The organism is Micromonospora sp. NPDC007220 (assembly GCF_040634035.1).
GTDB lineage: Bacteria > Actinomycetota > Actinomycetes > Mycobacteriales > Micromonosporaceae > Micromonospora > Micromonospora reichwaldensis.
Genome location: NZ_JBEYEU010000032.1, coordinates 1 through 54,525, shown reverse-complemented (window position 1 = coordinate 54,525; position 54,525 = coordinate 1). Strand labels below are relative to the sequence as shown.

57 protein-coding genes (1 of these 57 only partly in view) are annotated in these 54,525 nt (G+C 74.8%); 24 read left to right on the top strand and 33 right to left on the bottom strand.

What is annotated here, in order from left to right; translation table 11 throughout:
• Window positions 1–54 carry the start of a hypothetical protein gene (locus ABZ573_RS29765; protein WP_358122325.1) on the bottom strand. The gene continues 243 nt to the left of window position 1, outside the view, so the window shows 54 of its 297 coding nt (coding positions 1–54); it begins with the start codon at window positions 52–54; its stop codon lies beyond the left edge, outside the window.
• Between ABZ573_RS29765 and ABZ573_RS29760 the strand changes: the two genes are divergently transcribed.
• Window positions 53–346, top strand: a complete 294-nt coding sequence (locus tag ABZ573_RS29760; RefSeq protein ID WP_358122323.1) for a hypothetical protein — start codon at window positions 53–55, stop codon at window positions 344–346. The two genes, ABZ573_RS29765 and ABZ573_RS29760, sit on opposite strands and share 2 nt — an antisense overlap.
• A 40-nt stretch (window positions 347–386) precedes the next feature.
• Here the strand turns inward: ABZ573_RS29760 and pdxT are convergent, their stop codons facing one another.
• The 6 genes from pdxT to pgsA all read right to left on the bottom strand — a co-directional run bounded on the left by pdxT (window position 387) and on the right by pgsA (window position 5,756).
• Entirely contained in the window at window positions 387–995 is a 609-nt protein-coding gene (pdxT, locus tag ABZ573_RS29755) for a pyridoxal 5'-phosphate synthase glutaminase subunit PdxT (protein WP_358122321.1), read from the bottom strand.
• A gap of 98 nt (window positions 996–1,093) precedes the next feature.
• Window positions 1,094–2,011, bottom strand: a complete 918-nt coding sequence (gene pdxS / locus ABZ573_RS29750) for a pyridoxal 5'-phosphate synthase lyase subunit PdxS (RefSeq protein ID WP_151456191.1) — start codon at window positions 2,009–2,011, stop codon at window positions 1,094–1,096.
• A gap of 453 nt (window positions 2,012–2,464) precedes the next feature.
• Window positions 2,465–2,959 carry a hypothetical protein gene (locus tag ABZ573_RS29745; protein ID WP_192581594.1) on the bottom strand — a complete coding sequence of 165 codons (495 nt, stop codon included), beginning with the start codon at window positions 2,957–2,959 and terminating at the stop codon, window positions 2,465–2,467.
• 12 nt (window positions 2,960–2,971) lie between these two features.
• A complete protein-coding gene (locus tag ABZ573_RS29740; RefSeq protein ID WP_327027680.1) occupies window positions 2,972–4,132 on the bottom strand; it encodes a glycosyltransferase family 4 protein in 1,161 nt (386 codons plus the stop codon).
• A gap of 15 nt (window positions 4,133–4,147) precedes the next feature.
• Window positions 4,148–5,080 (bottom strand): phosphatidylinositol mannoside acyltransferase, encoded by a 933-nt coding sequence (locus tag ABZ573_RS29735; protein ID WP_327027679.1) that lies wholly within the window; start codon window positions 5,078–5,080, stop codon window positions 4,148–4,150.
• A gap of 43 nt (window positions 5,081–5,123) precedes the next feature.
• Complete coding sequence (gene pgsA, locus ABZ573_RS29730; protein WP_327027678.1) at window positions 5,124–5,756, bottom strand: phosphatidylinositol phosphate synthase; 633 nt, start codon at window positions 5,754–5,756, stop codon at window positions 5,124–5,126.
• A gap of 252 nt (window positions 5,757–6,008) precedes the next feature.
• Between pgsA and ABZ573_RS29725 the strand changes: the two genes are divergently transcribed.
• Window positions 6,009–8,171, top strand: coding sequence for an elongation factor G-like protein EF-G2 (locus ABZ573_RS29725; protein WP_358122318.1), 2,163 nt, complete (start codon window positions 6,009–6,011; stop codon window positions 8,169–8,171).
• 24 nt (window positions 8,172–8,195) lie between these two features.
• Here ABZ573_RS29725 and ABZ573_RS29720 read toward each other — a convergent pair whose 3' ends face one another.
• Window positions 8,196–9,254 (bottom strand): aldo/keto reductase, encoded by a 1,059-nt coding sequence (locus ABZ573_RS29720; RefSeq protein WP_327027676.1) that lies wholly within the window; start codon window positions 9,252–9,254, stop codon window positions 8,196–8,198.
• Between the two features lie 194 nt (window positions 9,255–9,448).
• Window positions 9,449–9,961 (bottom strand): HIT domain-containing protein, encoded by a 513-nt coding sequence (locus ABZ573_RS29715; RefSeq protein ID WP_199729380.1) that lies wholly within the window; start codon window positions 9,959–9,961, stop codon window positions 9,449–9,451.
• A gap of 223 nt (window positions 9,962–10,184) precedes the next feature.
• Between ABZ573_RS29715 and ABZ573_RS29710 the strand changes: the two genes are divergently transcribed.
• Window positions 10,185–10,922 (top strand): D-Ala-D-Ala carboxypeptidase family metallohydrolase, encoded by a 738-nt coding sequence (locus ABZ573_RS29710; RefSeq protein ID WP_225852513.1) that lies wholly within the window; start codon window positions 10,185–10,187, stop codon window positions 10,920–10,922.
• 61 nt (window positions 10,923–10,983) lie between these two features.
• Here ABZ573_RS29710 and thrS read toward each other — a convergent pair whose 3' ends face one another.
• Window positions 10,984–12,984, bottom strand: a complete 2,001-nt coding sequence (thrS, locus tag ABZ573_RS29705) for a threonine--tRNA ligase (protein ID WP_358122315.1) — start codon at window positions 12,982–12,984, stop codon at window positions 10,984–10,986.
• 265 nt (window positions 12,985–13,249) lie between these two features.
• Between thrS and ABZ573_RS29700 the strand changes: the two genes are divergently transcribed.
• On the top strand, window positions 13,250–14,140 hold the full coding sequence (locus ABZ573_RS29700; RefSeq protein ID WP_358122313.1) for a DUF1775 domain-containing protein: 891 nt from the start codon (window positions 13,250–13,252) through the stop codon (window positions 14,138–14,140).
• Window positions 14,141–14,243: 103 nt separating this feature from the next.
• Here the strand turns inward: ABZ573_RS29700 and ABZ573_RS29695 are convergent, their stop codons facing one another.
• Window positions 14,244–15,164, bottom strand: coding sequence for an ADP-ribosylglycohydrolase family protein (locus ABZ573_RS29695; protein ID WP_132240809.1), 921 nt, complete (start codon window positions 15,162–15,164; stop codon window positions 14,244–14,246).
• 74 nt (window positions 15,165–15,238) lie between these two features.
• Between ABZ573_RS29695 and ABZ573_RS29690 the strand changes: the two genes are divergently transcribed.
• The gene (locus tag ABZ573_RS29690; RefSeq protein WP_089001050.1) at window positions 15,239–15,928 is read left to right on the top strand and encodes a response regulator transcription factor; all 690 of its coding nucleotides are present in this window, start codon (window positions 15,239–15,241) and stop codon (window positions 15,926–15,928) included.
• A 29-nt stretch (window positions 15,929–15,957) separates the two neighbouring features.
• Window positions 15,958–17,346, top strand: coding sequence for a HAMP domain-containing sensor histidine kinase (locus tag ABZ573_RS29685; RefSeq protein WP_192581553.1), 1,389 nt, complete (start codon window positions 15,958–15,960; stop codon window positions 17,344–17,346).
• A 239-nt stretch (window positions 17,347–17,585) separates the two neighbouring features.
• Here ABZ573_RS29685 and ABZ573_RS29680 read toward each other — a convergent pair whose 3' ends face one another.
• Window positions 17,586–18,611: an adenosine deaminase gene (locus tag ABZ573_RS29680; RefSeq protein ID WP_327027673.1), complete on the bottom strand. Its 1,026-nt coding sequence runs from the start codon at window positions 18,609–18,611 to the stop codon at window positions 17,586–17,588.
• Window positions 18,608–19,414 (bottom strand): trans-aconitate 2-methyltransferase, encoded by an 807-nt coding sequence (locus ABZ573_RS29675; protein ID WP_358122309.1) that lies wholly within the window; start codon window positions 19,412–19,414, stop codon window positions 18,608–18,610. Before ABZ573_RS29675 ends, ABZ573_RS29680 begins: the two co-directional genes overlap by 4 nt.
• A gap of 84 nt (window positions 19,415–19,498) precedes the next feature.
• Here ABZ573_RS29675 and ABZ573_RS29670 point away from each other — a divergent pair, with 84 nt between their 5' ends.
• Complete coding sequence (locus ABZ573_RS29670) at window positions 19,499–20,482, top strand: aldo/keto reductase (RefSeq protein WP_358122307.1); 984 nt, start codon at window positions 19,499–19,501, stop codon at window positions 20,480–20,482.
• Window positions 20,483–20,522: 40 nt separating this feature from the next.
• A complete protein-coding gene (locus ABZ573_RS29665) occupies window positions 20,523–20,717 on the top strand; it encodes a hypothetical protein (protein ID WP_151456903.1) in 195 nt (64 codons plus the stop codon).
• 211 nt (window positions 20,718–20,928) lie between these two features.
• On the opposite strand, the gene ABZ573_RS29660 is transcribed toward ABZ573_RS29665, so the two are convergent.
• From ABZ573_RS29660 to ABZ573_RS29630, 7 genes are all read right to left on the bottom strand, one after another.
• The gene (locus tag ABZ573_RS29660; protein ID WP_007075740.1) at window positions 20,929–21,132 is read right to left on the bottom strand and encodes a cold-shock protein; all 204 of its coding nucleotides are present in this window, start codon (window positions 21,130–21,132) and stop codon (window positions 20,929–20,931) included.
• Window positions 21,133–21,424: 292 nt separating this feature from the next.
• Complete coding sequence (locus ABZ573_RS29655) at window positions 21,425–21,697, bottom strand: DUF4235 domain-containing protein (protein ID WP_121395419.1); 273 nt, start codon at window positions 21,695–21,697, stop codon at window positions 21,425–21,427.
• Window positions 21,694–22,044: a DUF3618 domain-containing protein gene (locus tag ABZ573_RS29650; protein ID WP_151456904.1), complete on the bottom strand. Its 351-nt coding sequence runs from the start codon at window positions 22,042–22,044 to the stop codon at window positions 21,694–21,696. Before ABZ573_RS29650 ends, ABZ573_RS29655 begins: the two co-directional genes overlap by 4 nt.
• Window positions 22,041–22,475, bottom strand: a complete 435-nt coding sequence (locus ABZ573_RS29645; RefSeq protein ID WP_151456905.1) for a phage holin family protein — start codon at window positions 22,473–22,475, stop codon at window positions 22,041–22,043. Before ABZ573_RS29645 ends, ABZ573_RS29650 begins: the two co-directional genes overlap by 4 nt.
• A 522-nt stretch (window positions 22,476–22,997) precedes the next feature.
• A complete protein-coding gene (locus tag ABZ573_RS29640; protein ID WP_358122304.1) occupies window positions 22,998–24,194 on the bottom strand; it encodes a mechanosensitive ion channel domain-containing protein in 1,197 nt (398 codons plus the stop codon).
• 82 nt (window positions 24,195–24,276) lie between these two features.
• Window positions 24,277–25,098 (bottom strand): DUF1206 domain-containing protein, encoded by an 822-nt coding sequence (locus ABZ573_RS29635; protein ID WP_327027655.1) that lies wholly within the window; start codon window positions 25,096–25,098, stop codon window positions 24,277–24,279.
• A 60-nt stretch (window positions 25,099–25,158) separates the two neighbouring features.
• Window positions 25,159–25,524, bottom strand: a complete 366-nt coding sequence (locus tag ABZ573_RS29630) for a hypothetical protein (protein WP_311414303.1) — start codon at window positions 25,522–25,524, stop codon at window positions 25,159–25,161.
• 91 nt (window positions 25,525–25,615) lie between these two features.
• Between ABZ573_RS29630 and ABZ573_RS29625 the strand changes: the two genes are divergently transcribed.
• A complete protein-coding gene (locus tag ABZ573_RS29625; RefSeq protein ID WP_358122301.1) occupies window positions 25,616–26,842 on the top strand; it encodes a cysteine desulfurase-like protein in 1,227 nt (408 codons plus the stop codon).
• Window positions 26,839–27,126 (top strand): GNAT family N-acetyltransferase, encoded by a 288-nt coding sequence (locus ABZ573_RS29620; RefSeq protein ID WP_151456107.1) that lies wholly within the window; start codon window positions 26,839–26,841, stop codon window positions 27,124–27,126. The genes ABZ573_RS29625 and ABZ573_RS29620 overlap by 4 nt, the downstream gene beginning before the upstream one ends.
• 32 nt (window positions 27,127–27,158) lie before the next feature.
• On the opposite strand, the gene ABZ573_RS29615 is transcribed toward ABZ573_RS29620, so the two are convergent.
• A complete protein-coding gene (locus ABZ573_RS29615) occupies window positions 27,159–28,655 on the bottom strand; it encodes a glycoside hydrolase family 3 N-terminal domain-containing protein (RefSeq protein ID WP_151456108.1) in 1,497 nt (498 codons plus the stop codon).
• A 178-nt stretch (window positions 28,656–28,833) separates the two neighbouring features.
• On the opposite strand from ABZ573_RS29615, the gene ABZ573_RS29610 reads away from it, so the two are divergent.
• From ABZ573_RS29610 to ABZ573_RS29595, 4 genes are all read left to right on the top strand, one after another.
• Window positions 28,834–28,956 carry a hypothetical protein gene (locus ABZ573_RS29610; RefSeq protein WP_255474757.1) on the top strand — a complete coding sequence of 41 codons (123 nt, stop codon included), beginning with the start codon at window positions 28,834–28,836 and terminating at the stop codon, window positions 28,954–28,956.
• Between the two features lie 91 nt (window positions 28,957–29,047).
• Window positions 29,048–29,998: a TIGR03557 family F420-dependent LLM class oxidoreductase gene (locus ABZ573_RS29605; RefSeq protein ID WP_151456109.1), complete on the top strand. Its 951-nt coding sequence runs from the start codon at window positions 29,048–29,050 to the stop codon at window positions 29,996–29,998.
• Window positions 29,999–30,150: 152 nt separating this feature from the next.
• Complete coding sequence (locus ABZ573_RS29600) at window positions 30,151–31,782, top strand: RecQ family ATP-dependent DNA helicase (RefSeq protein WP_151456110.1); 1,632 nt, start codon at window positions 30,151–30,153, stop codon at window positions 31,780–31,782.
• 68 nt (window positions 31,783–31,850) lie between these two features.
• The gene (locus ABZ573_RS29595; protein ID WP_132236000.1) at window positions 31,851–32,354 is read left to right on the top strand and encodes a hypothetical protein; all 504 of its coding nucleotides are present in this window, start codon (window positions 31,851–31,853) and stop codon (window positions 32,352–32,354) included.
• Between the two features lie 70 nt (window positions 32,355–32,424).
• Here ABZ573_RS29595 and ABZ573_RS29590 read toward each other — a convergent pair whose 3' ends face one another.
• Together ABZ573_RS29590 and ABZ573_RS29585 are read right to left on the bottom strand one after the other, a co-directional pair.
• Window positions 32,425–33,198 carry an ABC transporter permease gene (locus ABZ573_RS29590; RefSeq protein ID WP_225852357.1) on the bottom strand — a complete coding sequence of 258 codons (774 nt, stop codon included), beginning with the start codon at window positions 33,196–33,198 and terminating at the stop codon, window positions 32,425–32,427.
• Entirely contained in the window at window positions 33,191–34,156 is a 966-nt protein-coding gene (locus tag ABZ573_RS29585) for an ATP-binding cassette domain-containing protein (protein WP_358122296.1), read from the bottom strand. The genes ABZ573_RS29590 and ABZ573_RS29585 overlap by 8 nt, the downstream gene beginning before the upstream one ends.
• A 68-nt stretch (window positions 34,157–34,224) precedes the next feature.
• Between ABZ573_RS29585 and ABZ573_RS29580 the strand changes: the two genes are divergently transcribed.
• Together ABZ573_RS29580 and ABZ573_RS29575 are read left to right on the top strand one after the other, a co-directional pair.
• Window positions 34,225–35,016 (top strand): TetR/AcrR family transcriptional regulator, encoded by a 792-nt coding sequence (locus tag ABZ573_RS29580; RefSeq protein ID WP_225852358.1) that lies wholly within the window; start codon window positions 34,225–34,227, stop codon window positions 35,014–35,016.
• Between the two features lie 153 nt (window positions 35,017–35,169).
• On the top strand, window positions 35,170–36,150 hold the full coding sequence (locus ABZ573_RS29575) for a helix-turn-helix domain-containing protein (protein WP_358122294.1): 981 nt from the start codon (window positions 35,170–35,172) through the stop codon (window positions 36,148–36,150).
• Between the two features lie 217 nt (window positions 36,151–36,367).
• On the opposite strand, the gene ABZ573_RS29570 is transcribed toward ABZ573_RS29575, so the two are convergent.
• The 8 genes from ABZ573_RS29570 to ABZ573_RS29535 are packed head-to-tail and all read right to left on the bottom strand — an operon-like array spanning window position 36,368 to window position 45,034.
• On the bottom strand, window positions 36,368–37,351 hold the full coding sequence (locus ABZ573_RS29570; RefSeq protein WP_358122292.1) for a DNA topoisomerase IB: 984 nt from the start codon (window positions 37,349–37,351) through the stop codon (window positions 36,368–36,370).
• Complete coding sequence (locus tag ABZ573_RS29565; protein ID WP_358122290.1) at window positions 37,335–38,288, bottom strand: glycosyltransferase family 9 protein; 954 nt, start codon at window positions 38,286–38,288, stop codon at window positions 37,335–37,337. Before ABZ573_RS29565 ends, ABZ573_RS29570 begins: the two co-directional genes overlap by 17 nt.
• The gene (locus ABZ573_RS29560) at window positions 38,285–38,986 is read right to left on the bottom strand and encodes an SDR family oxidoreductase (protein ID WP_151457246.1); all 702 of its coding nucleotides are present in this window, start codon (window positions 38,984–38,986) and stop codon (window positions 38,285–38,287) included. The genes ABZ573_RS29565 and ABZ573_RS29560 overlap by 4 nt, the downstream gene beginning before the upstream one ends.
• A complete protein-coding gene (locus ABZ573_RS29555; protein WP_151457247.1) occupies window positions 38,983–40,542 on the bottom strand; it encodes a PfkB family carbohydrate kinase in 1,560 nt (519 codons plus the stop codon). The genes ABZ573_RS29560 and ABZ573_RS29555 overlap by 4 nt, the downstream gene beginning before the upstream one ends.
• 13 nt (window positions 40,543–40,555) lie before the next feature.
• Entirely contained in the window at window positions 40,556–41,203 is a 648-nt protein-coding gene (locus ABZ573_RS29550; protein WP_151457251.1) for an SIS domain-containing protein, read from the bottom strand.
• The gene (locus ABZ573_RS29545; RefSeq protein ID WP_358122287.1) at window positions 41,200–42,414 is read right to left on the bottom strand and encodes a glycosyltransferase; all 1,215 of its coding nucleotides are present in this window, start codon (window positions 42,412–42,414) and stop codon (window positions 41,200–41,202) included. Before ABZ573_RS29545 ends, ABZ573_RS29550 begins: the two co-directional genes overlap by 4 nt.
• Window positions 42,399–43,376 carry a glycosyltransferase gene (locus ABZ573_RS29540; protein ID WP_151457249.1) on the bottom strand — a complete coding sequence of 326 codons (978 nt, stop codon included), beginning with the start codon at window positions 43,374–43,376 and terminating at the stop codon, window positions 42,399–42,401. Before ABZ573_RS29540 ends, ABZ573_RS29545 begins: the two co-directional genes overlap by 16 nt.
• On the bottom strand, window positions 43,373–45,034 hold the full coding sequence (locus ABZ573_RS29535) for an HAD-IIIA family hydrolase (protein ID WP_358122284.1): 1,662 nt from the start codon (window positions 45,032–45,034) through the stop codon (window positions 43,373–43,375). The genes ABZ573_RS29540 and ABZ573_RS29535 overlap by 4 nt, the downstream gene beginning before the upstream one ends.
• Before the next feature lie 276 nt (window positions 45,035–45,310).
• Here ABZ573_RS29535 and ABZ573_RS29530 point away from each other — a divergent pair, with 276 nt between their 5' ends.
• The 3 genes from ABZ573_RS29530 to ABZ573_RS29520 all read left to right on the top strand — a co-directional run bounded on the left by ABZ573_RS29530 (window position 45,311) and on the right by ABZ573_RS29520 (window position 47,634).
• Window positions 45,311–45,748, top strand: coding sequence for an SRPBCC family protein (locus ABZ573_RS29530; protein ID WP_358122282.1), 438 nt, complete (start codon window positions 45,311–45,313; stop codon window positions 45,746–45,748).
• Window positions 45,745–46,746, top strand: coding sequence for an SDR family oxidoreductase (locus tag ABZ573_RS29525; protein WP_151457680.1), 1,002 nt, complete (start codon window positions 45,745–45,747; stop codon window positions 46,744–46,746). Before ABZ573_RS29530 ends, ABZ573_RS29525 begins: the two co-directional genes overlap by 4 nt.
• 120 nt (window positions 46,747–46,866) lie before the next feature.
• Window positions 46,867–47,634: a polyprenol monophosphomannose synthase gene (locus ABZ573_RS29520; protein ID WP_327027637.1), complete on the top strand. Its 768-nt coding sequence runs from the start codon at window positions 46,867–46,869 to the stop codon at window positions 47,632–47,634.
• 691 nt (window positions 47,635–48,325) lie between these two features.
• On the opposite strand, the gene ABZ573_RS29515 is transcribed toward ABZ573_RS29520, so the two are convergent.
• Window positions 48,326–49,930: an NAD(P)/FAD-dependent oxidoreductase gene (locus ABZ573_RS29515; protein ID WP_358122279.1), complete on the bottom strand. Its 1,605-nt coding sequence runs from the start codon at window positions 49,928–49,930 to the stop codon at window positions 48,326–48,328.
• A gap of 70 nt (window positions 49,931–50,000) precedes the next feature.
• Here ABZ573_RS29515 and ABZ573_RS29510 point away from each other — a divergent pair, with 70 nt between their 5' ends.
• Window positions 50,001–51,434, top strand: a complete 1,434-nt coding sequence (locus tag ABZ573_RS29510; RefSeq protein ID WP_151455774.1) for an aldehyde dehydrogenase family protein — start codon at window positions 50,001–50,003, stop codon at window positions 51,432–51,434.
• 61 nt (window positions 51,435–51,495) lie between these two features.
• On the opposite strand, the gene ABZ573_RS29505 is transcribed toward ABZ573_RS29510, so the two are convergent.
• Complete coding sequence (locus ABZ573_RS29505; protein ID WP_091095813.1) at window positions 51,496–51,897, bottom strand: ChaB family protein; 402 nt, start codon at window positions 51,895–51,897, stop codon at window positions 51,496–51,498.
• A gap of 158 nt (window positions 51,898–52,055) precedes the next feature.
• Between ABZ573_RS29505 and ABZ573_RS29500 the strand changes: the two genes are divergently transcribed.
• From ABZ573_RS29500 to ABZ573_RS29485, 4 genes are all read left to right on the top strand, one after another.
• Window positions 52,056–53,036 (top strand): YihY/virulence factor BrkB family protein, encoded by a 981-nt coding sequence (locus ABZ573_RS29500; RefSeq protein WP_151455773.1) that lies wholly within the window; start codon window positions 52,056–52,058, stop codon window positions 53,034–53,036.
• A gap of 72 nt (window positions 53,037–53,108) precedes the next feature.
• On the top strand, window positions 53,109–53,525 hold the full coding sequence (locus ABZ573_RS29495) for a DUF2795 domain-containing protein (protein ID WP_151455772.1): 417 nt from the start codon (window positions 53,109–53,111) through the stop codon (window positions 53,523–53,525).
• Window positions 53,526–53,577: 52 nt separating this feature from the next.
• A complete protein-coding gene (locus ABZ573_RS29490) occupies window positions 53,578–54,039 on the top strand; it encodes an SRPBCC family protein (RefSeq protein WP_327027630.1) in 462 nt (153 codons plus the stop codon).
• Between the two features lie 93 nt (window positions 54,040–54,132).
• Window positions 54,133–54,393 (top strand): hypothetical protein, encoded by a 261-nt coding sequence (locus ABZ573_RS29485; RefSeq protein WP_151455770.1) that lies wholly within the window; start codon window positions 54,133–54,135, stop codon window positions 54,391–54,393.
• Window positions 54,394–54,525: the final 132 nt, after the last annotated feature.

Here is a 54,525-nt window from a genome sequence, read left to right as displayed (position 1 = left end):
GTGCTCCGACAGGTGCCCGGCCCGGACCCGGTAGCTGATGATGATGGTCTCCATGCTCACCCCACCCGCTCCGCGCCGGCGTCGGCCGCCACCGGGTCACCGGGGCTCGCGCGCCTGGGCGACGATCTCCGTCAGCATCGCCGACAGGGCTTCCGCCCGCTCGGTCGTGCGGGGGCTGCGGCACCCGGAGGTGGGGCTGCTGCGCCTGACCTACGAGACGCTGGAGTTCGCCGACAGTGACCACCAGCGTCTCGTCGTCCACGTTCCCGCCGACGCGGCCACCGCGGCCGGCTTGGACCGGCTGCGGGGCCGCCTGCCCGGGCACCTGCGCTCGGTGGCCGGCTGAGGCGACGGGCCCTCCCAGCCGGAGGATCCGTCGCCGCCACTCAGCGGGACGCCCGGACCATCGCCACGAAGTACGCGTGCACCCGCGCGTCGCCGGTCAGCTCGGGGTGGAACGAGGTGGCCAGCAGGTTGCCCTGCCGCACCGCCACGACCCGCCCGGCGGCCGGGCCCTCGGTCACCGTGCCGAGCACCTCGACGCCGTCGCCGACCCGCTCGACCCACGGCGCCCGGATGAACACCGCGTGGAACGGGCCGCCCTCGATCCCGGTGACCCCCACCGGCGCCTCGAAGGAGTCGACCTGCCGGCCGAACGCGTTGCGCCGCACGGTCATCTCGATGCCGGCGAAGCCGCGCTGGTCGGGCCGGCCGTCGAGGACCTCGGTGGCCAGCATGATCATGCCGGCGCAGGAGCCGTAGACCGGCATGCCGTCGGCGATGCGCTTGTCGATCGGCTCGCGCAGCTCGAAGATGTCGGCGAGCTTGCTGATCGTGGTGGACTCACCGCCGGGGATGACCAGCCCGTCCACCGCGTCCAGCTCCTGCGGGCGGCGTACCGGGCGGGCGTCCGCCCCGGCCTCGGCCAGCGCGGCGACGTGCTCGCGGACGTCGCCCTGGAGGGCGAGCACGCCGATGACGGGTGCGTCGCTCATCTGCCGTTCCTCTCGTGGTGAACGTGGCGGCTCGGTTGCTTGTCAGGAAGGGCACCTTCCTGCGCACCAGGCGACAGGAGGGTGCCCTTCCTGGCAGATCACCAGCCGCGCTCGGCCAGGCGGTGCGGCTGCGGGATCTCGTCGACGTTGATGCCGACCATCGCCTCGCCCAGACCCCGGGAGACCTTGGCCAGCACGTCCGGGTCGTCGTGGAAGGTGGTGGCCTTGACGATCGCGGCGGCGCGCTGCGCGGGGTTGCCGGACTTGAAGATGCCGGAGCCGACGAAGACGCCCTCGGCGCCGAGCTGCATCATCATCGCGGCGTCGGCCGGGGTGGCGATCCCACCGGCGGTGAAGAGCACCACCGGCAGCTTGCCGCTCTCGGCGACCTCCTTGACCAGCTCGTACGGCGCCTGGAGCTCCTTGGCGGCCACGAACAGCTCGTCGGTCGGCAGCGAGCTCAGCCGGCGGATCTCCTGCCGGATCTTGCGCATGTGGGTCGTGGCGTTGGAGACGTCACCGGTGCCGGCCTCGCCCTTGGAGCGGATCATGGCCGCGCCCTCGGTGATCCGGCGCAGGGCCTCGCCGAGGTTGGTCGCCCCGCAGACGAAGGGGACGGTGAAGGCCCACTTGTCGATGTGGTTCGCGAAGTCGGCCGGGGTCAGCACCTCGGACTCGTCGACGTAGTCGACGCCGAGCGACTGGAGGATCTGGGCCTCCACGAAGTGACCGATCCGGGCCTTGGCCATGACCGGGATGGAGACGGCGTTGATGATGCCGTCGATCATGTCGGGGTCGCTCATCCGGGACACCCCGCCCTGGGCGCGGATGTCGGCGGGCACCCGCTCGAGCGCCATCACCGCGACGGCGCCGGCGTCCTCGGCGATCTTGGCCTGCTCGGCGTTGACCACGTCCATGATCACGCCGCCCTTGAGCATCTCGGCCATGCCGCGCTTGACGCGGGCGGTGCCGGTGACGGGGCTGGCGCTAGCGTTCTGGGCAGTGGTTTCGGGCACGGGTCATCGCTCCTCGAACATGCTCGGGGGGTGGCTGCGGAAATGCTACGACGGTCCCAACGCCGATCCGACAGCCAATCAGGCCCACGGTGGCCTGCACTGTGGCAGCCATCACCGCCCCCGCGTGGTTCCTCCCCACCTGCCCCGCTGCTCCCGGATGCGAAGTCCGTCCCTTCCCCCGCCCGCCCCGCCCGCGAAGCCCCCTGCCGCGAAGCCCGTCCCAGGTGCGCGCCCCGTCCCCGCCGCCGCCTCGTCCCCGGCCCGCTTCCCGGTGATCAGGACGCCATGGACCTCTCAGCGGCCGGATGACGTCCATGGCGTCCTGATCACGACGTCCGGGGCTGCGACGCCCAGCTCCCGGGCCGCCTGGAGGCCGGTCAGCCGCGCGCGGCGCGGGGACGCCCGCACGACGCGGAGACGCGCTGAAGCCAGGTGGCGGCGGCTGCGCGAGGGTCAGGTGGCGGGGACGTCAGCCGGGACGGTCAGGGTGGGGTCGTCGATGTCGAAGTAGGTCGGCCAGGGGCGGCGGCGCCCCATCCGCAACAGGCGCACCAGCGGGCGACCCCGCGCCGCGCGGGCGTCGCGGACCAGGTCGGTGTGCACCTGACGGGCCAGGGCGAGCCGCCGGCTGGCGCCGATCACCGCCTCGCAGCCCGGATCCGCCGGGTCCAGCTCCACCGCCCGCAACTGGCGGGTGAGGTCGTTCTCGGCGGCCTCCCGCTCGTCGGGCTCGGCGTCCAGCGCGATCCGCGCCGCCGCGTACAGCTCGACGCCGTAGCGGCGCTCGGCCAGGACCGCGGCGGCGGCCGCCCGGCGCAGCAGGTGGGCCTCCAGGGCGCGGGCCGCCAGCTCCGCCCGCGCGTGCAGCCGGCCGACCCGCCCGGCGGTCCAGACGAGGTACGCCGCCACCAGCCCGACGACCAGGGCCGCGAGCACCACCCACCACATGCCCGACATCGTCTAGTCCAGCCCCACCCATTCGGTGTCCATGACCCGCCCGTCGGTGGCCTCGATCGCCGCCGCGTACACCTCCAGCACCCGCCGGGCGACCACGGGCCAGTCGAAGGTGGCCACCACCTGGTCGCCGCAGGCGGTCAGCGCGGCCCGGGCGCCGGGATCGTCGAGCAGGTCGGTGAGGGCGGTACGCAGCGCGGCCGGGTCCCCGGTCGGGAAGAGCCGGCCGGCCCGGCCGCCGTCGAGCACCCGGCGGAACGCGTCGAGGTCGCTGGCGACGACGGTCGTGCCCGCCGCGAGCGCCTCGGTGAGGATCATGCCGAACGACTCGCCGCCGGTGTTCGGCGCCACGTAGAGGTGCACGCTGCGCAGCATCCGCGCCTTGTCCTCCTCGGAGACCAGCCCGAGGAAGGTCACCCGGTCCCGCAGGTCGGCCGGGAACCGGCCGAACAGGTCGTCGGCATCGCCGGGACCGGCCACCAGCAGCCGCAGGCCGGACCGCTGCCGGGCCAGCTCGACGAAGGCGTCGCGCAGGATCGGGAAGCCCTTGCGGGCCTCGGTGAACCGGCCGAGGAACCCGATCGCCCCGTCGCGGCCCGGCGGGCACTCCCCCGGCCAGCCCGGGAGGGGCTGCGCGTGGCTGAACTTGGCGACGGCCACCCCGTTGGGGATCTCCACCGCCCCGCCGTCCATGTGCTCGACCTGCACCTTGCGCGCCAGGGCGCTCACCGCGATCCGGGCGGTGATCCGCTCCAGCACGATCTGGAGCACGCCCTGCGCGGCGGCCAGGGCCCGCGACCGGGTCATCGCGGTGTGGAAGGTCGCCACCACGGGGCCGCGGGCGGAGAGCACGGCCAGCAGCGACAGGCTCAGGGTCAGCGGCTCGTGCACGTGCAGCACGTCGAACTCGCCCCGGATGATCCACCGCCGCACCCGCGCGGTGGAGACCGGGCCGAAGGCGATGCGGGCCACCGAGCCGTTGTACGGCAGCGGCAGGGCCCGTCCCGCCGGCACCACGTACGCCGGCAGCGGGGAGTCCTCGTCGGCCGGGGCGAGCACGCTCACCTCGTGCCCGAGCCCGATCAGCGCCTCGGCGAGGTCCATGACGTGGTTCTGCACCCCACCGGGCACGTCGAAGGAGTACGGGCACACGATGCCGATGCGCACGTGCAAACGCCTCCCTTACGCCTGTCCGGCGGCCGGGGAGGGCAGGTTCGCGTCGCCGCCCCTGCCATGCTGGTCCAGCCACATCCGCTGCAACATGTGCCAGTCTTCCGGATGCCGGGCGATGCCCGCCGCCAGACCGTCGGCGATCCGCTGGGTCAGCGACCGGACCCGCTGGTCGAGCGGGCCCTCCTCCGGGCCGGGCAGCGGCAGCGGTCCCTCGATCGAGGCGCACGCCGCGTCCGCCTCGTACCACATCGAGGCGACGTAGAGCGGCGCTCCGGTGCGCAGCGCGAGCAGGGCCGGGCCGGGGGGCATCCGGGTGCGGTGGCCGAAGAACTCGACCTCCACGCCCCGCGCGGAGAGGTCCCGGTCGGCCAGCAGGGGCACCACCGTGCCGGCCCGGACCCGGTCGACCAGCACGTCGAAGGCGTTCCGCTCGCCGCCGTGGGTGGGCAGGATCTCCATGCCCAGGCTGCGCCGGAAGGCGAGGAAGCGCTGGTAGACGCCCTCGGGCTTGAGCCGCTCGGCGACGGTGGTGATCGGCCAGCCGGTCGCCGCGACCCAGGCGCCGGCGGCGTCCCAGTTGCCGGCGTGCGGCAGCGCCACCACCGCGCCCCGGCCGGACGCCACGTCGGCGGCGAGCTTCTCCTCGCCGTCGAGCCGGAAACCGGCCAGGATCTCCGCCCGGCTGAGCGCGGGCAGCCGGAACGCCTCCAGCCAGTAGCGGGCGTACGAGCGCAGGCCACGACGGACCAGCTCGTCGAGCTCGGCCTCCGGCAGGTCGGGGCCGACCACCCGGCGAAGGTTCGCGCGCAGTCGGGCCGTACCCCCGCCGCCGCGACGGTGGGCGCGGTCGGCACCCGCCCGGAACGCCGCCGCCGCGACGGACCGGGGCAGCGCGCGGATCACGCGCCACCCGGCGATGTAGCCGAGCTCGGTGAGGTTCACCGGCGCCGGCCCTCCGGCCCCGGCCGACCGGTGGGTGTCGCGCTCACCCCTGCCCGCCCGGGGTGTGCACCCGCTGGGCCTGGCGGTAGACGTGCGCCATCCGCTGGCCGACGGTGAAGATCGAGACGGCGGCCAGCAGCCAGAGCGCGATCTCCAGCGCGGGCTTGACGCCGACGCCGGTGAGCAGCCCGCCGACGCCGACGATGAGCAGCCGCTCGGTGCGCTCGGCGATGCCCACGTTGCAGGTCATGCCGAGCCCCTCGGCGCGGGCCTTGACGTAGGAGACCAGCCCGCCGGCGGCCAGGCAGAGCAGCGCGGCGGCGACACCCGAGTACTGGTGCTGGGTGGCCAGCCAGTACGCCACCGCACCGAAGACGGCGCTGTCGGCGACCCGGTCCATGCTCGAGTCGAGGAACGCCCCGAACTTCGTCGAGCCCCCGCTCATCCGGGCCATCGTCCCGTCGAGCAGGTCGGTGAGCGCGAAGAAGGTGACTATCAGGGCCCCGGCGACCAGATGACCGCGGGCACCGAAGCCGAGTGCGCCGACGAGCACCCCGAGGGTGCCCGCCACGGTGACCGCGTTGGGAGTTACGCCCGCTCGGAGCAGGCGGCGTGCGACCGGCTCGACGACACGGGTCATCCCCGCGCGGGCCGACACTTGGAAGATCTTCGCCATGGCGGTCCCACGATAACGGTCCGCGTAGCAGCAGCGGTACGGCCGGTCAGGCGACCCGCGGGGACGGAGCCTTGTGTCGGCCCCGGATCGGGTGTGAGATCGAGGCAGGGAAGTGAGCCAGCTCACCCACCCGCCCGTTGATTACCCGCAAACCGGCACCACACCGGAGGATGTCGCCGCGGAACCCGACCGGGCCGCTTCCCCGTCGCGCGCGGCGGTCGCCACCAACCACGGCTGAGGGAGGTGCGCCCCATGGCGCAGAAGAGTCAGGAGAAGGGGGCCGCCGGCGGCGTGCCGGTGGTGACCGAGCCCGGCAGGATCCGCAACGTGGTGCTCGTCGGGCACTCCGGAGCCGGCAAGACGACCCTGGTCGAGGCGCTGCTCGCGGCGAGCGGCACGATCGGCCGGGCCGGCAACGTCGCCGACGGCACCACCGTCTGCGACCACGACCCGGCAGCCGTACGCCAGCAGCGCTCGGTGAGCCTGGCCTGCGCGCCGCTGCTGCACGACGGCGTCAAGGTCAACCTGCTCGACACCCCCGGCTACGCCGACTTCGTGGGCGAGCTGCGGGCAGGCCTGCGGGCCGCCGACGCGGCGCTGTTCGTGGTCTCCGCCGTCGACGGGATGGACGCCGCCACCGCCGCCCTCTGGGAGGAGTGCGCGGCGGTCGACATGCCCCGGGCGGTCGCCGTGGCCCGGCTGGACCACCCGCGCGCCGACTTCGACGAGGCCGTGGCGCTGTGCCAGCGGGTCTTCGGCGACAACGTGCTCCCGCTCTACCTGCCGATGCTCGGCGACGACGGGATCTCCACCGTCGGCCTGCTCGGTTTGATCACCCGCCGGGTCTTCGACTACACCGCCGGGCTGCCGGCCGAGGTACGCGAGCCGGACCCGGAGCACCTGCCCGCCATCGTCGAGTCCCGCAACGAGCTGATCGAGGGGATCATCGCCGAGAGCGAGGACGAGACCCTGATGGACCGCTACCTCGACGGGGAGGAGATCGGCACCGACGTGCTCGTCGACGACCTGGAGAAGGCGGTCGCCCGCGGCCACTTCTACCCGGTGGTGCCGGTCTGCGCCGAGACCGGCGTCGGCCTGGACGCGCTGCTGGAGGTGCTCACCGCCGGCTTCCCCTCGCCGCTGGAGCACGAGCTGCCGGCGGTCGCCGGGGTGGACGGCTCCCCCCGGCCGCCGCTGACCTGCGACCCGGACGGCCCGCTGGTCGCCGAGGTGGTCAAGACGACCGTGGACCGGCACGTCGGCCGGGTCTCCCTGGTCCGGGTCTTCTCCGGCACCCTGCGTCCCGAGCAGACCGTGCACGTCTCCGGGCACGGCATGGCCGAGCGCGGCCACCCCGACCACGACGCCGACGAGCGGGTCGGCCACATCTACACGCCGCTGGGCGCGAGCCTGCGCGAGGTGGGCGCCTGCGTGGCCGGCGACATCTGCGCGATCACCAAGTCGGGCAGCGCGGAGACCGGCGACACCGTCTCCGCCAAGGACGACCCGCTGCTGATCGCCCCCTGGGAGATGCCCGAGCCGCTGCTGCCGGTGGCCGTCGTGGCCCGCAGCCGCGCCGACGAGGACGCCCTCGCGCGGAACCTGGCCCGCCTGGTCGCCGGCGACCCCACCATGCGGCTGGAGCGCAACCCGGAGACCCACCAGCTGGTGCTCTGGTGCATGGGCGAGGCGCACGCCGACGTGGTGCTGGAGCGCCTGCGCGCCGGCGGGGTGGAGCTGGACACCGAGCCCGTCCGGGTCGCGCTGCGCGAGACGCTGACCGTCGGGGCGTCGGGGCACGGCCGGCACGTCAAGCAGTCCGGCGGCCACGGCCAGTACGCCGTCTGCGACATCGAGGTCGAGCCGCTGCCGCCCGGCGCCGGATTCGAGTTCGTCGACCGGGTGGTCGGCGGGGCGGTGCCGCACAACTACGTCCCCTCCGTCGAGAAGGGCGTCCGCGCCCAGATGGAGCGCGGCCTGGTCGCCGGCCACCCGGTGGTGGACCTGCGGGTGACCCTCGTCGACGGCAAGGCGCACAGCGTCGACTCCTCCGACGCGGCCTTCCAGACCGCCGGGGCGCTCGCCCTGCGCGACGCCGCCGGGAAGGGGCAGCCGGCGCTGTTGGAGCCGATCGACGAGGTGGCGGTCCGGGTGCCCGACTCTTCGGTGGGCGCGGTGATGGGCGACCTGTCCGGCCGGCGCGGCCGGGTGCTCGGCACCGAGGCCGACCCCGAGGCCGAGGGGCGCACCGTGGTCCGCGCCGAGGTACCCGCCACGGAGCTGCTCCGCTACGCGGTCGAGCTGCGCTCCATGACGTCGGGCACCGGCACGTTCCGCCGCCACTTCGTCCGCTACGACCCGATGCCCACCCACCTGGCCGACCAACTCCGCAAGGAACACCCCACCCACCCCTGAGCACCGGCCCCGGGCGGGACCGGGTCAGGGGCGGGCGGTGGGGAGACCCGGGGTCGGCCGGTGGGGACGGTCCGCGTCGCGCAAGGCGGCCGAGCGCAGCGCGGCCAGTTGGCGCTCCACCTCGGCGAACTGGTCGGCCGGCAGCGGACCCCGGCGCAGGGCTCCGGCGTTCTCCTCCACCTGGCCCACCGTGCGGCAGCCGGGGATCGGGACGGTGCGGTCGCTGCGCGCCCAGAGCCACCCGAGCGCGCCCTGGGCGAGGGTACGCCCGTCAGCGGTCAACGCCGCCCGCACGGCGGTGACGCGGCGCAGCCACTCCGGCGCCGGCCGGCCGCCCCGGAACCACTCCAGCCAACCGGGGGCGACCCCGCGTACGTCGTCGCGGGGCAGCGTGGAGCCGGCCGTGTACTTGCCGGAGAGCAGGCCCATGCCCAGCGGTCCCCGGTTGACGCTGGCGAGGTCGTACTTGTCGCAGACGGCGAGCAGTTCGGGGGCGTCCCGGAGCACCGACAGCGTGTGCTGCACGGCGGTGGCGTGCCGGGCGTCGCGCCCGAACGCCGCGGCCCGGTCGGGGCGGTCGGTGCTCCAGCCGTACGCCCGGATCAGCCCTTCGGCGACCAGGTCCTCCAGGGTGCCGACGAGCGCCTCGGCCCGCGGCACCGGCAGGTCCGCCAGGTGCAGCTGGTAGAGGTCGATCCGGTCGGTGCCCAACCGGCGCAGCGAGTGTGCGACGGCCCGCCGCAGGTACGCCGGGGAGGGGTCCTCGCCGGTGGCCTGGCGGGTGGCCTCGTCGAAGGTCCAGCCCCACTTGGTGGCGATCACGGCCTCGTCGCGCCGGCCGGCGAGGGCCCGGCCGAGCACCCGCTCGCCGTGCCCGGCCCCGTAGGTGTCGGCGGTGTCGAAGAGCGTCACGCCGAGGTCGAGCGCGTGCCGGATCGCGCGGACCGACTCGTCGTCGTCGACGGCGCCCCAGCCCAGCGGCTGGCTGCCCTCGGCCCAGGGGCCGCCGATCGCCCAGCACCCCATGCCGAGGGCGCTGACCTCGATGCCGCTGCGGCCCAACGTCCGCGTCGTCACTGCCATCGCCAGATCGTGCCACCTCGCGCCCGGCCGGGGGCGGGAAGTTTGCCGACGACACGACCGCCCGCAGCCGCCGACCGGCCCGGACTCTTCTCGGGGGAATGTAGACCGGTGCGGCAGCGAGGCTGGCGGGCGGGGAGGGGCCCGCAGGCGGAGCCGCGCACCGTCACGGACCGCCGGGAAGAGCGAGGGCCGGTCTAGGTCGGCCAGGCCCGGGTGAACAGGTCGCGGGTGTCGGTGAGCAGTTGCGGCAGGACCTTCGTCTGCCCGATCACGGGCATGAAGTTGGCGTCACCACCCCAGCGGGGCACCACGTGCTGGTGCAGGTGCGCGGCGATGCCCGCGCCGGCCACGCCGCCCTGGTTCATGCCCAGGTTGAACCCGTGCGCGTTGCTCACCTTGCGCACCACCCGCATGGCGGTCTGGGTGAACGCCGCCAGTTCGGTGGTCTCTGCCAGGTCCAGCTCGGTGTAGTCGGCCACGTGCCGGTAGGGGCAGACCAGCAGGTGCCCGGGGTTGTAGGGATAGAGGTTGAGCACCGCGAACACGTGCTCGCCCCGGGCCACCACCAGGCTCTCCTCGGGCGCCAGCCCCGGGGCCCGGCAGAACGGGCAGCCAGCGGGCCGCTCGTAGCCGCCCTCGGGCCGGTCCTCCCCGGAGATGTAGGTCATCCGGTGCGGAGTCCAGAGCCGCTCCAGGCCGTCGGCCATGCCGCTGTCCATGTGCCGTTCCACCCCAGTCACGCCACCGATCCTACGTTCCCGGCGACCGTCGCTCCGGACGCCGTACGCCGGTCCGCGCCCGACCCCGACGCCCCCTGGGGCCCGGATCGCGTTCAGGGGGACGGATAGGGGGTGAAGGTTCTTGACGAACTGATGAACATGAATGAAGAATCCATCCACACACATCATCCCTTGTCGATGGGAGCCCATCGTGAGAACCGCATTCCGCCGCTTTGGCCGGGCGCTCGCCGCCTGCGCGCTCGCCGCCTCCACCGCCCTCGTGGGCGTGGTGGCGACCAGCAGCCCCGCGCAGGCGGACGGCTGCTACACCTGGGGACGCACCCTGGCGCAGGGGGCGTCCGGCGAGGACGTCCGGCAGCTGCAGATCCGGCTCTCCGGCTACCCCGGCTACAACGCGGTGCTCGGCCTCGACGGGGCGTTCGGCCCGGCCACCCGGTCCGCCGTGATCCGCTTCCAGCAGGCGTACGGCCTGAGCGCCGACGGCGTCGCCGGCCCGCAGACCTTCAACACGCTCTACGCGTTGCAGGACGACGACTGCACCCCGGTCAACTTCACCTACGCGGAGCTGAACCGGTGCAACAGCACCTGGTCCGGTGGCGCGGTCGCCGCGAGCACCGCCCGGTTCAACGCGCTGGTGTCGATGTGGAAGCTCCAGGCCATGCGGAAGGCCCTCGGCAGCGTGTCGATCAACATCAGCAGCGGCTTCCGCAGCTACTCGTGCAACAGCGCGGTCGGCGGCGCCTCCAACAGCCGGCACCTCTACGGCGACGGCGTCGACCTGGTCGGGTCGCCCTCGTTCTGCCGGCTCGCCCAGCAGGCCCGCTACCACGGCTTCGGCAACATCCTCGGCCCCGGCTACCCGGGTCACAACGACCACACCCACGTCGGGGCGGTCGGCGGCTGGTCCGCGCCGAGCTGCGGGATCTGACACCTGACGACCCCATGACGAAGGCCCCCCGCAGCGCGGGGGGCCTTCGGTGCGTCGCGAGTCAGGCGGCGGACGGGCCGACGTTGGTCCGGGAGCCGACCACGTCGAGCACGTGGGCCACGGCGTCGGCGACCGGCACCCCGTTGCGCTGCGAGCCGTCCCGGTAGCGGAACGAGACGGTGCCGGCGGCCACGTCGTCGTCGCCGGCGATCACCATGAACGGGACCTTCTGCTGCTGGGCGGTGCGGATCTTCTTCTGCATCCGGTCGTCGCCCGCGTCGACCTGGGCGCGGACGCCCTCGGCGCGCAGCGCGGCGACGAAGCCGTGCAGGTAGTCGGTGTGGTCCTCGCGGATCGGGATGCCGACCACCTGCACCGGGGCCAGCCACGCCGGGAACGCGCCCGCGTAGTGCTCGGTGAGCACCCCGAAGAAGCGCTCGATCGAGCCGAAGAGCGCCCGGTGGATCATCACCGGCCGCTGCCGGGTGCCGTCGGCGGCCTGGTACTCCAGCCCGAAGCGCTCCGGCAGGTTGAAGTCGACCTGGATGGTGGACATCTGCCAGGTCCGGCCGATGGCGTCCTTGGCCTGCACCGAGATCTTCGGGCCGTAGAAGGCCGCGCCACCCGGGTCGGGCACCAGGTCCAGCCCGGACTCCTCGGCGGCGGAGCGCAGGGCCTCGGTGGCCCGCTCCCAGTTCTCGTCGGTGCCGACCGACTTCTCCGGGTTGCGGGTGGACAGCTCCAGGTAGAAGTCGTCCAGGCCGTAGTCACGCAGCAGTTCGAGCACGAAGACGAGCAGCGACTTCAGCTCGCCCGCCATCTGCTCCTCGGTGCAGAAGATGTGCGCGTCGTCCTGGGTCATGCCGCGCACCCGGGTCAGGCCGTGCACCACGCCGGACTTCTCGTAGCGGTAGACCGTGCCGAACTCGAACATCCGCAGCGGCAGCTCGCGGTAGGACCGCCCCCGGGACCGGAAGATCAGGTCGTGCATCGGGCAGTTCATCGGCTTGAGGTAGTAGCTCGCGCCCTCGACCTCCATGGGCGGGAACATGCCGTCGGCATACCAGTCCAGGTGCCCGGAGACCTCGTACAGGTGGCCCTTGGTGATGTGCGGGGTGTTGACGAAGGCGTAGCCGGCCTGCTCGTGCTTGATGCGCGAGTAGTTCTCCATCTCCCGGCGGATGATGCCGCCCTTCGGGTGGAAGACCGCCAGGCCCGAACCCAGCTCGTCGGGGAAGCTGAACAGGTCCAGGTCCACGCCCAGCTTGCGGTGGTCGCGCCGCGCGGCCTCCTCCAGCAGCTTCAGGTACGCCTTCAGCTCGTCCCGGGTCGGCCAGGCGGTGCCGTAGACCCGCTGGAGCTGCGGGTTCTTCTCCGACCCGCGCCAGTACGCGGCGGCCGAGCGCATCAGCTTGAACGCGCCGATCAGCCGGGTGTTCGGCAGGTGCGGGCCCCGGCACAGGTCCGACCAGCAGACCTTGTCCTCCTTGGCGGCGAGGTTGTCGTAGATGGTCAGCTCGCCGCCGCCCACCTCCATCACCTCGGAGGTGTCCAGCCCTTCGCCCTTGACGTCGATGAGCTCCAGCTTGAACGGCTCGGCGGCCAGCTCGGCCTTCGCCTCGTCGAGGCTGCCGAAGCGCCGGCGGCGAAACCGCTGGCCGGACTTGACGATCTCCTGCATCCGCTTCTCGAGCTTGCCGAGGTCGTCCGGCTGGAACGGCTTGTCGACGGCGAAGTCGTAGTAGAAGCCGTTCTCGATGGGCGGGCCGATGCCGAGCTTGGCCTCCGGGAAGACGTCCTGCACGGCCTGGGCGAGCACGTGCGCGCAGGAGTGCCGCAGCACGTCGAGCCCGTCGGGCGAGTCGAGGCTGACCGGCTCGACCTCGGTGTCGGCCTGCGGGGCCCAGTCCAGGTCGCGCAGCTGGCCCTGCGGGTCGCGGACCACCACGATCGCCTTCGGGCCGGACGCGGGCAGACCGGCCGCGGCCACCGCGTCGGCCGCCGTGGTCCCGGCGGCGACGACGACGGGGTCGGCCACGGCGGGGTTACGGGGTGCGGACACGGTGACTCCTCCAGCAGACGGCACGGATGACGCCGAACGTTCGGCTCCTGCGATGCTATCGGTCGCCCCCGCCGGCACGGTCGCCGACGCCACCGCCCCCGGGGTCCGTGGGACGGGCGCCGCCCCGCCGGTACCCCGGGACGGGCCGGGCGCGCCGGGTCCGGCCGGCGTCCTGGGTCCTGCGTTGAACCTTTGCGTCCCCGCATCCGAACTACCGGATGTGGCCGGAACCGGTGCCGGCCCGTGGAGACGGATGGGACCGACGATGGCGACGATGCACGGTGTGCGGCCCGAGCCCCGGCCCCGGCGCCGGGCCGCGACGGTGGCCGTCCTGGCGGCGGCCGGGGTGCTGACCTGGCCCGCCCCGGCGTACGCGGCCGACGTGACGACCAGCCCGACGCAGGCGCAACAGGGCGGTTCGGTGAAGCTGGAGTTCGTGGTGCCCGACGAACTGCCGGGCGCCCGCGCCGAGCGGATCGAGATCCGGCTGCCGGCCGACGCCCCGATCGCCGAGGTCTATCCGATGTCGGTGCCCGGCTGGGCGCCCCGGATCACCTCCCGCAGGCTCGACCAGCCGGTCGCCGGCATCCACTCGTCCCGGGTCGACGAGGTGACCAGCGCGGTGACCTGGGTCCGGATGCCCGGCACGGCTCCCGGCCCGGCCCGGCTCACCCTGTCCATGGGGCCGTTGCCGCAGACCGACCGGCTCACCTTCGAGGTGCTGCGCACGTACGCCGACGGCACGGTGGTGCGCTGGGCCGGGCCGACCGGGGCTCGCCGGGCGCCGGCGCTCACCCTGCTGCCGGCGGCCCCCGGCGCGGCGGCCGGGCACGGCGGGCACGGCGCCGCCCCGGCGGCCGGCGGGGCCGGCGACGTCCCGGTCGCGGGGGCCCGGGCGGCCGGTGGGCCGGCGGCCGGCGACGCCCCGGGCGAGGGCGGGAACGCGGACGGGATGCTGGCCGCCGGGCTGCTCGCCGGCCTCGGCGGGGGCGCGGCGATCGGCTGGCTGGTCAGCCGCTGGCGTCGCCGCGAGCCGGCCGAGCCGGTCGACCTGTCGGTGCTGCGGGAGGACCCGACGAACCGAACCGAACCGGACGGGCCCGGACCGGCCGCCGCCGGGGCGGAGTCGCCGGGCAGGCCGGTCGCCGCCCGCTGAGCACGGCGCACGGGACAGGCGGGACGCGGCGGGACGGGCCAGGCGCAGCGGGACGGGGCCAGGCGCAGCGGGACGGGCGTCAGGCCGTGGACCGGGGCGGCGGTCAGCCGGCCCAGTCCGGCAGGGGCTCGCGGGCGGCCAGCCAGTCGGTCGGCACCCCGCCCGGCGTGCCGACGCCGGTGTGCGCGGCCACCACCGCCCCGACGATGGCGGCGGTGGTGTCGACGTCCCCGCCGGCCTCGACGCACGCGCGGACCGCCGCCGGGTAGTCGTCCAGGTGCACGGCGGCCACCCAACAGGTGAAGGCGACGGTGTCCTGGGCGGTGACCCGGGAGCCGTTGCCGAGCACGTCGGCGGCCTCGGCGACCGGGCGGTCGAGCAGGCCGGCGGCCCGGCGTACGCCCCGGTGCACCTCCGTGGCCGGGTCCAGCGCGGCGGTGACGCCGGCCAGCAGCCGCTCCGGGGCGGGCCGGTGGCCGTCGAGGCGGGCGCGGGCGGCCAGCGACGCGGCCACCGCCACCGCCACCGCGCCGGCGACGCCCTCCGGGTGCGCGTGGGTCACCTCCGCCGACGCCCGGGCCTGCGCCGCCGCCCGCGCGGTGGAGTCGGCGTACCACGCGCCCAGCGGGCCGACCCGCATCGCCGCGCCGTTGCCGCAGGAGCCCTGGCCGTCGAAGGCCGAGGCGGCCGCCACCGGCCACGGCGTGCCGGTGCGGATCAGCCGCAGGATGGTCACCGCGCCCGGCCCGTAGCCCCGGTAGGGCTCGCAGCGCTCGGCGAAGGCGGCGGCGAGCGCGTCCCGGTCGATCCGCCCGGTCTCGGCGAGGGCGGCGACCACCGAGCAGGCCATCTCGGTGTCGTCGGTCCACTGCCACGGCGGCGGGGGCAGCTTCCCGGCGGCCAGGTCGGCCGGGTGCCGGCCGGGAACGAAGAACTGTGAGCCGAGCGCGTCGCCGACCGACAGGCCGGCGAGCGAGTCCCGGGCGAGCGCGAGACGAGTGTCGGGAAAGAGCGTGAAGGACATCGTTGTACCAGCTTGCCCTGTTGCCTCATGCGCCGCAAACGCGATCGACTTGCCACCGCGGGTACGGTCTTGCTGTGGCCACCGTGCTCCTGGTCGAAGACGATCACGTCGTACGCGGCGCGATGCTGCGATCCCTCGCCGACCGGGGGCACGCCGTGCACGCCGTCGGCACGGCACTGGACGCGCTGCGCCGGGTGGCGGCCGAGACCCCCGACCTCGTGGTGCTCGACCTCGGGCTGCCCGACCTCGACGGCTCGGACGCGCTGCGGATGCTGCGCGGCATCACCGACGTGCCGATCATCATCGCCACCGCCCGCGACGACGAGCAGTCCGTGGTGCGGCTGCTGCGCGCCGGGGCCGACGACTACATGGTCAAGCCGTTCACCGGCGCGCACCTCGACGCGCGGATCACCACCGTGCTGCGCCGGGCCGGGCGGGCCAGCCGGACGGTGCAGCCGGCCGTGCACAGCGTCGGCGGGCTACGGGTGGACGTCGGCGAACGCAGCGCCCACCTCGACGGCGAGCCGCTGGCGCTGACCCGCAAGGAATTCGACCTGCTGGCCTATCTCGCCGCGCGGCCGGGCCGGGTAGTGTCCCGCCGGGAACTTCTGGAGGAGGTATGGCGGCAGCCATCGGTCGGCGAGGACCAGACCATCGACGTTCACCTGTACTGGCTGCGCCGCAAAATGGGCGAGTCCGCGGCGAAGCCGCGCTACCTGCGCACCGTGCGGGGGGTCGGCTTCCGGCTGGTGGCGCCGGACTGAGGCCGTCGCTGGCCCTGCTCACGGCCGGCATGTGCGCCCTGGTGGCGCTCGCGTTCCTCGTCCCGCTCGCCCTCGGTCTCGCCGACCGGGCGCGCGAGGAGGCCATCGCGGACGCCGCCCGGCGCAGCGCGCTGGTGACCGGCGCGCTCGCCGTCAGCACCGACCCCGCCGTGGTGCAGCGCGTCGTGGCGGCCAGCGGCGACGACCCGGCCACCCGGCCGGTCGTACGCGGGCTCGGGGTGGACGAGTCGGCGGGCCGGGCCGACGCCGGGAGCCTCGAGCGCGCGCGGGCCGAGCGGCGTTCCGTGGTCGTCGACGTCGAGGGCGGCGTGCTCCGGCTGGACCCGGTCGTGCTCGGCGACACGACGGCCGTGGTCGAGGTCTTCGTGCCCGAGTCGGAGCTGACCGGCAACAGTCGGTGGCTGCTGCTGCTCGGGGTGGCCGCCGCCCTGGTGGGCGCGGCGGTGCTGGTGGTGGACCGGGTCGCCGCCCGCGCGGTCGACTCGGCCCGGGGCCTGGTCCGCGCGGCGCTCGCGATCGGCGACGGCGACCAGGGCGTACGCGTCGACCCGAGCGGCCCACGTGAGCTGGCCGAGGCCGGGCACGCCTTCAACCGGATGGCCGACCGGCTCGACGCCGCCCGCACCGACGAGCGGGAGCTGGTCGCCGACCTGTCGCACCGGCTGCGCACCCCGCTGACGGTGCTGCGGCTCGACGCGGAGGCGCTGGAGTCCGACGACACCAGCGTGGGCTCGTTCAGCGAGGCGGAACTGGACCGGCGGCGCGGCATCCGCCGGATCCGGCAGGCGATCGTCACCCTCGAGGGCGAGATCGACGTGCTGATCAAGACCACCCGCAAGGCGGTCGCACACGAGGCCGGGCCGGCGATGTGCGACGTCAGCGAGGTGGTGCGGGACCGGATGGTGTTCTGGGCCGCCCTGGCCGGCGACCAGAACCGGCCGCACCGGGTCAGCGGCGCCCAGCTGCGCATCCCGGCCCCGGTTCCCCGGGCCGAGCTGGCCGCCGCGCTGGACGCGGTGATCGGCAACGTCTTCCGGTACACCCCGCAGGGCACCGCGTTCGAGGTGGCGGTCTCGCGCCGCGACGGGTACGTGGCCATCCGGATCGACGACGCCGGGCCGGGGATCGCCAACCCGGACCGGGCGCTGCGCCGGGGCACCAGCGATCAGGGCTCGACCGGGCTGGGGCTGGACATCGCCAAGCGGGTGGCGTTGCAGGCGAATGGCTCGGTCAGCATCGACCGGGCCCGGCTGGGCGGGGCGAGCGTGGTGATGCTGCTCGCCGACCCGGAGGCGACGCCCCGGCAGGTCAGCCGGTTCGGCCTGGTCGGCCGGATGGCCCGGGAGCAGAAGACCGGCAGCCGCCGCTGGCCCCGCCAGCGGCCCACCGACGACTGAGCCGTAGCCCGGCCGGGCGGCCCCGGTCCGGCGGCCGGTTGTGGGGCGGCGCAAGTCTTCCTTAGATCGCGGTTAACCGTGGTGCCGGAGCGGGCCGGCGCTGACAGGATCGAATCCGAACCCATCAGTTCCACCGGTCAATGCCTCGGGGCACCCCACCGGCCGGTGGAGCCGGGCGCGCGGCGGGAGACTCGGTCCCCCCACACCTCCTCCCGCCGCGCGCCGCCCCCTCTCCGCGTTCAGCCGGTGGCGGCGGCCAGGTGGGCGTCGATCTCGGCGGTGATCCGCCGCTTGCCGGCCGGGTCCAGGAACGAGGCGGTCACCGCGTCGCGGGCCAGCGCCGCCAGCCCCTCCGGGCCCACGTCGAGCAGCCGGGCCGCGACGGCGTACTCCTCGTCGAGGGTGGTGCCGAACATCGGCGGGTCGTCGGAGTTGATGGTGACCAGCAGGCCGGCCTCGACCAACTGCCGCAGCGGGTGCTCCTCGATGCTGGCGACCGCGCGGGTACGCACGTTGGACGTCGGGCAGACCTCCATGCCGATGCGGTGCTCGGCGAGATAGGCCAGCAGCTCCGGGTCCCGCGCGGCGGAGATGCCGTGCCCGATCCGCTCCGCGCCGAGGTCGCGCAGCGCGTCCCAGACCGTCTGCGGGCCGGTGGTCTCGCCGGCGTGCGGCACCGAGCGCAGCCCGGCCGCCCGGGCCCGGTCGAAGTACGGCTTGAACTGCGGCCGGGGCACCCCGATCTCGGGGCCGCCGAGGCCGAAGCTGATCAGCCCGTCCGGGCGCTCCTCCAGCGAGATGCGCAGCGTCTCCTCGGCTGCCGCCAGGCCGGCCTCGCCGGGGATGTCGAAGCACCAGCGCAGCTCGATGCCGAAGTCCGCCTCGGCCCGCTTGCGGGCGTCCTCGATCGCCTCGCAGAAGGCGGGCGCGGGGATCCCCCGGTGCACGTGCGAGTAGGGCGTGACGGTCAGCTCGGCGTAGCGGACCTGCTGGCGGGCCAGCTCGCGGGCGACCTCGTGGGTGAGCAGCCAGACGTCCTCGGGGTCGCGGATGAGGTCCACGACGCTCAGGTAGACCTCGATGAAGTGCGCGAAGTCGCGGAAGGCGAAGTAGTCGGCGAGCGCGGCCGGGTCGGCGGGCACGGGGCTGCGGCCCTCGTGGCGGGCGGCCAGCTCGGCGACGATCCGGGGCGAGGCGGAGCCGACGTGGTGCACGTGCAGCTCCACCTTGGGCAGTCCGGCGATGAAGGTTTGCAGGTCGATCACTGGTTCTCCTCTGCGCGGGCGCCGGTGCGGGCGACGAAGAAGACGCGGCGGAACGGGAAGTGCACCTGAGCGTGCCGCACGGGGTACGCCTCGGCGAGTCGTACGCCCAGCTCGGCCCGGAAGTCGGCCCAGCCGACGGCGTCCAGGGCCGCGCGGACCGGCCGGAGCGCGGTCCCCTCCAGCCAGCTCAGCACGGGGTGGTCCGCGTCGACGCGGGCCGGCAGCAGGTGCACGTAGGTAGTCTCCCAGGCGTCCACCGCGCAGCCGGCAGCGGTCAGCAGCTCGGCGTAGCCGACGGCGCTGTCGTCGGCCGGGGGCCGGCGCAGCAGCGGGGCGACGTCGGCACGCCACGCCGGCCGGTCGGCGACCTCGCGCAGCGCCCGGTGCGAGGGCGCGTCGAAGTTGCCCGGCACCTGCACGGCCAGCCAGGCGCCGACGGGCAGTTCCCGGGCCCAGCGGGTGAGCAGCTCCCGGTGGCCGGGCACCCACTGGAGCACGGCGTTGCTGACCACGACGTCCACGTCGGGTTCCGGGTGCCAGTGCCGGACGTCGCCGACGGCGAAGGAGACCCCGGCGGTGGCGGCAGCGGTGGCGGCGGCCTCCGCGATCATCTCCGGTGAGGAGTCGAGGCCGGCGACCCGGCTGTCCGGCCACCGCGCGGCGAGGGTGGCGGTCAGGTTGCCCGGGCCGCAGCCGAGGTCGACCACCGCGCGCGGGCGCTCGGCGGGGACCCGGGCGAGCAGGTCGTGGAAGGGCCGGGAGCGCTCGTCGCCGTAGCGCAGGTACGTCGTCGGATCCCACATCGCTGCCTCCCAAACCGTACGTCCGTCTTGTTAACCGTACGGCCCGCCGCGCGACCGGACAAGCCCATCACTAGGCTCAGTCCCATGGAGCAGCGCACCTTCCCCCGGCTGGGGCGGCGCGTCGGGGTGATCGGGCTGGGCGCCTGGCAGCTCGGCGCGGACTGGGGCACGGTCAGCGAGGCCGACGCCACCGCCGTGCTGACCGCCGCCGTCGAGTCGGGGGTCACCTTCCTCGACACGGCGGACGTCTACGGCGACGGGCGCAGCGAGCAGCTCATCGGGCGGTTCCTGCGCAGCCGGCCCGACGCCGGGCTGACCGTGGCCACGAAGATGGGCCGCCGCGTCGCGCAGACGCCCGAGGCGTACACCCTGGCGCACTTCCGCGAGTGGACCGACCGGTCCCGGCGCAACCTCGGCACGGACACCCTCGACCTGGTGCAGCTGCACTGCCCGCCCACCGCCGTCTTCGCCGCCGACGCCGTCTTCGACGCGCTGGACACCCTGGTCGCCGAGGAACGCGTCGCCGGCTACGGGGTGAGCGTGGAGACCTGCGAGCAGGCGCTGACCGCCATCGCCCGGCCGGGGGTGGCCAGCGTCCAGATCATCCTCAACGCGCTGCGGCACAAGCCCCTCGACCGGGTGCTCCCGGCCGCTGCCGCCGCCGGGGTCGGCGTCGTCGCCCGCGTCCCGCTGGCCAGCGGGCTGCTCTCCGGCCGGTACGACGAACACACCACCTTCGCCGCCGACGACCACCGCACCTACAACCGGCACGGCGAGGCGTTCGACGTGGGCGAGACCTTCTCCGGTGTCGACTTCGCGCTGGGCCTGGCCGCCGTGCGCCGGCTGGCGCCGCTGGTCGGCGACGGGCGCACGATGGCCCAGTTCGCGCTGCGCTGGGTCGTCGACCAGCCCGGCGTCACCGTGGTCATCCCCGGTGCCCGCGACGCCACCCAGGCCCGGGGCAACGCCGCCGTGGCCAACCAGGCCCCGCTCTCCGAACGGGAGCTGGCGGCGGTGGCGGAGGTCTACGACGAACTGGTCCGTCCGCGGGTGCACGACCGGTGGTGAGCCGGGCGGCCCGGACAGGGATCGACGGAGGGAAATCGCGATGAAGGGCTGGCTGCCGCTCACCCTCGGCCTGCTCGCCGTGGTCGGCGGTGCGGTGTGGACGGTGCAGGGCCTCGGCTACGTCGAGGGCAGCGTGATGACCGACCAGCGGATCTGGGCCGTGCTGGGGCCCGTCGTCGTCCTGGCCGGGCTGGTCGCGCTCTGGTTCGGGCTGCACGCCCGCAAACGACGCTGAGCGCCATCCGCCGCTCGCCGCCGTCTCGGCTCCCCCTCCCGGTGGGCGGCCAGGTTGGCGAGCGACAGGCCGGGCGCGGACAGCTCGCGTCCCGGCCGCGTGGCGGGCCCCGTGAACGCGGAAAGCCCCGCATCCCGGGCGGGATACGGGGCTTCGCTGTGCTCCGGGCGCCGGATCACAGCATTGGCCGGCGGCTGCCGACCGGCACTGCTCAGATGGGGCGGACCTGCTCGGCCTGCGGACCCTTCTGACCCTGGGCGATCTCGAACTCCACCCGCTGGTTCTCCTCCAGCGTGCGGTAGCCGCTGGTCTGGATGGCCGAGAAGTGGACGAACACGTCAGCACCCCCGCCGTCGACGGTGATGAAGCCGAAGCCCTTGTCTGCGTTGAACCACTTCACGGTTCCCTGCGCCATGTGTATCTCCTTCTAAAACTGGCGGCCGAGCACGCCGTGCGGCCGATTGGCCGTTTTCGAGCAGCGGTGCCTGAGGCGGCCCCCACGAAGGAGACTTCGCTCAACCCACGCCATCTCTCAACAGCGTGGAACAGCAAACCACGTAGCGAAAACTCTGCACAGAGTACCGGACGAAATTCTTCGACATGTGACCTGACGGGTGCCGAAGATCCGCTGGGTGGGCCCTTGCACCCGCGCGAAAAGACCCCCGCACCAGCGCGCCGGTACGGGGGTCCTTTTCGTCGTCGTCGGGTCAGTCCGGCCAGCTTCCGGTGAACCGGCGTACGCCCACCGCGCCACCCCGGTCGACGGCGGCCCGGACGACCGCGAAGATCGCTCCCTGCAACGCCGCCGCCGCCAGGATCTCGCCCCAGCCGCGGTCCTCGTCGGTGGCGCTGGGCGCCTCGCCGTCGCCCGCCGTCATCTTCCACACCTGCCGGAAGATCGCGCCAGCGACCGTACCGGCGGCGATGCCCATCAATACGCCGACCGGCTTGTACGCGGCCTTTCCGATACCCCTGCTCACCGCTGCCTCCCCCGTACGATCACCAACACGATCAAGGCCGCCACCGCGCCCGCCGCGAGGGCGACGAACGGCGTCGGGTTACGCCGTACGACGGCACCCTTCTCCTGCGCCTGCTCCCGCGCGAGCTGCGCCTTCTGCGCCGCCTGCCCGCGCACCCGGGCCACGGTCTGCGCCGTCTGGTCCCGCATCCGCTCCTTCGCCTGGTCGGCGGAGGACCTCAGCCGCGCCTTGACGTCGGCCTTGGCCGCCAACGCCTCCATCGTCTCCCCCAGCTCGACCCGGGTCCGCCGGATCTCCTCCCGCAGCGCCTCGGTGTCGCCGGTGCCCCGGCCGTTGCCCGTCGTCATGCCCGTCCCCTGTCCTTCACGGCGGCGGCGACCGTGTCCACGTCCGCCCGGACGCTACGGACCGCGGCCTGCGGCACCGGCGGGACCGCCTGGCTGACCTGCTTCTTGCCCACCAGGGCCAGGACCCCGGCCATCGCGAAGAGCACCACCGCGACGATCAGGGCCGCCGCCCAGGCCGGAAGCACCAGGTCGAGCAGCAGGATCGCGGTGGCGACCAGGGCACCCAGGCCGTAGAGCGCCAGCGCCCCGCCGCCGCCGAAGAGACCGATGCCGATACCGGCGTGCTTGCCCTTCTGGGTCAGCTCCGCCCGGGCCAGGGCCAGTTCGTCCCGGACCAGGCGGGAGACCTGCTCCGTGGCCCGCTGCACCAGCTCGGCGGTGGACGGCTCGCTCCCGGTACGGGATGTGCGGGCGTTCGCCACGTCAGCCATGCTGTCCTCCTTTCATCATCACCGCGCTGTATGCCCGGAGTCGCCGCCCGTCAATCCTTCGCTCGGCAGCCGTTGAGCCCGGACCGCCGCGTCCCCGAGCCGCCGCCCGGCGCGGAAGAAGGTGCAGAAGCGTCGCGCAGCAGGTCCCCGCCAAACGCCCGGTCAAACTTCCCGAGCCAGCGCACTCCGCCCGGCCGCCCCACGAGGCACAACCCCGCCCACACCTCCAACGCCCCGGCCCCCCACAGGTCACGACCCACCCACCCTGGCCCCGTGCCCCGCCCTACCCCGTGGCCCCCGCCCCGCCCACCGCTGGGGTCGATCATGCAGTTGTGGTGGGCTTTATCCGAACGATGCCCCTTTTGCGGGGGACCACAACTGCATGATCGACGCCGCGCCTTGGGCCGGGCGCGCCCGGCTTGGGCGGGGCGCGCCCGGCTTGGGCGGGGCGCGCCCGCCCTTGGGGTGTGCGGGGCGCCGCGCAAGGTGGGACCGGGTGAGGTGGTGGTGGGGGGAGGGTGGTCAGCGGCGGGCTTCGGCGGGCTCGTCGGGGCCGACGAAGGCCTCGCTGCGGGCGTCGCCGTCGTCGCTGCCGCCGAAGACCCGCGCGTCGTCGGGCACCTCGGCGTCGTTGAGCCGGCGCACCGGCCGGCGGGGGCGTACCCACTGCCACGCCAGGTTGCTCTCCGCGTCCCCGATCTCGGTACGCATCCGGGGCATGGCGGTCGGCCGGTGGTCCCGGATCCAGGCGACCAGGTGCTCGCGGACCAGGCAGCGCAGGTCCCAGAGGCTGCCGGCGTCGGCGGCGCTCACGAGGGCACGCACCTTGATCGTCCCGCCGGTCGCGTCGGTCACCTGGAGTACGCAGACCCGGCCGTCCCACAGCTCGGTGCCCTCGACGAGGCGGCGCAGCTCCTCCCGCATGGCCTGCACCGGCACCGCCCAGTCGACGTCGAACTCGGCGGTGCCCAGCACCGCCGCCTCGGTGCGGGTCCAGTTCTGGAACGGCTTGCTGGTGAAGTACGAGGTGGGCAGGATCAGCCGCCGGTCGTCCCAGATCTGCACGACCACGTAGCTGAGCGTCAGCTCCTCGATGCGGCCCCACTCCCCCTCGACCACCACGACGTCGTCGAGGCGGACCGCGTCGCTGAAGGCGAGCTGGAGCCCGGCGAAGACGTTGCCCAGCAGGCTCTGCGCGGCCAGCGCGGCGACCACACCGACCACACCGGCGCTGGTCAGCACGCCGGCGCCGATGCCGCGTACGGCCGGGAAGGTCATCAGCATCACGCCCACCGCCAGCACGACGATCACCGCGATCGTCAACCGGCGCAGCATGACCACCTGGGTCCGCACCCGCCGCGCGTGCCGGTTGTCCGGCACGTCCACCCGGAACCGGGCCAGTGCGGTGTCCTCCGCCACGACGAGCAGCGAGGCGACCAGCCAGGCGACGCTGGCGATCACGCCGAGCACCAGCAGGTGCAGCAGCACCTGGCGCCACTGGTCGCCGACCGCGTAGCCGGTGCTGAACCGCACGGCGAACTGGACGGCGACGACGGTGGCGGCGACCTGGATGGACCGGTGCGCGTGGTCGGTGAGCTCGGTCAGCAGCAGCGAGCGCCGACCGACCCGCCGGATCACGCGGTGCGCGACCTCGACCGCGAACAAGGCGATCGCCGCCGCGGCGAGCGCGGCGACGATCGTCCCGAGGTAGCTCTGCACAGGTTCCTTCCTCCTCCTGACGCCGGGCACGTGCTTCGGGCAAAGGCCCAATAGTGCCCGGCGACGCCGGAATCGACCAGGTTCAGACCTTGCGATACCGGGACTGCAGGAAGCAGAAGACGCCGAAGGCGGCGATGCCGAGCGCCACCAGGGTGAGCAGGATCTGGCCGTACGCCTGGTCGCGCAGCGCGCGCAGTGCCGCGTCCAGACCGCGGGCCTTCTCGGGGTCGTAGTTGACGGCGGCCAGGATGATCAGCAGGCCGGAGATGCCGTACGCGACGCCCTTGGCGATGTAGCCGGCCATGCCCAGCCGGCGGGTGAGCTGGCGCGTCCTGGCATTCATCTCACCGGTCTTGAGGTGCTTCTCGAAACGCTTGATCAGCCCGTAGATCACCAGGCCGACGCCGATCGCGGCGAGGCCGAGCCCGGCCAGGCCGACCAGCCAGCGGCCACCGGAGGACTCCATGAGCTTGCCGGTCAGCGCCTCCTGCTGGTCGGCGCTGTTGGAGCCGGCGTCCTTGAAGACCTTGAAGGCCGTCCAGGCGAAGTAGAGGTAGACGACGGTGCGTCCCGCCGAGGCGATCCGCTCCCAGACGCGCTCCTTGCCGCGCTCGGCGCGGTGCCCGACGGCCGCCTCCAGCGCCTGCCAGATCGCCATGGCGAGCAGGCCGACCGCGATGGCGATGACGAGGAACTTGCCCATCGGCTGCTGGGCGAGGGTGCGCAGCGCGCCGGACTGGTCGCCGTCGTCGCCGGCCTTGCCGAACGCGATCTGCAACGCCAGCCAGGCGAACAGGAGGTGCACGATGCCGTAGCCGATGAAACCGACTCTGGCCAACAACTCGAGCCACCTGCTGTTCGCCGTACGGGAGGCGGTGGCTTCGGCATTCCGGGTGAGTGACATGGCGCCTCAATCACCGAATACGAAGATTTCCAAACGTCGGCCACCGCCGCCCCGGTCGGGTCAGTTGCCCGGGTTCCTCGACACCCGGATCTTGACCTCCTGGTCGGTGACGCTGTCGAGCGTCACCGCGAAGCCGCCGACCTCGGTGGCCTGCTGGCCCGTCGTCAGCGACAGCTGCTCGCCGGCGACCTCGACGGTGACCTGGTCGCCCTGCGCGCCGATCAGCTTCGCCTCCACCCCGAGGATGGTGGCGCTGGCGTCCACGCCCCGGTCGAAGGTGACGGTGCAGGCGTCCAGACCGCAGTCGGTGCTGGCGCCCTCGGAGCTGCAGCCGGCGAGCACGGCGGCGCCGAGCGCCAGGCCGGCCAACAGGCCGGCGGCCCGGCGGGTGGGGGTCAGCGGGAAGGCAACACGTCGGTTCGTCACCCCGCCAAGGGTACGAGACGCGGACCACTCCGGCAGGGCGTGATCATCCGCGCAGGTGGGGCGCCCGGGGCGGGGCGTTAGGGTCCCGGGCATGCCGTTCGACATCGCCCGCACCCGGGCCGCCTACCCCGCCCTCGCCGAGGGCTTCGTCCATCTCGACGGCGCCGGGGGCACCCAGACCGCCGCCGGAGTCGTCGACGCGGTCGCCGCCGCCATGCGCGCGGCGGTGGGCAACCGCAGCGCCGCCTTCGCGCCCGGCCGGCGCTCGCTGAAGATGGTGGCCGCCGCCCGCTCGGCCGTGGCCGACCTGCTCGGCGCCGAACCCGACGGAGTGGTGCTGGGGCCGAGCGCCACGGCGCTGACGTACACCCTGGCCCGGACCCTGGGTGCCGGCTGGCGGCCCGGCGACGAGGTCGTGGTCTCCCGGCTCGACCACGACGCGAACGTTCGACCCTGGGTGCAGGCGGCCGAGGCGGCCGGCGCGACGGTGCGCTGGGCCGAGTTCGACCGGGACACCGCGGAGCTTCCGGCGGCCCGCTACGCGGAACTGGTCGGCGAGCGGACCCGGCTGGTCGCGGTGACTGCGGGAAGCAACGCGACCGGCACCGTCCCGGACGTGGCGGCGATCGCCGCGACCGCGCACGCCGCCGGCGCGCTGGTCTGCGTCGACGGGGTGCACTCGGTGCCGCACGGGCCCACCGACGTCGCCGCGCTGGGCGCCGACTTCCTGGTCACCAGCGCCTACAAGTGGTCGGGGCCGCACCTGGCCGCGATGGTGGCCGCCCCGGCGACGTGGGAGCGGCTGCGCCCGGCGAAGCTGCTGCCCTCCTCCGACGCGGTGCCGGACCGCTTCGAGTACGGCACCCCGAGCTTCCCCCTGCTGGCCGGCGTGGCCGCCGCCGTGGACCACCTGGCCGGGCTGGACCCGGCGGCCACCGGGAGCCGCCGCGAGCGGCTGGTCGCCGGGCTGAGCGCCGCGCGGGCGTACGAGGAGTCGCTGCTGGACCGGCTGCTCGCCGGGCTGGCCGCGCTGCCCGGCGTCACGGTGCTCGGCTCCCCCGCCCGGCGCTGCCCGACGGTGTCCTTCCGGCTGGCCGGGCTCTCCCCGCAGCGGACCCAGGAGGAGCTGGGCGCGGCCGGCTTCTGCCTCTCCGCCGGCGACTACTACGCGTACGAGTACTTCCAGGCGATGGGGCTGCGCGACAGCGGCGGGGCGGTGCGCGCCAGCCTCTACCACTACAACACCGCCGACGAGGTGGACGGGTTGCTGGGGGAACTGGACCGGCTCGCCGGTCGCGGGGGCAGAATGGCCGGGTGAGCACCCTGGTCGAGGACAATCCCGCCAAGCACCGGTTCGAGATCCTGGTCGACGACGCGCTGGCCGGGTTCACCGCGTACCTGCCGCGCGGCGAGGTGCTGGTCTTCACCCACACCGAGGTCGACCCGAGGTTCCAGAACATGGGCGTCGGCGCGGCCCTGGTCCGGGGCACCCTCGACCAGCTCCGCGAGCGCGGCACGACGGTGGTGCCGCGCTGCCCGTTCATGGCGGCCTTCATCGGCCGCCATGCCGAGTACGCCGACCTGGTCACCCCCGAGCCGTAGCCCGGGGGCACCGGTCGGGGGTGCGGGGGCGGTCAGCGGCCCGTCAGCAGCGCGACGGCGGCGTGGGCGGCGGCCCGGGTGGCGCCGTGGGTGGCGACGTGGACCGCGCCGGTGACCAGCTCGGGCACGCCCAGTTCGACCACGACCGCGTCCGGGCGGGCGGCCAGCGCACGGCTCACCGAAGCCCGCATCCAGTCGTGCCGGTGCAGGTCGCGCACCACCAGCACCACGCACCGGCCGGCCGCCCCGGCGGTCGGGTCGGCGGGCACGTCGGCCTCGGCGTAGCGGACGGTGGTGGTGCCGGCGAGCAGGTCGGCCAGCGGGGCGGCGAGCCCCCACGGAGTCTCCGGACCGATCGCGATGTTGCGTGGCGGCTCGAACTCGACCACGTGGGCGGGGCCGGTCAGCGGCAGCGCGCCGACGCCGGCGGGCGCGGTGGTGACCCGCAGCGCCCGGCGGGCGGCGGCCAGCCCGACGGCCGAACCGGCGGCGCTCGGGCGGGACCGGGACGGCCGCTCGGCCCGGGCGGCCACCGTCCAGGCGGCGAGCTGTCCCACCCGCTTGGCCGCCTCGGCGAGGCGCTCCTCGGGCAGGTCGCCGGCGACGACCGCGGCGACGATGGCGTCCCGCAGCAGTCGGGCCGTCCCCTCGTCGGCGCGCTCCCCGCCGATGCAGATCGCGTCGGCGCCGGCGGCGAGGGCGCGCACGGCCGTGGCCGCGAAGCCGTACCGGTCGGCGACCGCCCGCATCTCCACCGCGTCGGTGACCACGACGCCGGAGAAGCCCAGCTCGTCGCGGAGCAGCCCGCCCAGGATCCGGTTGCTGAGGGTGGCGGGCAGCTCCGGGTCCAGCGCCGGCACCAGCAGGTGGCCGGTCATCACGGCCTGCACCCCGGCGGCCACGGCGGCCCGGAACGGGGCCAGCTCCACGGCGTCGAGGCGGGCCCGGTCGGCGCCGATCCGGGGCAGGTCGTGGTGCGAGTCGACCTGGGTGTCGCCGTGTCCCGGGAAGTGCTTGGCGCAGGCGGCTACCCCGCCCGACTGGAGGCCGCGCACCCAGGCGGCGGTGTGCCGGGCGACCAGCGTCGGCTCGGCGCCGAAGGCGCGTACGCCGATGACCGGGTTGGCCGGGTTGGAGTTGACGTCGGCGTCGGGGGCGTAGTCGAGGGTGATCCCCAGCGCGGCGAGGTCGGCGCCCAGGTCGCGGGCGACCTCCTCGGTCAGCGCCGGGTCGTCCACCGCGCCGAGGGCGAAGTTGCCGGGCCGGGAGCTGCCCCGGGCGGACTCGATCCGGGTGACGTCGCCGGCCTCCTCGTCGATGGCGACGACGACGTCGGGGCGCTCGGCGCGCAGGGTGGCGGTGAGGGCGGCCACCTGCTCGGGGTCGACCACGTTGCGGGCGAAGAGCACCACGGAGCCGAGGCCCTCGCCGAGCCAGCGGCAGATCCAGGGTGGCGGCGTGGTGCCGACGAAGCCCGGCTGGAGGACGGCGGCGGCCAGGGCCGTCAGGCTCCCGTCGCGCCCGCTCACGCCGGCCCGCCGGTGTGGTGGCTGATGTGTCGCTCGCTCATGCGGTCGTCGTACCCCCGTCTTCTCCGCGCCCGGCGGCCCGCCACCGGCGGCGGTGCTGACATGGTCACACCGTGCGCAGAAATAGTCAATAAACCTTACAGTTGTCGTCGGGCGCGGAGCTGGGGACAGTTCGGGGATGGATCCCCTGCTGCTGGCCGACGCGACGAGCCCGGCCGACATCCCCGGCGTACGCCTGCTCGGCCTGGTCGTCGGCGGCCTGTTGCTGCTCGCCGCGATCCGCGCGATGTTCCGGCGCTGAGGCGCCGCCCGGCGCCGGCACCGCGGTTCGACGGCGGCCGTCGGGGTACCGCCTGCCTCGTTGGACCGGTACGACACGGCGAGGGGGAACGATGAGGATCGGCTACTTTCTGTCCACCGAGGAGTACACGCCGGCCGAGCTGCTGGAGCAGGCGCGCGGCGCGGAGCGGGCCGGCTTCGAGGCGCTCTGGATCTCCGACCACTACCACCCGTGGACGGACGCGCAGGGGCAGAGCCCCTTCGTCTGGTCGGTGATCGGCGCGCTCAGCCAGGTCTGCCGGCTCCCGGTCACCACCGCCGTGACCTGCCCGACCGTGCGCATCCACCCGGCCGTCCTGGCGCAGGCGGCGGCCACCAGCGCGGTCCTGCACTCCGGGCGGTTCGTACTCGGGGTGGGCAGCGGCGAGGCGCTCAACGAGCACATCCTCGGCGACGCCTGGCCGCAGGCCGACGTCCGGCTGGAGATGCTGGAGGAGGCCGTCAACGTGATGCGCGAGCTGTGGCGGGGCGGCTTCGTCAACCACCACGGCAAGCACTACACCGTCGAGCACGCCCGGATCTACACGCTGCCGGACACTCCCCCGCCGGTCTACGTCTCGGGCTTCGGCCCCAAGGCCGTCGACCTCGCCGCCCGCATCGGCGACGGCTTCGTCAACACCTCGCCCGACGCCGAACTCGTCCGGCGGTTCCGGGAGAACGGCGGCGGCGACAAGCCGTGCCAGGCCGGCTTCAAGGCGGCGTACGCGCAGACCGAGGAAGAGGGCGTGCGGATCGCGTACGAGCGCTGGCCGAACGCCGGGGTGCCCGGTGAGCTGTCCCAGGTGCTGCCGTCGCCGCGGCACTTCGAGCAGGCCGGCCAGCTGGTCCGGCCGGAGGCGATGAAGGAGGCCTTCGTCTGCGGGCGGGACACCGACGCGCACCTGGCGAAAATCGACCAGTACGCCAAGGCCGGCTTCGACGAGGTCTACGTGGCCAACACCGGCCCGAACTGGCAGGGCCTGCTCGACCTCTACCAACGCGAGGTGTTCCCCCGCGTACGCTGACCGCCCCGCTCGCCGGGGCGCCCGGAGAACGGCCGGGCGCCCCGGCGGCGGGCGCGTTCGGCGGGCCGCCTCTGCGGCGGCGACACGGCGGCGACGGGATCACGTCAGCCGCCGGTTTCGCCGCTGATCGCCGGGGGTACCTCCGGCCCTCGATGAAACTGTCCACGCACTCCACGACACTGCGCCGCGCGGCCAAGAGCCTCTTCGGCTGGACCGCACTGCGGCCCCACCAGTTGGCCGCCATGCGGGCGGTCATGAAGCGCCGCGACGCCCTGGTGGTGCTGCCCACCGGCGCCGGCAAGTCGGCGATCTACCAGATCCCGGCCAGCCTGATCCCTGGCCCGACCGTGGTGATCTCCCCGCTGCTCGCCCTCCAGCAGGACCAGATCGCGGCCCTCAACGAGCGGCAGCGGCCGGAGCTGCGTGCGGTGCGGATCAGCTCGAACGAGTCGGCCGCCCAGCAGGCGCAGGCGATCACCGAGATCCGCGAGGGGCGGGCCGAGTTCCTCTTCATCACCCCGGAGCAGCTCGCCAACCCGGACCGGATGGCCGAGGTGAAGTCGCTGAAGCCGGCGCTGGTGGCGATCGACGAGGCGCACTGCATCTCCGCCTGGGGGCACGACTTCCGCCCCGACTACCTGGCGCTGGGCCACCTCATCGACGGCATCGGCCGACCCCCGGTGGTGGCGCTGACCGCCACCGCCTCACCGCCCGTACGCGACGACATCATCGCCCGGCTGCGGCTGACCGAGCCCGAGGTGGTGGTCTCCGGGCTGGACCGGCCGAACCTGTTCCTCGAGGTGGCGCACTGCCCCACCGAGGACTACCGGTGGCGGCGGCTGCTCGCCCTGCTGAGCGACGACACCCGGCCCGGCATCATCTACGTGCCCACCCGGCGCTCCGCCGAGGAGCTGGCGGCCCGGCTCACCGACGCCGGTTACCCGGCCCAGTACTACCACGGCGGAATGGCGGCCGGGCCACGCGCCGAACTGCACGAGGCGTTCCTCGCCGACCAGGTGCCGATCATGGTCGCCACCTCGGCCTTCGGCATGGGCATCGACAAGCCGAACATCGCCTGGGTCGTCCACATGGCACTGCCGGACTCGCCGGACAGCTACTTCCAGGAGATCGGGCGGGCCGGCCGCGACGGCGCCCCGGCCCGGGTGCTGCTGTTGTGGCAGGGCGAGGACGTCGGGCTGCAACGCTTCTTCAGCGGCGGCCTGCCGAACGCCGACGAGCTGCGCGACCTGTCCGCGCTGCTGCGCAAGAAGGCACGGAACAAGAAGGAGCTGCGCGAGCTCACCGGGCTCGGCCCGCGCAAGCTCGGCCAGTACCTCGCCCTGCTGGAGCAGGTCGGCGCGGCCGAGCCGAGGGCGAAGCAGCGCATCGGCGTCCCCCGCTACTCCCCCGCGCCCGTGGACGCCGCCGCGGCGGCCCTGGCGGAGGCCGAGCGGCAGCAGACCGTGACCCGGTCGCGTACCGACATGATGCGGGCCTTCGCCGAGACCACCGCCTGCCGGGGGCAGACGCTGCTGGCCTACTTCGGTGAGCAGATGACCGAGGTCTGCGGGCACTGCGACAACTGCCACGCCGGCACCAGCACCCCCGACGACGGCGCGGTCGGGCCCTTCCCCGTGCACAGCCAGGTCCGGCACCCGGAGTGGGGGCACGGCCTGGTGCTGAGCTACGAGGAGGACCGGATGACGGTTCTCTTCGACGAGGTGGGGTACAAGACGCTGTCCGTCAGCGTGGTGTCCGAACAGGGCCTGCTGACCCTCGACTAGCCTGAGCCGGGCACCGCTGGCCGGGGCCGTGGACGACGAGCGACATCAGTGCGGAAAGGGGCTTTGCCGTGATCGAGCAGCCGGCGTACACCGGATTCGGTTTCTCCGACGAGGAGTGGGGGCTGTTGGTCGGCCTGCCGCAGTCGGTGCTGACCGCGGCGAGCGCCGCCGAGTCCGACGGCACCCGACGCACCATGGCCGAGAACGCGGCCGGGCTGGAGACCATCGCCGCCGGCCGGGAGTCGGCCAGCCCGCTGGTCGCGGCCGTGGCCGGCGAGATCGTCACCCGGGTGGGCGACCCGGAGGCCGGCGAGGAGATGCCGGTCATCGCGCCGTCCGACCCGCGCGCCTACCTGGAGGACGTGCTGGGCCGGGCCAGGGAGGCGGCGGTGCTGCTGGCCGCCCGGACGGACGAGGGCGAGGCCGGCGCCTACAAGCACTGGCTGGTGGAGATCGCCGAGCAGGTGGTGGGCGCGGCCTCCAGCGGCGGCATCCTGGGCCTCGGCGGTGACGTCGTCAGCGACTCCGAGCGGCGCTTCCGCGACCGGCTCTCCCAGGTGCTCAACGACTGACGCGCAGACGACGACGGCGGCACCGGACGAGGTCCGGTGCCGCCGTCGCGTACCCCCGAGGTGGTGGCGGTCAGGCCACACGGCGGCGGAACAGCACGGCGGTCAGGGGCACCGAGACGGCCAGGACGCCGAGGCACCAGGCCACCGCCAGGGCCGGGGCGGTGCCCGTCGGGGTGCCCAGCAGCAGGGCGCGCAGCGTCTCGATGACGGGCGTGACGGGCTGGTGGTCGGCGAAGCCGCGGATCCAGCCCGGCATCGTCTCCACCGGCACGAAGGCGCTGCTCGGGTACGGCAGGAACATCGCCAGGAAGGTGAAGCCGCTGGCGGCCTCCGGGGTGCGGGCCAGCAGGCCGAACGCGGCCGACAGCCAGGACACGGCGAGCAGGAAGAGCAGCAGCACCCCGAACGCGGCCAGCCAGCGCAGCGGGTCCACAGCCGGGCGGAAGCCGATGGCGACGGCGAGGGCCAGCACCAGCACGGTGGAGACGGTGTTGCGGGCGATGCTGGCGGCGACGTGCCCACCGAGGATCGCGGTGGCGCTGACGTCCATCGTGCGGAACCGCTCGATGATCCCGTTGGTCAGGTCGGTGGTCACGCTGACGGCGGTGGTCGCCGCGCCGAAGCTGGCGCAGAGCAGCAGGACGCCGGGCACGACGTAGGTGACGTAGCGGGTGCCGGTGTCGATCGCGCCCCCGAACAGGTAGACGAAGAGCAGCATCAGCAGCACCGGCAGCAGCAGCGAGGTCAGCAGCGCGTCGACGTTGCGCCGGGACAGCCGTACGCAGCGCGCCATCATGACGAGGGCCTCGCCGGCACGGGTCGGTCGCAGGGTCAGCTCAGACACCGGCCGCCTCCCGTCGGGCGGGCACCGGGTCGCCGGTGAGGGTGAGGAAGACGTCGTCCAGGGTCGCCTCGCGGACGGCGAACCGGGCGAGCCCCTGCCGGTCGGGATCGACCTCGTCGAGCAGCTGGCGGATCTCCGGCGCGCCGCCGTCGGTGGCGACCGCCAGCTCCAGCCGGGCCGGGTCGCGGTGCGTCACGCGCCCGCCGAGGCGGTGCGTCGCCTCGGCGAAGCTCCGCGCGTCACGCAGCGTCAGCTCCAGCCGGTGGGCGCCGAACCGGCGCTTGAGGTCGCCCGCGCTGCCCTCGGCGGCCAGCCGGCCACCGTGCAGCACCGCGATCCGGTCGGCGAGGCGGTCGGCCTCCTCCAGGTACTGCGTGGTGAGCAGCACGGTCACCCCGGCGCCGGCCAGCTCGGCGACCACCTCCCACAGCCCCTGCCGGCTGCGCGGGTCGAGGCCGGTGGTCGGCTCGTCGAGGAAGATCACGGACGGCTGGCCGACCAGGCTGGCCGCGAGGTCGAGCCGGCGGCGCATCCCGCCGGAGTAGGTCACCACCCGCCGGCCGCCGGCGGCGACCAGGTCGAAGCGCTCCAACAGGTCCGTGGCGCGCCGCCGGGCGGCGGCCGGGGCCAGCCCGGCCAGCCGGGCCATCATGTGCAGGTTCTCCGCGCCCGTCTGCTGGTCGTCGAGCGCCGCGTGCTGGCCGGCGAGGCTGATCGCCCGCCGGACCCGGCTCCGGTCGCGGACCACGTCGTGGCCGTCCACGCGGGCCACGCCCCCGTCCGGCGTGGTGAGCGTGGCCAGGATCCGGACGGTCGTGGTCTTGCCCGCCCCGTTCGGGCCGAGCAGGGCGTGCACGCTGCCCCGGGCGACCCGCATGCTCAGGCCGTCGAGCACCGCCACCCCGCCGTACGACCTGCGTAGGTCGACGGTCTCCACCGCCGCGTCTGTCACTCCCATCGCCCCTCACTCTCCGCTTTCTGCGTACGTCATACGCTGTTCTGCGTGCACCATACGCAGAAGCTAGGATGACGGTCAACACCGCGTACCGGGAGGTGAGGATGAGCGACGCCGACGTCGAGCTGCCGGAGAGCATCGAGCTCGCCTGGGGCCTGCGGGAACGACCCGGCAAGGGACCCCGGCGCAGCCTCACGATGCGGCAGGTGGTGGCCGCCGGCATCCGGGTGGCCGAGGCCGACGGGCTGCCGGCGGTGTCGATGAGCCGGGTCGCCGGCGAGCTGGGCGTGGCGACCATGTCGCTCTACCGCTACGTCTCCGCCAAGAACGACCTGCTGGAACTCATGGCCGACACCGCGTACGGGGACCCGCCCGCGCCACGCGCCCCGGGCGAGGGCTGGCGGCCGGCACTCGCCCGCTGGGCGCTGGCCAACATGACGGCCATCCACCGCCACCCGTGGATCCGGCAGGTCCCGATCAGCGGCCCGCCGCTGGGCCCCAACCAGGTGCGCTGGATGGAGCAGGGGCTGGCCGCCCTGCACGGCACCGGCCTGCACGGCATCGAGCGGCTTTCGACGATCATGCTGGTCAGCGGGTACGCCCGGAACTGGGCCACCCTCACCGCCGACCTCGACGAGGCCGCGGCGCGCGAACAGCTCGACCCCGACGACGCCGGGATGCGGTACTGGCAGCAGCTCGCCCTGCTGACCCGGCACGGCGCCTACCCGTCGATCCGGGAGCTGCTGGCGGAGAGCGCCGAGGGACAGCAGGACGAGGTGTTCGACACGGAGTGGCAGTTCGGCCTCGACCGGATCCTCGACGGCGTCGAGGTGCTGATCCAGGGCCGGACGGCCACGGCCTGACCCGGCCCCGTCGACCGGGGGCCCGGGGCGGGGCGGGCGCCGGGCCGGAAGCGCGCTGGGCTGGGCGGGAGCCGGGGCCGGGAAACGCGCTGGGCGGGGCGGGCGCCCACGATGGACAATGGGCACCGGACCGGCGCGAGGACGGGGGAGCGGATGCTTCGGCCGACCGTCGTCGACACCGAGCAGGTGCCGGCGGCCGAACGCTTCGACATGTGGCTCGACCTCGTGGCGCGTACGGCCTCGCCGCTGCGGATCCGCACCGAGCACGCGCACGACTTCACCGCCCGGGCGGAGATCGTCGAGCTCGGCCCGATCCAGGTGGTCAACTACCGATACCCGTCGCTGGAGGGCGTCCGGACGCCGAGGCTGGGGCGCGAGTCGGCCCCGGAGATCTACACGCTGGCGCTCACCGTCGACGGGGACGGCGCGGCCAGCCAGGCCGGCCGGAGCAGCGTGCTGGGGCCGGATGAGTTCATCTTCTACGACGGGTCGCGGCCGCACGGGGTGCGGCACCTCGGCGACGACGACGGCCGCGAACCGGCCCGGTCCGTCGTGGCGCTCATCCCGCACGCCGCGCTGCCACTGTCACCGGACCGGCTGGCGCCGCTGCTCGGTGGCCGGATGTCGGGCACCGAGGGGATCGGCGCGCTGCTCGCCCAGTTCCTCCTCCAGATCGCCCACCATCCCGAGCAGTACCACGCCGCCGACGCCACCCGCCTCGGCGCCGTCGGGCTCGACCTGGCGTCCACCATGCTCGGTCGGCACCTGGTGGCCGAGGACGTGGTGCCGGCCGAGGTCCGCAGGCGCGCCCTCGTCACCCAGATGCGGGCGTACATCCAGCGGCACCTCGGGGACGCGACGCTGAGCCCGCAGGTGGTGGCGGACGCGCACCACGTCTCGCTGCGTACCCTGCACCGGCTCTTCGCGGCCGAGGAGTCGACGGTCGCGTCGTACATCCGGGAGCTGCGGCTGGCGCGGTGCCGGCACGACCTCGCCGACCCGGGCCTGCGCGGCCAGCCGATCCAGGCGATCGGGGCCCGCTGGGGCTTCCCCGACAAGGCGCACTTCAGCCGGATCTTCCGCAGGGCGCACGGCGTCGGGCCGCAGGCCTGGCGGGCCGGCCAGGCGGAGTGAGCGCGGCACGGAGAGTCAACCCGGCGGCGTCCACGGTCAACCCGGTCCGGGCAGACTGACGTCGAGGTGACCGATCCCTGCCTGCCCCGGCGCCGGCCGGGATCGGACCGCCGACGGGGGCCGTGGCGAGCCGCCCGCCGCCACGGGGGAGGCGGGCGGTCGCCCGGTGACCGGACCGGCCCCGGCGCCCCCGCTCAGGAGTGGCGCCGGGGCCGCCTCAGGCGTCCTCCAGCAGTTCGAGCACGATCCGCTCGGCCTTCTCGCGGGGCGTCGCGGGGTCGACCGGGGCCACCACGCCGTCGTGGAAGAGGTCGACCACGCGCGGGTCGACGTAGGACGTGCGGGCCACAGTGGCGGTGTTGCCGAGCAGTTCGGCGACGTCACGCATCACCGCCGCGACCGCCCGTTTGCCGGCGGTCGCCGAGCGCGGCGGGCCCACCGTCGCCAGTTCGGTCGCCGCCCGCACCGTGGCGTGCCAGGTGCGGAAGTCCTTCGCCGTCATCTCCCCGCCGCTGGCGTCCCGCAGGTACTCGTTGACCTCGTCGCTGCGCACGTCGCGCCAGTCCCCGCCGTCCCGGTAGCCGAACAGGCGGTCGGCCGACCGGCGCTGGCGGCGCAGGTTGACCAGCACCTGGCACAGCTCCGGGTCCTCGATGCGACGCACCTGCTCGACGCCGCCCTTGGCGGGGAACTCGAACACCACGCAGCCGCCCCGGGACCGGGCGTGCTCGGGGCGCAGGGTCGACACCCCGAACGTCGGGTCGTCGCCGGCCGCGTACTGGTCGCTGCCGACCCGGAACGTGCCCATGTCCAGCAGCCGGGTCACCGTCGCCAGCACCCGGTCGCGGTGCAGTCCCCGGCCGGACAGGTCCCGCCCGACCCGCTCGCGCAGCACCGGCAGCCGGCGGGCCACCTCCAGCACGTGGTCGAACTTCGCCTCGTCGCGCCTCTCCCGCCACGTCGGGTGGTAGAGGTACTGCTTGCGCCCGGCCGCGTCGATGCCGATGGCCTGGATGTGCCCGTTCGGGTACGGACAGATCCACACGTCGCGCCAGGCGGGCGGGATCACCAGCTCACGCAGCCGGCCCAACCGGTCGGGGTCGCGGACCGGCTGCCCGGACGGGTCCAGGAAGAGCCAGCCCCGGCCGCGCCGGCGTCGCCCGTACCCCGGCCTGCCCGGATCACTACGCCGCAACCGCACGGGAGACCCGCACCGCCCGTTCCACCTCGTCCACGGCGGTCACCACCTCGTCGACCCCGATGGCCGCCAGCGTCGGATGGCTCCCCACCCCCTCCCACCTTGGCGAGCCCTGTCCACCCGCCCACAGCGCCCGGTGCCGGGGCCGGCCCGGCGGCGGCCCCCACCGCGCCGGGGAGACCGGGCCGAAGAGCACCACCGACGGCGTGCGGTAGCCGGTCGCCAGGTGCGCCACGCCCGTGTCCCCGCTGACCACCAGGCGGGCGTACGCCACCAGCGCGGCCAGCCGGCCCAGGTCCGTCCGGCCGGCCAGCACCGCGTCGGCGGGCAACCCCGCGGCCTCCGCGATCCGCTGCGCGGTGGCCCGCTCGTCGGGGCTGCCGGTGAGCACCACCCGGTGCCCCCGGGCGGCCAGTTCCCGGGCCAGCGCGGCGAAGCGTCCAGGCGGCCAGCGCTTCGCCGGGATCTTGGAGCCCGGGTGCAGCACGGTCATGCCGGTCGGGGCGCCGCCGGGGGCCGGGCGCCGCAGGTCCAGGTCGGTGCGGTCGGCGGGGATGCCGTACCAGTCGAGGAGCCGGCACCAGCGGTCGACCTCGTGTTCGTCGTCGCGCCATTCGGGGCCGTCGTGGTGGCCGGCCTCCGGGCTGGTGTAGGCGAGCAGCCGACCGGGACGGGTGCCGGCGAGCATCCGGTGCGACTCGGGCCCCCGGCCGTGCAGGTTCACGGCGACGCGCGGCGTCCCCAGGGCCGGGTCGGGGCGACCGAGCCCGTCCGTGGGCACCAGCCGGTCGACGCCGCCGACCAGGTCGACCAGCGGCGCCAGCCAGCCGGGTGCCGCGAGGACGAGGTCCCGGCCGGGGTGGGCGGCACGCAGGGCGCGCAGGGCCGGGACGGCGGTGGCGAGGTCACCGACGCCGAGGGCGCGCAGGGCGAGGATCACGGGTAGGAGGTCTCCTGGTCGGCGCAGACGACCATCTCGCGGACCGCGCAGCCGGCGGGTTGGGACAGCGCGAACATGACGGCGGCGGCGGTGTCGGCGGGGTCGTTCAGGACGGCGTCGGGACCGGGCTTGTACGCGGCGTCGCGCTCGTCGAAGAAGGCCGTGCGCATGCCGCCGGGGATGAGCAGCGTGACGCCGACCCTGCCGGCGAGTTCGGCGGCGAGGGCCCGGGTGAAGCCGACGACTCCGAACTTCGCGGCGCAGTACGCGGTCGCGTCGGCCACGGCCTTCACCCCGAGCGTGGAGGCGACGGTGACGATGCTCCCCCGGGAGGTCTCCAGGAAGGGCAGGGCAGCCCGTACGACGGCCGCCGTGGCGAACAGGTCCACGGCCACGATCCGCTCCCAGGTCTCGCCGGGGGTGTCCGCCAGCTTCCCGGGCACGTCCATCCCCGCCGCGGTGACCACCGCGTCCAGCCCGCCCGAGCGCTCGGCGAGCTGCCGGGTGGCGGCCTCCGCGGCGCGGGTGTCGGCCAGGTCGCACTCCACCCACGGCACCCCGTCGGCGGGCGCCTGCCGGTCCAGCACCAGCGGACGGCCGCCGGCCCGGGCCACGGCCGCGACCACGGCGGCGCCCAGGCCGCTCGATCCGCCCGTGACGAGCACGGTGCGCCCCGCGCCGGGCGACCCGGCGCTCATCGGGTGCCCTCCGCCGTCGTCGGTCCCGCGAGGCCGGCCCGCGCCCGTTCGGGCTCGCCGCCGGGTCTCGCCGGCGCGCCACCGGGAGCGGGACCGGCCGGCGGCACGGTGTCGGTGAGCGGCGGCCCGACGAGCGGCACGGCGGTGCCGGTGGAACGGGCGGCGGCGATCAGCCCGGTCGTGGAGCGGCCGTCCAGGTACGGCACCACCACGGCGTTGCCGCCCCAGCGGCGCAGGACCTCCGCCTCGGGCAGGGCGGGCTCGCCGCCGTCACCGGCGTAGTCGCCACCCTTCACCCAGACGTCCGGCCGCAGCCACGACAGCGCCGCGTTCGGGGTGGCCTCGTCGAAGATCATGACCGCGTCGACGCAGCTCAGCGCCGCGAGCAGCCGGGCCCGGTCGCCCTGCGGGATCACCGGCCGGTCCGGGCCCTTCAGCCCCGACACGCTCGCGTCGGAGTTGAGGCAGACCACCAGGCAGTCGCCGAGCTGCCGGGCGGCCTGCAACGTCGCCACGTGCCCGGCGTGCAGCAGGTCGAAGCAGCCGCCGGTGGCCACCACCGTCCCGCCGGACGCGCGTACCGCCGACACCACGCCGGCGGCCGCGGCCACGCCGACGCGCTCGCCGCCGGGGCCGGAGACCGCCGGCGGCAGCGGACGCGCCGCCCGCGGCAGCGCCGTCGCCACTCCCCCGCCGGCCACGTACGCCGACGCCTCGGCGACCGCCTCCTGCACCGCCTCGGAGACCAGCGCCCCCTGCGCCAGGGCGAGGCTGGCGGTGGCCGCGAACCGGTCACCGGCCCCGCAGGTGTCCCCCTCGGCGACGGCCGGGGCGGGCACCACCATCGGCGTCGCGCCGGCGTGGCAGAGCAGCGCCCCGTCCCCGCCCAGGGTCACCGCGACCGCGCCGGCGCGCCAGCGCTGGCGCAGCCCCTGGGCGCCCCGCGCCGCCGTCGCCAGCCGGGTCGCTCCCGGCGCGACCGTGACCAGCTCCCGCACCTCGGACTCGTTGGGGGTCACCAGGTGCACCCCCGGAACCGCCGCCGGTCCCCGCGGATGCGGGTCCCAGAGCACCGGCGCCCGGGTGGCGGCCAGCGCCGCCCGCAGCGCGGGCTGCCGGGCGACGCCCCGGCCGTAGTCGCTGACCAGCACGGCGGAGGCCCGGGCGATCACCCGCAGCGCCGCCTCGGACGGTTCGCCGGGCGTACCGGCCGCGCCGCCCCGGTCGTGGCGCAGCAGCACCCGGCCCCGGGCGCGCAGCCGGACCTTCTCCGGCGTGCCGCCGCGCAGCCCGAGGGGATACACCTGCACGCCGGCGTCGGTGAGCAACGAGGCGAGCCGGGCACCCCCCGCGTCGTCCGCCAACGCGGTCACCAGCACCACCTCGGCGCCCTGCGCGGCGGCGAAGACCGCGGCCAGCCCGGCGCCACCGGGCCGGTCGACGTGCGCGGTCTCGTCCAGCACCGGCACGGGCGAGTCCGGGCAGAGCCGGTTCACCACCCCCTCGACGTCCCGGTCCAGCAGGGTGTCACCGACCACCACGACGGGTCCCCTCACGCTGCCCTCCTCATCACGCCTGGACCTGCTGACCTGCACCGCCGTCGAGCACCACCTCAACCCCGGTCCGTACGGGCGCGGCGGGCGCCACCGGCAGCGCCCGCTCGACGTACTCGCAGAGGAGGTGGCTGGTCACGAGGTGGAGTTCCTGCACGACCTGGCTGTCGGCCGAGCCGACGGCGAGCACGTCGTGGCACAGCTCCGCCAGGGGGTTGGGGGCGGGGCCGGTCAGGGCCCAGCAGGTGAGTCCGCTGTCGCGGCCGGCCCGGGCGGCGGCCAGCAGGTTGGCGCTGGTACCGCTGGTCGACAGCAGCAGCAGGACGTCGCCGGCGCGGCCGTGGGCGCGTACCTGGCGGGCGAAGACCTCGTCGTAGCCGTAGTCGTTGCCGATGGCGGTCATCGCGGAGGTCTCCGCGTGCAACGCGATGGCGGACAGGGGCTGGCGGTCGTCGCGGAGCTTCCCGACGAGTTCGGCGGTGAGGTGCTGGGCCTCGGCGGCGCTGCCGCCGTTGCCGGCCACCAGCAGCCGGCCGCCGTCGACCAGCCGACGCGCGAGGGCCTCCCCCCACCGGGCCAGCAGCGTCTCGTGCCGCCGGAAGGGCACCAGCGCCGCCGCCAGGTTCGTCAGGTGCGCGTCCAGCGGCGTGGGTGCCGCCATCAGGCCACCACCCGGGCCGGCCGGTGGACCGCCACGTCGCCGTAGACCTCCACCAGCCGCTCCGCCGTGGCCGCCCAGGAGTACCGCCGCCGGGCCCGTTCCCGCGCCGCCGTCGCGTACGCGAAGCGGCGGATCCGGTCGTCGAGCAGCCCCTGGATCGCGGCGCCCAGCGCACGCGGGTCCCGGGCCGGCACCAGGTCGCCGGTGACGCCCTCGACCACGGTGTCCTTGATCCCGCCGACGGCGGTGCCCACCACGGGCACGCCGCACGCCATCGCCTCCAGCGGGGTGAGCCCGAACGGCTCGTACCAGGGGGCGGCCACCAGGACGTCCGCCGAGCGGTACCAGCGGCCCATCTCCTCGCGGGGCACCGCGCCGACCAGTCGCACCCGGTCGGCGACCCCGCAGCTGACCGCGAGGGCGCGCAGCCGGCGGGCGTACGGGTCGGTCTCCAGCAGGCCGGCGGGCGGGCCGCCGACGACCACGCACTCGGCCCCGGGCACGTACGCCATCGCCCGCACCACGGTCTGGAAGCCCTTGCGCTCGACCAGCCGGCCGACGGTCAGGATCCGCGGCCGGCCGTCCTCCCGCTCGGCGGTCGGCCCCAGCGGGGCGAACGTGCCCAGGTTGACCCCGGACGGCACGACCGTCATCCGGGACCGTGGCACGCCCATCCGGACCAGCTCGCCGACCTCGTCGCGGCACTGGGCGATGACCCGGTCGACGGCCCGGCCCAGCTCCCGCTCGTAGCCGATCCGGCGGGCCGGGCTGGTGTCCTGCACGCCCTGGTGGCGCCGCTTGACCACCCCCAGGGCGTGGTACGTCTGCACGACCGGAACGCCGGTCTGCCGGCTGGCGGCCAGCGCGGCGAGGCCGCTCATCCAGAAGTGCGCGTGGATCACCTCGGGCATCCAGTCGCCGCCCCGCCACCGGTCGACCAGCCAGCGGCTGAACTCCCGCATGTGCGGCAGCAGGGCGTCCTTGGCGACCGGCCCGGCCGGCCCCGCCGGGACGTGCACCACGTCGTAGCCGTCGGCGCTGCGTACGGTCACCGGCAGGTCCACGGCGTCGCGGCGGGTGTAGACCCGCACGTCGTGTCCGGCGGCCGCGAGGGCGGCGGAGAGCTCGGCGACATGCGTGTTCTGACCGCCGGCGTCCTCGCCGCCCAGGATGGCGAGCGGGCTGGCGTGCTCCGAGATCATCGCGATGCGCATACTTCCTCCTCCAGCAGCCGGTCCCAGTCGGCGAGGAAACGGTCGAGGCCGTAGCGGTCCCGGGCGGCGGCGCGGGCCCGCTCCCCCGCCCGGCGTGCCTCCGCCGGCTCGTCGACGAACCGGCGGGCGGCGTCGAGCAGGGTGTCGAGCCGGGTGGACAGCGCGCCCGCCCCCGGTGGCACCGCCATCGCCGCCTCCGTGGCGGCCAGCGCGACCACCGGCATCCCGATGGACATCGCCTCGATCAGGCTCAGCCCCAGGGAGGTCCAGCGGCACAGGTGCAGGTACGCCCGCCGCCGCCCCAGCTCGGCGTGCATCCGGTGCTGGGGCAGGTCGTCGTGGCTGGTGAGCCGGTCGGCGGGCAGGCCCAGGTGCTCGGCCAGCCCCGCCACCTTCATGCCGAAGACGTCCAGCGGGGCGATCTCGGCGAAGCGGGGCAGCAGGTCGGTGCCCGTGACCCGCCCCCGGCGTACCGGCTCGTTGATCACCACCGCGAGCCGGTCGAGCTCGCCCGTGTACTCCGCGGCGGGAGGGACGATGCCGTGGTCGACCACGGTGGTGCGGGTGGCCCCGGTGTCCCAGAACAGCTCGTTGAACCCGGTGACGTGGGCGACGAGCAGGTCGTCGCGGTCGGCCATGGGGTGCCGGCTGTTGGGCACGTCGCCGTCCTTGGGCGTGTTGTGCTCGACGTAGACGGCGGGTACGTCACGGCCGGGCCGCCGGCCGAGCCACCGCTCGGCGAGGTCGATCTCCTCGGGGCGTTGCAGGACGACCAGGTCGACGTCGGCGGTGCGCAACTGCTCGGGGGTCACCTCGACGGCCGTGTCGGGCCACGGGTAGGTGCGGGCGCGGCCGAGGCCGTAGGGGCCCCGGTCCGGGGTGACGGGCACCAGGTACCGGTGCTTGCCGTGCACGAACGACGTGGTCCAGGAGCCGTGCACGTGCCACAGGAGCAGGTTCATCCGCCGCTCCCGCCGATGGTGGCCAGCGTCGTCACGCCGGCGGACGAGCCGCCGGTGGGCGGCCCCGACCGGGCCGACGGGGTCACCCCGAGCAGCCGCAACGCGTCGACGACCTCCTCGGGGTCGACGCCGCTCAGGCAGGGGTGCCCGGGCACCGGGCAGCGCGCCGCCCGGGTGTCGCGGCAGGCGGCCTCCGCGTCGCCGAGGCGCACCGTGGGCACCCGCCACGGCCCCCACTGCCCGAACGGCACCGTGGGGGCGAACAGGCTGACCACCGGCACCCCGTGGGCGGCGGCGAGGTGGGCGGGGCCGGTGTTGCCGACCACGACCGCGCCGGCGCCGGCCACCGTCGCGGCCAGCCCGGCGAGGCCGGTCCGCCCGCCCAGGTCGACGGCGACGTCGCCGGCCACCCGCGCGGTCAGCTCCTGCTCGTCGGGGCCGCCGGTGACCACCACCCGGTGGCCGGCGGCCGTCAGGGCGCGGGCGATCCGCGCGGCCAGCTCCGGCGGGCAGCCCCGGGCCTGCGCCGCCGAGCCGGGGTGCAGCACCACGTAGCCGGGCGCGCCGACCTCCGGCGGCGGTGCCTGCGCCGGACGCAGGCGCAGGGCGGGTCCGTCGTGGTCGGCGAGGGCGAAGCCGGCGGCGGCGGCGAGGGAGAGCGCGCGTTCCGGTTCGGGTACGCCGGGCGGCACGCGGTGCCGTACGTCGAGCAGGCTGCCCGGGTAGTCGTCGCTGATGGCGCTCACGCGTCCGACCCCGGCCAGGCGCAGCAGCAGGGCCAGGGGCAGGGGCGACTGGTGGAAACTGGTGAAGACGACCGCCTCGTCGGCGTGCACGGCGGCGAGCCGGTCGGCGAGCTGACGCATGTCGGCGGGGTCGACGGGGTCGGGGGCGGGGTCGATCCAGGGCAGCCGGTGCTCGACGATCTCGTCGACGCCGGGCAGGAGTTCCGCCGCGGCGCGGCCCCGGGGCCCGCACAGCAACACCACCCGCTCGGCGTGGGCGGCGACGGCGCGGATGGCGGGCCCGGTCACCAGCACGTCCCCGGCCGAGTCGGCGCGTACCACCAGCACGGTCCCCGTCCGCCCCCTGCCGGCGCCCCGCGCGGTGTCGGTGTCGGTGTCGGCCTGCCGGTAGGTGGCCGGGTCGAGCGCCGCCTGGCGGCGCAGGATCTCCGCCACCGCCGCCGGGAGATCGGCGGCCACCTGCGGCGCGGCGGCCACCTCCTGCGGCCGGGTCACCGGCGTGGGCACCAGGATCCCCGACGCGCCCGCGGCCGACGCCGCGATCATGTCCCGGCCGATGTCCCCCACCAGCACGCACCGCGCCGGCACGGTGCCCAGCTCCCGCGCCGCGGCGTGCACCAGCCCCGGCGCCGGCTTGCGGCACCCGCATGCGTCGCCGTCGTCGTGCGGACACACCAGCCAGGCGTCGAACGGCCCCAGCAACCGCTCGACCCGGGCGTGCACCGCCTCCATCTGCGTCCCGGTGAACAAGCCACGGGCCAGGCCGGACTGGTTCGTCACCACCGCCAGCCGCAGGCCCGCCGCCCGCAACCGGTCCAGGGCGGCCCGCGCCCCCGGCACCGGCCGTACCTTCTCGGGGTCGCCGTTGTACGGCACGTCCTCGATCAGCGTTCCGTCGCGGTCCAGCAGCACCGCGTCGAACAGGACGGGCCCGGGCCCCGCCGCGCCAGCACCGGCAAAAACCCGGGCTGACCTGCGCTGATCCGGCTCCACCTGGTCCTGTCGCACAGCCGGCGGGTTCCCGGCGCCCCGGGGAGTAAACGTCGTCCCGGACGCGCCCCCCGCGTCGTACGCCGGCGGCGCCGACACGCCGGCTCGCAGGTGCCGTTACCCGTCGCCCGGGAGAAGCTAACCCATCGGCACCGTTAGCCCCGGCCAGACCGGGGGTATGGGAGCACAGTGGCGATTGTGGAGAAAGTGATCAAAGCTTCCCCGCAGCAGGTCTGGGCGGTGCTGGCGGACGGGTGGACGTACAGCGACTGGGTCGTGGGCACGGTGCACGTTCGCGACGTGGACGACGCCTGGCCCCGGGTGGGCAGCCAACTGCACCACAAGGCCGGGCCGTGGCCGTTCTCCCTGCACGACGTCTCCACGGTGCTGACCTGTGACCCGCCGCGCCGGTTGGTGATCCGCGCCGGCCTCTGGCCGGCCGGGGAGGCCATCGTGGTGTTCACCCTCGAAGCGGTCGGCGCGGACGCCACCCGGGTACGCATCGGCGAGGACTTCGCCGCCGGTCCGCTGCACTGGATACGCAACAAGATCAACGACCTGGTGTTGCACCAGCGCAACAAGGAGACCCTGACCCGGCTGGCCGACATCGCCATGCGGCAGAAGGCGGACGCATGACGCAGACCGTGGTGGTCACCGGGGCGAGCGCCGGCGTGGGACGGGCGGTCGCCCGCCGGTACGCCGAGCGCGGCGCCCGGCTCGCGCTGCTCGCCCGCGGCGAGGCCGGGCTGGCGGCCGCCGAGCGCGACTGCCGGGAGCTGGGCGCCTCGGAGGTGTGCACCTACCGGGTGGACGTGGCCGACGCCGGGGCGGTGCAGCAGGCCGCCGACGACGTGGTGCACCGGTTCGGCGGCATCGACGTGTGGGTGAACAACGCGATGGTCTCGGTCTTCGCCCCGGCGTGGGAGATCCCGGCCACCGAGTTCCGGCGGGTCACCGAGGTCAACTACCTCGGCACCGTGCACGGCACCCTCGCGGCGCTGCGGCACATGCGGGCACGCGGGCGGGGCGCGGTCGTGCAGGTCGGTTCCGCGCTGGCCTACCGCGGGATCCCGTTGCAGTCGGCGTACTGCGCGAGCAAGCACGCCGTCCAGGGCTTCAACGACTCGCTGCGGGCGGAACTGCTGCACGACTGCCCGGGCGTGAAGCTGTCGATGGTGCAACTGCCGGCGATCAACACCCCGCAGTTCTCCTGGGTACGCACCCGGCTGCCCCGGCACCCCCAGCCCGTACCGCCGATCTTCGCACCCGAGGTGGCCGCGAAGGCGATCGTCTGGGCGGCCGACCACGGGCCGCGCGAGCTGAATGTGGGCGGACCGACCTGGCGCGCCCGGCTCGGCGACGTCCTCGCCCCCGGCCTGCTCGACCGGAAGCTGGCACGCGACGGCTACGACAGCCAGCAGACCGACACCCCGATCGACCCGGTCGCCTGGCGGGACAACCTGGACCGTCCCGGGGACGACGAACGGGACCGGGGCGCGGAGGGCGTGTTCACCGACCGGGCCCGGGGCCGCTCGGCCGCGCTGTGGATCGGTACGCACAAGCCGGCCGTCTCCGGCGCCGCCCTGGCGGGCCTGGCGGTGGCCCTCACCGCGCTGGCCCGCCGCCTCCGCTGACACCCGGAACGGGCCCTCGTCGGGGCGGAAGACGGGGCGGTAGGGGTGGCCTTTTCGACCCGGATGTGGCAACTGGCTACGCTCTCAGGGAGCCCTGTCCGCCGACCGAGGATGTCCGACATGATCGAACCCGTGCAGTTGCCCGTGCCGTGGCGGGACGCACGCCTGACCGTCGTGGTTCCCACCTACAACGAGGCGGGCAACCTCCCGGTGCTGGTCGAGCGGCTGCTGGCCCTGCCGCTGCCGGGCCTGAAGATCCTGGTCGCCGACGACAACTCGCCGGACGGCACGGGTGAGGTGGCGGACAAGCTGGCCATCGAGCACCCCGACCGGGTCGAGGTCGTGCACCGGGCCGGCAAGGAGGGCCTCGGCCGGGCCTACGTGGACGGCATCGGGCGTGCCCTCGACGGCGGCGCGGAGTACGTGGCGCAGATGGACGCCGACCTGTCGCACCCGCCGGAGGCGCTGCCGGGCATGCTCGGCGCGCTGCTCTCCACCCAGGCCGGCGTGGTGATCGGCTCCCGGTACGTGCCGGGCGGCGAGCTGGACGAGAACTGGCCGTTCTACCGGCGGGCGCTCAGCGGCTGGGCCAACCTCTACGTGCACACGCTGCTGCGGGTCCGGATCCGCGACCTCACCGCCGGCTTCAAGATCTGGCGGGCGGACGCGCTGCGCGACATCGGCCTGGAGCGGGTGCAGTCCAACGGCTACAGCTTCCAGGTGGAGATGCACTACCTGGCCACGAAGCTGGGGCACACCATCCTGGAGGTCCCGATCCGCTTCGAGGAGCGGCGCGACGGCGCGTCCAAGATGACCACCGCGACCAAGGTCGAGAGCGCGCTGATGCCGTTCAAGCTGCGCAGCAAGCACCGCAACATCGAACGCTGACCCGACCCCGCCGTGCCACGCCGCCCCGCCCTGCCCTGGCCCCGGTCCCGGTCCGTTCCGCGGGCCAGGTCCGGGGCGGCAGGCGAGCGGCGGAGGGCGAGGGACGGGCGCAGCGAGGGCGAAGGCGAGCGACAGCAGCGACGAGCGGCAGACGGGCGGAGAGCGGAGGGGCGGAGAGCGGACGGCGACCTTGAGTCCCGGCCGCCCGCCGCACGGGACGTCCGATCAGCCCACACACCGCGACCACGGAGCGCAACCCTCACCTTCCGTGACCGTCGGCTCCGCCTTCGGATCGCCGCTCGCCGCCCTTTGCTCTGCAGCCACGGACGCACCACGTCGCTGAGCTGGGGCTGGCTCGCCGCCGGTGCAGCGGACTCGCCGCACGCCATCACTCAGAGCAACTGTTGCGTATATGGATGCAGAGCAAAGGGCGCGGCGAACGACCCACGCGGCCAGCGCTGCCCTCACTGTCCGTCAGCAATCTCGTCAGACAATCCGCCGGCGGGTCCGGCTTGGCGAAGAGTCGGCCTGGTCACCCAGGCCGTAGTGCACGGCGCCCCGGCCCCACCAGATGCCCCCGCGCGCACGGTGCCGGGCGCCCGGTGCCCGGAGCGCCCCGCGCGCGACGCAGGGGGCGCAGGGCGGGCGCAGGGCGCAGGGCGCGAGCTTGTCGTCTTCGCCGTGCTGGCGGTCAGCGGTAGACCGCGCGGTGCGCGGCGTCGATCCCGGCCGCGTACAGCGGGCCGGTGAGGGCGCGGTCGCGGGCCAGGGCGGCGCGGGCGGCGTTCGCGCCGGGCGCGCCGTGCACGCCGCCGCCCGGGTGCGCCGACGCGCTCGCCAGGAACAGCCGGTCCACCGGCGTGTCCGCGCGGCCCAGGCCGGGGATCGGGCGCAGGAACAGCTGCTGGTACGCGGCGGCGGTGCCGCCGCCGAGCGCGCCGCCGACCAGGCTCGGGTCGCCCGCCTCCAGGTCGGCCGGGCCGGCCACGTGCCGCCCCACGATCAGGCTGCGGAAGCCCGGCGCGGCCTCCTCCAGCACCTGCTCCATCCGCTCGACGTGCGCGGCGATCTCCTCGGCCCGCCACTTCTGACGGAACGGCAGGTGGGTGTACGACCAGAGCGACTCGGTGCCCGGCGGCGAGTGGCTCGGGTCGGCCACCGACATCTGTCCCAGCAGCAGGAACGGGTCGCGCGGGATCTCCTTGCGGGCCAGCGCGGCGGCGTAGCTGGTGAGGCCGTCCAGGTCTGCCCGCAGGTGCACGGTGCCGGCGGTGGCGACCGCCCGGTTGGTCCACGGCACGGGGGCCGACAGCGCCCAGTCCACCTTGAGCGTCGAGCCGTCCCAGCGGAAGTGCGCCAGGTCCTCCACCAGCCGGGGCGGCAGCGCCGCCGCGCCGACCAGGTCCAGGTATAGGGCGGGCGCGGGGACGTCGGCGAGCACCGCGCGGCGGGCCCGCCACAGGGCGCCGCCGGTGGTACGCACGCCCATCGCCCGGCCGCGGGCGGTCAGCACCCGGTCGACGTGTGCGCCGTAGAGGATCCGGCCGCCGCGTTCGGTCAGCCGGGCCACCAGCGCGTCGGTGATCTTCTGGGCGCCGCCGTCGGGCACCGGCCAGCCGACCTGCTGGCCCAGCATGGCGAGCAGCCAGCCGTACACGCCCGAACCGGCCTCCTCGGGTGACAGGTCGGTGTGCAGGGCGCAGCCGGCAAGCAGCACCGGGCCGCCCTCGCCCTCGAAGAGTTCGTCGCCGAGCTTGCGTACCGGCACCACCAGCCGCCGGGCCAGCCGCAGCGCCCCCGACACGCGCAGCCGGCGCAGCAGGCTCAGGCCCCCGCGCACCGGCGGGAACGGCCTGGTGATGCTCTCCAGCATCGGCTCGGCCACCTGGCGCCAGTCGTCGTACGCGTGCAGCCAGCGCTTGCCGTCGCCCGGCGCGAACGCCTCCAGCGAGGCCGCGGTGGCCTCCGGGTCGCGGTTGAGCACCGCCGCCCGCCCGTCGGGCAGTAGGTGGGCCAGCACGTCCGGGGAGTGCCGCCAGCGCAGACCGTAACGGTCGAGCCCCAGCCCGCGCAGCACCGGCGAGGCGTAGCCGAGGGGGTAGAAGGAGCTGTAGAGGTCGCTCAGGTAGCCGGGAGCCGTCACCTCGGCGGAACGCACCGCCCCGCCCGGGGTCTCCGTGGCCTCCAGCACCAGCACGTCCCAGCCGGCGTCGGCGAGCAGATTGGCGGCGACCAGGCCGTTGTGGCCTGCTCCCACGATGACGGCGTCCGCGCTCTCCGCGCCGGGCGAACTCATCCGATCCGCCTACCCGGCCAGCAACCGGGCGAAACGCGTTTGCCGCGCCGGGGCCGGGGCATGCACTGCCATGTACACGGTTGCGCAGCTCATAGGCGGAGTGTGGGGCGCGGGCGGCGAGGGTGGCGAGTTGGTCGTACACGATCCGGCCGACGGCTCCCCGGTCAGCTCGGCGCCGGTCGCGACGGCCGACGAGGTCGGCAAGGCGGTGGAGGCGACGCGCGGCGTCGCGGCGGAGTGGGCGGCGACCGCCCCCGCGGAACGGGCGGCGGCCCTGCACCGGGCGGCGGACGCCGTGGCGGCGGTGGCCGACGACCTGGCCCGGGCCACGACGGCCGAGATGGGCAAACCCCTGTCGGACGCCCGGGGCGGCGTGGAAGCGGGGATCGGCACGCTGCGACAGTACGCGGAACTCGCCCCCGTGCGCGGCGGGCGGACCCTGCACGGCGCCACCCACGCCCTCGACTTCATGACGCCGCAGCCGCGCGGGGTGGTCGCCGCGATCACCCCGTGGAACGACCCGGTGGCGGTCTCCTGCGGGCTGCTCGGCGCGGCCCTGGTCACCGGCAACGTGGTGCTGCACAAGCCGAGCGAGCGCGCCCCGGCGACCGGCTGGCTGCTGGCGAAGGCGCTCGACTCCGCGCTGCCGCCCGGGGTGCTGTCGCTGCTGACCGGGGGCCCGGAGGTCGGCGCGGCGCTGGCCGCCCAGGAGGTGGACGTCGTCGCCCACGTCGGCTCCACCGCCACGGGGCGGGCCATCGCGGCCGCGGCGGCACGGACCGGGGCGAAGGTACTGCTGGAGAACGGCGGCAGCGATCCGCTCGTCGTGGACGGCGACGTCGACCCGGTGTGGGCGGCCGGGCAGGCGGCGATCGGCGCGTTCGCCAACGCGGGGCAGATCTGCGTCGCGGTGGAGCGGATCTACGTGCACCGGGACGTCGCGGAGGACTTCGCGCTGGCGCTGGCGGAGCGGGCCACGAAGCTGCGGACGGGCCCGGGCGGGGACCCGCGTACCGAACTGGGGCCGCTGGTGGACCGGCGGCACCGCGACCACGTGCACGGGCAGGTCACCGCCGCGGTGGCCCAGGGCGCGCGGATCCGCACCGGCGGCACGCTGCCCGACGGGCCGGGGGCGTTCTACCCGGCGACCGTGCTCACCGACTGCCGGCACGACATGACGGTGGTACGCGAGGAGACGTTCGGGCCGGTCGCCCCGATCGTGGCCGTCGACTCGTTCTCCGAGGCGCTGCGGTGCGCCGCCGACTCCCCGTACGGGCTGGCCGCGACGGTGCTGACCGGATCGATGAGTCACGCCCAGCGCGCCTGGCGGGAACTGCCCGTCGGCACCGTGAAGGTCAACGCGGTGTTCGGCGGCGCGCCGGGCGGTGCCGCGCACCCGCGCCGGGGCAGCGGGCACGGTTTCGGCTACGGGCCGGAACTGCTGGACGAGTTCACCGCGACGAAGGCGGTGCACATCGAGGCGCCCGGTGGCGGCCACTGGTGAGACACGCGCGGGGGCTGTCCGCGGACGGACAGCCCCCGCGTTGCGTACCCGAAAGGTGGCCTCAGCGGCCGCGGGCCTTGGCGGTCTGGCGGTTGTTCGCCTTCTCGATGGCCTTGACCAGTTCGGGCTTCGTCATGCTCGAACGGCCGGGCACGTCGAGTTTGCGGGCCACCTTCATCAGGTGGTCCTTGGTGGCGTTGGCGTCCACCCCGCCGGCCGTGGGCGCCCGGCGCTCCGGTCCGCCGCCGGCCGCCTGGCGGTCGCTCGGCCCCTTGCGGCCCTTGGGCTCCCAGTGGTCGCCGACCTTCTCGAACTCGTGCTTGACGGCGGCGAAGGCGGTGCGGTGCGCCCGCTCCCCCTCGCCGTACGTCTCCACGGCCGAGTCGTGCGTCTTCTCCCAGGTGCGCTGCGCCTTCTTGGGGGAGCGTCGCAGCGTGCTGGGCAGTACCTCGCGCCCGGGCATCTCGTCCTCCTCCGCGTCGATGGGTTCCCCTGACCGTTCCCCCGCGTCAGGTCGGCAAACCGGAGGTCGGGTTTGTCGATTTCCGGCCAGGGGTACCGGCGGGCCAGGCGAAGCCGGATGCACCGGGTCATCCGGCGGCCGGGGCGCAGGGAGCGGGCATGACGACGACGGAACCCGGCGCGGTGCTCGCCGGGGAGCGGCGACCGCGGATCCCCCGCCGGGTACGGCAGCTGAGCTGGCGCACCTGGCGCGGAGTGCTGGTGCGCAGCGTGCGCAACTTCGTCAAGGACAACTGCGCGGACTGGGCCGCCGCCCTGACCTACTACGGGGTGCTCGCGCTCTTCCCGTCCACGATCGTGGTGGTCGCCCTGGTCGGGCTGGTGTCCAACGGCGAGCAGACTGTCGACACCGTGCTGGACCTGGCCCGGGACATGGGTGCCGGCTCGGTGGTGGCGAACGAGGGCTTCGTCGGCGTCGTGCGGGGCGTGGTCGACCAGAACGACTCGGCCAGCGCGCTGCTGAGCTTCGGTCTGCTCGGTGCCCTCTGGTCGGCCTCCGGCTTCATCGGGGCGTTCACCCGGGCCTCCAACGCCGTCTACGGGGTCGAGGAGGGGCGGCCGATCTGGAAGCTGCGGCCGGTGCAGATCGGCCTGGCGGCGATCTCGCTGGTGCTGTTGGCGATCGTCGCCACCGGGCTGATCGTCAGCGGGCCGGTCACCGACGCGGTGGGCGACCTGATCAACGCTGGCGGACTGGCGCGTACGGCGTGGAGCGTCGCCAAGTGGCCCGTGCTCGCGATGATCATGATGGTGCTGCTGAGCCTGCTGTTCTGGATCGCGCCGAACGTCCGGCAGCCGCGGTTCCGCTGGCTCACCCCGGGCGGCGCGGTGGCCCTGGTCGCCTGGGCCCTCGCCTCCTTCGGCTTCGGCCTCTACGTCGCCAACTTCGGCTCGTACGACGCCACCTACGGCAGCCTCGGTGCCGTGATCGCCTTCCTGGTCTGGCTCTACCTGTCCAACTCGGCGCTGATGCTCGGCGTGCAGATCAACGCGGAACTCCAGCGCGGCCGGGTGCTCCAGGCCGGCGAGCCGGACCCCGACGAGCCGGTCCTGCCCCCGAAGACGCCGGCCACCACGTGACCCGTACGGGTTTACCGGCCGCGACGCCGGAGCGCCCGTTTACCGCCGGTGCCACCGGGTAGCGCAGAAGGCATGGAACGTGGCAGCAGCAAGCACGGACCGAGGGTCGACGAGCAGATGAGCCGGGAGGTCAGCGGCCTCGTGCAGGGGCCGGGGACCGGCGGCTCGCGGGTCGACGAGTCCCGTGTGCCGGAGCCGGCGGGTGAGGACCAGCCGGAGCCGACCACGGCCCCGGCCGGCGACCTGCGTACGGGCGCGCCCAAGGGGATGAGCTCCGAGGACGTCGAGCGACGCAGCCGGCTCGGCCGGTTCATCACGATGGCCGCCCTGCCCGGTGACCGGGAGACGCTGATCGCCAACGCGCGGGACAACGAGGCGCCGGCGGACATCGTCGCCGAACTGGAGCGGCTGCCCGAGGGCACCCGCTACCAGACGATCTCCGAGGTGTGGGCGGCGCTCGGCCACAAGAACGAGACGACCCGTTGGTGACCGGATCCCCGCACGATCCGGCCCGTCACCGGCGGACGAAGGAGGATGCCTTATGAGTGGCGTTACCGAACACGTGGACGTCTCCGTCCCGGTCCGCACCGCGTACGACCAGTGGACCCAGTTCGAGGACTTCCCCCACTTCATGGAGGGGGTCCAGGAGGTCCGGCAGCTGACGGACACGATGACCCACTGGACGGTGGAGATCGCCGGGGTGAAGCGGGAGTTCGACGCCGAGATCACCGAGCAGCTCCCGGACGAGCGGGTCGCGTGGCGCTCCACGGGCGGCACCCAGCAGGCCGGCGTGGTGACCTTCCACCGGCTGGACCAGGACAACACCCGGGTCACGCTCCAGCTCGAGTTCGAACCGCACGGCGTGGTCGAGCAGGCCGGCGACAAGCTCGGCGTCGTCGACCGGCGCGCGAAGGGCGACCTGGAGCGGTTCAAGCAGTTCATCGAGCGACGCGGTCAGGAGACCGGCGCCTGGCGCGGCAAGGTCGACCGCCCGCAGCCCTGATTCCCCGCCCCCGGGTGTGAACCTCCGATGGCCGCCGGCTCCCCCGGCGGCCATCGTCGTTTGCGGGGACCCGGCCGGGGTACCGCGATTGACATGACGGACGACGACAAGGTGTGGCGGGACGAGGAACGGACTTCGCTCCAGGAACTGGACCGGGCCGTCGCGCGGTCGACCCTGGACGGCCAGGCCGACGACGTGACGGGGAACGACGCCGGCGAGGAGGCGGCCTTCGGGCACGGCCCGGAGGCGGCGGACCGCGGCGGGCAGGCCGCCGGTGCGGGCCGCGAGCCGACCGACCCGGACCGCGCGTACCGGCCCTCGACGACCGGCCGGACCGGACCGGACACGATGTGAACCGCACGGCGCGGCGGGCGGGCCCACCCCGGGTCCGCCCGCCGCGCCCCACGAAGCGAAAGGTCCGCGCCCGCCCCCGCCACGGGGGCGGGCCGCGCGACGCGCCGGGCCCCGCCCCTCAGCGGGGGGGCG

Bases quoted from the DNA above. Each gene is read 5' to 3' on its own strand.
- ABZ573_RS29580 (WP_225852358.1), top strand. From the start codon at position 34,225: ATGACGGTCAACACCGCGTACCGGGAGGTGAGGATGAGCGACGCCGAC.
- ABZ573_RS29670 (WP_358122307.1), top strand. From the start codon at position 19,499: ATGGAGCAGCGCACCTTCCCCCGGCTGGGGCGGCGCGTCGGGGTGATC.
- ABZ573_RS29725 (WP_358122318.1), top strand. From the start codon at position 6,009: ATGGCGCAGAAGAGTCAGGAGAAGGGGGCCGCCGGCGGCGTGCCGGTG.
- ABZ573_RS29760 (WP_358122323.1), top strand. From the start codon at position 53: ATGCTCACCCCACCCGCTCCGCGCCGGCGTCGGCCGCCACCGGGTCAC.
- ABZ573_RS29575 (WP_358122294.1), top strand. From the start codon at position 35,170: ATGCTTCGGCCGACCGTCGTCGACACCGAGCAGGTGCCGGCGGCCGAA.
- ABZ573_RS29515 (WP_358122279.1), bottom strand. From the start codon at position 49,930: ATGAGTTCGCCCGGCGCGGAGAGCGCGGACGCCGTCATCGTGGGAGCA.
- ABZ573_RS29700 (WP_358122313.1), top strand. From the start codon at position 13,250: ATGGCGACGATGCACGGTGTGCGGCCCGAGCCCCGGCCCCGGCGCCGG.
- ABZ573_RS29645 (WP_151456905.1), bottom strand. From the start codon at position 22,475: ATGGCTGACGTGGCGAACGCCCGCACATCCCGTACCGGGAGCGAGCCG.
- ABZ573_RS29720 (WP_327027676.1), bottom strand. From the start codon at position 9,254: ATGGCAGTGACGACGCGGACGTTGGGCCGCAGCGGCATCGAGGTCAGC.
- ABZ573_RS29585 (WP_358122296.1), bottom strand. From the start codon at position 34,156: ATGGGAGTGACAGACGCGGCGGTGGAGACCGTCGACCTACGCAGGTCG.
- ABZ573_RS29715 (WP_199729380.1), bottom strand. From the start codon at position 9,961: ATGGCCGACGGCCTGGAGCGGCTCTGGACTCCGCACCGGATGACCTAC.
- ABZ573_RS29660 (WP_007075740.1), bottom strand. From the start codon at position 21,132: ATGGCGCAGGGAACCGTGAAGTGGTTCAACGCAGACAAGGGCTTCGGC.
- ABZ573_RS29485 (WP_151455770.1), top strand. From the start codon at position 54,133: ATGACGGACGACGACAAGGTGTGGCGGGACGAGGAACGGACTTCGCTC.
- ABZ573_RS29685 (WP_192581553.1), top strand. From the start codon at position 15,958: ATGTGCGCCCTGGTGGCGCTCGCGTTCCTCGTCCCGCTCGCCCTCGGT.
- ABZ573_RS29610 (WP_255474757.1), top strand. From the start codon at position 28,834: ATGGATCCCCTGCTGCTGGCCGACGCGACGAGCCCGGCCGACATCCCC.
- ABZ573_RS29650 (WP_151456904.1), bottom strand. From the start codon at position 22,044: ATGACGACGGGCAACGGCCGGGGCACCGGCGACACCGAGGCGCTGCGG.
- ABZ573_RS29695 (WP_132240809.1), bottom strand. From the start codon at position 15,164: ATGTCCTTCACGCTCTTTCCCGACACTCGTCTCGCGCTCGCCCGGGAC.
- ABZ573_RS29490 (WP_327027630.1), top strand. From the start codon at position 53,578: ATGAGTGGCGTTACCGAACACGTGGACGTCTCCGTCCCGGTCCGCACC.
- ABZ573_RS29510 (WP_151455774.1), top strand. From the start codon at position 50,001: ATGTACACGGTTGCGCAGCTCATAGGCGGAGTGTGGGGCGCGGGCGGC.
- ABZ573_RS29625 (WP_358122301.1), top strand. From the start codon at position 25,616: ATGCCGTTCGACATCGCCCGCACCCGGGCCGCCTACCCCGCCCTCGCC.
- ABZ573_RS29540 (WP_151457249.1), bottom strand. From the start codon at position 43,376: ATGAACCTGCTCCTGTGGCACGTGCACGGCTCCTGGACCACGTCGTTC.
- ABZ573_RS29600 (WP_151456110.1), top strand. From the start codon at position 30,151: ATGAAACTGTCCACGCACTCCACGACACTGCGCCGCGCGGCCAAGAGC.
- ABZ573_RS29665 (WP_151456903.1), top strand. From the start codon at position 20,523: ATGAAGGGCTGGCTGCCGCTCACCCTCGGCCTGCTCGCCGTGGTCGGC.
- ABZ573_RS29745 (WP_192581594.1), bottom strand. From the start codon at position 2,959: ATGTGGTGGGTGGTGCTCGCGGCCCTGGTCGTCGGGCTGGTGGCGGCG.
- ABZ573_RS29500 (WP_151455773.1), top strand. From the start codon at position 52,056: ATGACGACGACGGAACCCGGCGCGGTGCTCGCCGGGGAGCGGCGACCG.
- ABZ573_RS29505 (WP_091095813.1), bottom strand. From the start codon at position 51,897: ATGCCCGGGCGCGAGGTACTGCCCAGCACGCTGCGACGCTCCCCCAAG.
- ABZ573_RS29675 (WP_358122309.1), bottom strand. From the start codon at position 19,414: ATGTGGGATCCGACGACGTACCTGCGCTACGGCGACGAGCGCTCCCGG.
- ABZ573_RS29495 (WP_151455772.1), top strand. From the start codon at position 53,109: ATGGAACGTGGCAGCAGCAAGCACGGACCGAGGGTCGACGAGCAGATG.
- pgsA (WP_327027678.1), bottom strand. From the start codon at position 5,756: ATGGCGAAGATCTTCCAAGTGTCGGCCCGCGCGGGGATGACCCGTGTC.
- ABZ573_RS29560 (WP_151457246.1), bottom strand. From the start codon at position 38,986: ATGAGCGCCGGGTCGCCCGGCGCGGGGCGCACCGTGCTCGTCACGGGC.
- ABZ573_RS29520 (WP_327027637.1), top strand. From the start codon at position 46,867: ATGATCGAACCCGTGCAGTTGCCCGTGCCGTGGCGGGACGCACGCCTG.
- ABZ573_RS29605 (WP_151456109.1), top strand. From the start codon at position 29,048: ATGAGGATCGGCTACTTTCTGTCCACCGAGGAGTACACGCCGGCCGAG.
- pdxT (WP_358122321.1), bottom strand. From the start codon at position 995: ATGAGCGACGCACCCGTCATCGGCGTGCTCGCCCTCCAGGGCGACGTC.
- ABZ573_RS29525 (WP_151457680.1), top strand. From the start codon at position 45,745: ATGACGCAGACCGTGGTGGTCACCGGGGCGAGCGCCGGCGTGGGACGG.
- ABZ573_RS29545 (WP_358122287.1), bottom strand. From the start codon at position 42,414: ATGCGCATCGCGATGATCTCGGAGCACGCCAGCCCGCTCGCCATCCTG.
- ABZ573_RS29635 (WP_327027655.1), bottom strand. From the start codon at position 25,098: ATGTCACTCACCCGGAATGCCGAAGCCACCGCCTCCCGTACGGCGAAC.